53 protein-coding genes and 2 tRNA genes (1 of these 55 only partly in view) are annotated in these 56,265 nt (G+C 69.8%); 21 read left to right on the top strand and 34 right to left on the bottom strand.

Annotation, left to right across the window (positions count from 1 at the left end; all coding sequences use genetic code 11):
• The coding region (locus tag ACO0LV_RS12395; protein ID WP_424787592.1) for an IS1380 family transposase at positions 1-1,361 on the top strand (1,361 nt) is incomplete at its 5' end.
• A gap of 287 nt (positions 1,362-1,648) precedes the next feature.
• Here the strand turns inward: ACO0LV_RS12395 and ACO0LV_RS12400 are convergent.
• Positions 1,649-1,721, bottom strand: a tRNA-Lys gene (locus ACO0LV_RS12400).
• Between the two features lie 148 nt (positions 1,722-1,869).
• Between ACO0LV_RS12400 and bcp the strand changes: the two genes are divergently transcribed.
• Positions 1,870-2,346 (top strand): thioredoxin-dependent thiol peroxidase, encoded by a 477-nt coding sequence (gene bcp / locus ACO0LV_RS12405; RefSeq protein ID WP_424788220.1) that lies wholly within the window; start codon positions 1,870-1,872, stop codon positions 2,344-2,346.
• A 29-nt stretch (positions 2,347-2,375) separates the two neighbouring features.
• Positions 2,376-2,457: transfer RNA gene (locus ACO0LV_RS12410), tRNA-Leu, on the top strand.
• Here the strand turns inward: ACO0LV_RS12410 and ACO0LV_RS12415 are convergent.
• Entirely contained in the window at positions 2,409-3,740 is a 1,332-nt protein-coding gene (locus ACO0LV_RS12415; RefSeq protein ID WP_424788367.1) for an MFS transporter, read from the bottom strand. The genes ACO0LV_RS12410 and ACO0LV_RS12415 overlap by 49 nt on opposite strands.
• Positions 3,741-3,748: 8 nt before the next feature.
• Between ACO0LV_RS12415 and ACO0LV_RS12420 the strand changes: the two genes are divergently transcribed.
• Positions 3,749-4,147, top strand: coding sequence for a MerR family transcriptional regulator (locus tag ACO0LV_RS12420; RefSeq protein WP_424788221.1), 399 nt, complete (start codon positions 3,749-3,751; stop codon positions 4,145-4,147).
• 44 nt (positions 4,148-4,191) lie between these two features.
• Here ACO0LV_RS12420 and ACO0LV_RS12425 read toward each other — a convergent pair whose 3' ends face one another.
• Complete coding sequence (locus ACO0LV_RS12425; RefSeq protein ID WP_424788222.1) at positions 4,192-5,409, bottom strand: hypothetical protein; 1,218 nt, start codon at positions 5,407-5,409, stop codon at positions 4,192-4,194.
• A gap of 185 nt (positions 5,410-5,594) precedes the next feature.
• On the opposite strand from ACO0LV_RS12425, the gene ACO0LV_RS12430 reads away from it, so the two are divergent.
• Both ACO0LV_RS12430 and ACO0LV_RS12435 read left to right on the top strand, forming a co-directional pair.
• Positions 5,595-6,032, top strand: coding sequence for a fluoride efflux transporter FluC (locus tag ACO0LV_RS12430; protein ID WP_424788223.1), 438 nt, complete (start codon positions 5,595-5,597; stop codon positions 6,030-6,032).
• Positions 6,029-6,394 carry a fluoride efflux transporter FluC gene (locus ACO0LV_RS12435; protein WP_424788224.1) on the top strand — a complete coding sequence of 122 codons (366 nt, stop codon included), beginning with the start codon at positions 6,029-6,031 and terminating at the stop codon, positions 6,392-6,394. The genes ACO0LV_RS12430 and ACO0LV_RS12435 overlap by 4 nt, the downstream gene beginning before the upstream one ends.
• Positions 6,395-6,514: 120 nt before the next feature.
• Here ACO0LV_RS12435 and ACO0LV_RS12440 read toward each other — a convergent pair whose 3' ends face one another.
• Complete coding sequence (locus tag ACO0LV_RS12440; protein ID WP_424788225.1) at positions 6,515-7,660, bottom strand: cytochrome P450; 1,146 nt, start codon at positions 7,658-7,660, stop codon at positions 6,515-6,517.
• Between the two features lie 326 nt (positions 7,661-7,986).
• On the opposite strand from ACO0LV_RS12440, the gene ACO0LV_RS12445 reads away from it, so the two are divergent.
• Together ACO0LV_RS12445 and ACO0LV_RS12450 are read left to right on the top strand one after the other, a co-directional pair.
• Positions 7,987-9,426, top strand: a complete 1,440-nt coding sequence (locus ACO0LV_RS12445) for a DEAD/DEAH box helicase (RefSeq protein ID WP_424788226.1) — start codon at positions 7,987-7,989, stop codon at positions 9,424-9,426.
• Between the two features lie 153 nt (positions 9,427-9,579).
• Positions 9,580-11,100 (top strand): FAD-dependent oxidoreductase, encoded by a 1,521-nt coding sequence (locus ACO0LV_RS12450; protein ID WP_424788227.1) that lies wholly within the window; start codon positions 9,580-9,582, stop codon positions 11,098-11,100.
• A 41-nt stretch (positions 11,101-11,141) separates the two neighbouring features.
• Here ACO0LV_RS12450 and ACO0LV_RS12455 read toward each other — a convergent pair whose 3' ends face one another.
• Positions 11,142-12,038, bottom strand: a complete 897-nt coding sequence (locus ACO0LV_RS12455) for an SDR family oxidoreductase (protein ID WP_424788228.1) — start codon at positions 12,036-12,038, stop codon at positions 11,142-11,144.
• A gap of 66 nt (positions 12,039-12,104) precedes the next feature.
• The gene (locus ACO0LV_RS12460) at positions 12,105-13,298 is read right to left on the bottom strand and encodes a zinc-dependent alcohol dehydrogenase (RefSeq protein WP_424788229.1); all 1,194 of its coding nucleotides are present in this window, start codon (positions 13,296-13,298) and stop codon (positions 12,105-12,107) included.
• 188 nt (positions 13,299-13,486) lie between these two features.
• Here ACO0LV_RS12460 and ACO0LV_RS12465 point away from each other — a divergent pair, with 188 nt between their 5' ends.
• Positions 13,487-13,720, top strand: a complete 234-nt coding sequence (locus tag ACO0LV_RS12465) for a hypothetical protein (protein ID WP_424788230.1) — start codon at positions 13,487-13,489, stop codon at positions 13,718-13,720.
• 98 nt (positions 13,721-13,818) lie between these two features.
• Here ACO0LV_RS12465 and ACO0LV_RS12470 read toward each other — a convergent pair whose 3' ends face one another.
• The 4 genes from ACO0LV_RS12470 to ACO0LV_RS12485 form a co-directional block, all read right to left on the bottom strand.
• Positions 13,819-14,862, bottom strand: coding sequence for a zinc-dependent alcohol dehydrogenase (locus ACO0LV_RS12470; protein ID WP_424788231.1), 1,044 nt, complete (start codon positions 14,860-14,862; stop codon positions 13,819-13,821).
• A 74-nt stretch (positions 14,863-14,936) separates the two neighbouring features.
• On the bottom strand, positions 14,937-16,562 hold the full coding sequence (locus ACO0LV_RS12475) for an NAD-dependent epimerase/dehydratase family protein (protein ID WP_424788232.1): 1,626 nt from the start codon (positions 16,560-16,562) through the stop codon (positions 14,937-14,939).
• 43 nt (positions 16,563-16,605) lie between these two features.
• Positions 16,606-16,917: an AzlD domain-containing protein gene (locus tag ACO0LV_RS12480; protein ID WP_424788233.1), complete on the bottom strand. Its 312-nt coding sequence runs from the start codon at positions 16,915-16,917 to the stop codon at positions 16,606-16,608.
• Positions 16,914-17,729, bottom strand: coding sequence for an AzlC family ABC transporter permease (locus tag ACO0LV_RS12485; RefSeq protein ID WP_424788234.1), 816 nt, complete (start codon positions 17,727-17,729; stop codon positions 16,914-16,916). The genes ACO0LV_RS12480 and ACO0LV_RS12485 overlap by 4 nt, the downstream gene beginning before the upstream one ends.
• Positions 17,730-17,846: 117 nt before the next feature.
• On the opposite strand from ACO0LV_RS12485, the gene ACO0LV_RS12490 reads away from it, so the two are divergent.
• Positions 17,847-18,386, top strand: a complete 540-nt coding sequence (locus ACO0LV_RS12490) for an NUDIX hydrolase family protein (RefSeq protein WP_424788235.1) — start codon at positions 17,847-17,849, stop codon at positions 18,384-18,386.
• A gap of 63 nt (positions 18,387-18,449) precedes the next feature.
• Here ACO0LV_RS12490 and rdgB read toward each other — a convergent pair whose 3' ends face one another.
• Positions 18,450-19,034 (bottom strand): RdgB/HAM1 family non-canonical purine NTP pyrophosphatase, encoded by a 585-nt coding sequence (gene rdgB, locus ACO0LV_RS12495; protein WP_424788368.1) that lies wholly within the window; start codon positions 19,032-19,034, stop codon positions 18,450-18,452.
• Positions 19,035-19,051: 17 nt separating this feature from the next.
• A complete protein-coding gene (gene rph / locus ACO0LV_RS12500; protein ID WP_424788236.1) occupies positions 19,052-19,822 on the bottom strand; it encodes a ribonuclease PH in 771 nt (256 codons plus the stop codon).
• A 71-nt stretch (positions 19,823-19,893) separates the two neighbouring features.
• Here rph and ACO0LV_RS12505 point away from each other — a divergent pair, with 71 nt between their 5' ends.
• Positions 19,894-20,964: an alcohol dehydrogenase catalytic domain-containing protein gene (locus tag ACO0LV_RS12505; protein ID WP_424788237.1), complete on the top strand. Its 1,071-nt coding sequence runs from the start codon at positions 19,894-19,896 to the stop codon at positions 20,962-20,964.
• A 152-nt stretch (positions 20,965-21,116) separates the two neighbouring features.
• Here ACO0LV_RS12505 and ACO0LV_RS12510 read toward each other — a convergent pair whose 3' ends face one another.
• From ACO0LV_RS12510 to clpS, 5 genes are all read right to left on the bottom strand, one after another.
• A complete protein-coding gene (locus ACO0LV_RS12510; protein WP_424788369.1) occupies positions 21,117-23,744 on the bottom strand; it encodes a phosphoenolpyruvate carboxylase in 2,628 nt (875 codons plus the stop codon).
• A 276-nt stretch (positions 23,745-24,020) separates the two neighbouring features.
• Positions 24,021-24,794, bottom strand: coding sequence for an MBL fold metallo-hydrolase (locus ACO0LV_RS12515; protein ID WP_424788238.1), 774 nt, complete (start codon positions 24,792-24,794; stop codon positions 24,021-24,023).
• Positions 24,791-25,690 (bottom strand): glutamate racemase, encoded by a 900-nt coding sequence (gene murI / locus ACO0LV_RS12520; protein ID WP_424788239.1) that lies wholly within the window; start codon positions 25,688-25,690, stop codon positions 24,791-24,793. The genes ACO0LV_RS12515 and murI overlap by 4 nt, the downstream gene beginning before the upstream one ends.
• A gap of 39 nt (positions 25,691-25,729) precedes the next feature.
• Positions 25,730-26,503, bottom strand: a complete 774-nt coding sequence (locus tag ACO0LV_RS12525) for a DUF2017 domain-containing protein (RefSeq protein ID WP_424788240.1) — start codon at positions 26,501-26,503, stop codon at positions 25,730-25,732.
• Positions 26,503-26,802, bottom strand: a complete 300-nt coding sequence (gene clpS / locus ACO0LV_RS12530; protein ID WP_424788241.1) for an ATP-dependent Clp protease adapter ClpS — start codon at positions 26,800-26,802, stop codon at positions 26,503-26,505. The genes ACO0LV_RS12525 and clpS overlap by 1 nt, the downstream gene beginning before the upstream one ends.
• A 115-nt stretch (positions 26,803-26,917) precedes the next feature.
• On the opposite strand from clpS, the gene ACO0LV_RS12535 reads away from it, so the two are divergent.
• Together ACO0LV_RS12535 and ACO0LV_RS12540 are read left to right on the top strand one after the other, a co-directional pair.
• Complete coding sequence (locus ACO0LV_RS12535) at positions 26,918-28,246, top strand: nicotinate phosphoribosyltransferase (protein WP_424788242.1); 1,329 nt, start codon at positions 26,918-26,920, stop codon at positions 28,244-28,246.
• A 129-nt stretch (positions 28,247-28,375) separates the two neighbouring features.
• Positions 28,376-29,509, top strand: a complete 1,134-nt coding sequence (locus tag ACO0LV_RS12540) for an FUSC family protein (RefSeq protein WP_424788243.1) — start codon at positions 28,376-28,378, stop codon at positions 29,507-29,509.
• A gap of 42 nt (positions 29,510-29,551) precedes the next feature.
• Here ACO0LV_RS12540 and ACO0LV_RS12545 read toward each other — a convergent pair whose 3' ends face one another.
• The 15 genes from ACO0LV_RS12545 to ACO0LV_RS12615 form a co-directional block, all read right to left on the bottom strand.
• On the bottom strand, positions 29,552-31,315 hold the full coding sequence (locus tag ACO0LV_RS12545) for a DEAD/DEAH box helicase (RefSeq protein ID WP_424788244.1): 1,764 nt from the start codon (positions 31,313-31,315) through the stop codon (positions 29,552-29,554).
• A gap of 77 nt (positions 31,316-31,392) precedes the next feature.
• Positions 31,393-31,743 (bottom strand): DUF3039 domain-containing protein, encoded by a 351-nt coding sequence (locus ACO0LV_RS12550; RefSeq protein WP_424788245.1) that lies wholly within the window; start codon positions 31,741-31,743, stop codon positions 31,393-31,395.
• Between the two features lie 132 nt (positions 31,744-31,875).
• Positions 31,876-32,649 carry a winged helix-turn-helix domain-containing protein gene (locus ACO0LV_RS12555; RefSeq protein ID WP_424788246.1) on the bottom strand — a complete coding sequence of 258 codons (774 nt, stop codon included), beginning with the start codon at positions 32,647-32,649 and terminating at the stop codon, positions 31,876-31,878.
• The gene (pstA, locus tag ACO0LV_RS12560; protein WP_424788247.1) at positions 32,649-33,578 is read right to left on the bottom strand and encodes a phosphate ABC transporter permease PstA; all 930 of its coding nucleotides are present in this window, start codon (positions 33,576-33,578) and stop codon (positions 32,649-32,651) included. The genes ACO0LV_RS12555 and pstA overlap by 1 nt, the downstream gene beginning before the upstream one ends.
• Complete coding sequence (gene pstC / locus ACO0LV_RS12565) at positions 33,575-34,567, bottom strand: phosphate ABC transporter permease subunit PstC (RefSeq protein WP_424788248.1); 993 nt, start codon at positions 34,565-34,567, stop codon at positions 33,575-33,577. The genes pstA and pstC overlap by 4 nt, the downstream gene beginning before the upstream one ends.
• Before the next feature lie 90 nt (positions 34,568-34,657).
• Entirely contained in the window at positions 34,658-35,809 is a 1,152-nt protein-coding gene (gene pstS / locus ACO0LV_RS12570) for a phosphate ABC transporter substrate-binding protein PstS (RefSeq protein ID WP_424788249.1), read from the bottom strand.
• Between the two features lie 55 nt (positions 35,810-35,864).
• Entirely contained in the window at positions 35,865-36,773 is a 909-nt protein-coding gene (pstB, locus tag ACO0LV_RS12575; RefSeq protein ID WP_424788250.1) for a phosphate ABC transporter ATP-binding protein PstB, read from the bottom strand.
• Between the two features lie 126 nt (positions 36,774-36,899).
• Positions 36,900-37,820: a three-helix bundle dimerization domain-containing protein gene (locus ACO0LV_RS12580; protein ID WP_424788251.1), complete on the bottom strand. Its 921-nt coding sequence runs from the start codon at positions 37,818-37,820 to the stop codon at positions 36,900-36,902.
• 22 nt (positions 37,821-37,842) lie between these two features.
• Positions 37,843-38,184 (bottom strand): ArsR/SmtB family transcription factor, encoded by a 342-nt coding sequence (locus tag ACO0LV_RS12585; RefSeq protein WP_424788252.1) that lies wholly within the window; start codon positions 38,182-38,184, stop codon positions 37,843-37,845.
• 66 nt (positions 38,185-38,250) lie between these two features.
• The gene (locus ACO0LV_RS12590) at positions 38,251-38,973 is read right to left on the bottom strand and encodes a three-helix bundle dimerization domain-containing protein (protein WP_424788253.1); all 723 of its coding nucleotides are present in this window, start codon (positions 38,971-38,973) and stop codon (positions 38,251-38,253) included.
• Positions 38,970-39,386 (bottom strand): arsenate reductase ArsC, encoded by a 417-nt coding sequence (locus ACO0LV_RS12595; RefSeq protein ID WP_424788254.1) that lies wholly within the window; start codon positions 39,384-39,386, stop codon positions 38,970-38,972. Before ACO0LV_RS12595 ends, ACO0LV_RS12590 begins: the two co-directional genes overlap by 4 nt.
• A 14-nt stretch (positions 39,387-39,400) precedes the next feature.
• Entirely contained in the window at positions 39,401-40,075 is a 675-nt protein-coding gene (locus ACO0LV_RS12600; protein WP_424788255.1) for a helix-turn-helix domain-containing protein, read from the bottom strand.
• Between the two features lie 93 nt (positions 40,076-40,168).
• A complete protein-coding gene (locus ACO0LV_RS12605) occupies positions 40,169-41,668 on the bottom strand; it encodes an arsenic transporter (RefSeq protein WP_424788256.1) in 1,500 nt (499 codons plus the stop codon).
• Between the two features lie 259 nt (positions 41,669-41,927).
• Entirely contained in the window at positions 41,928-42,209 is a 282-nt protein-coding gene (locus ACO0LV_RS12610; RefSeq protein WP_424788257.1) for an HU family DNA-binding protein, read from the bottom strand.
• Positions 42,210-42,375: 166 nt separating this feature from the next.
• Positions 42,376-44,406, bottom strand: a complete 2,031-nt coding sequence (locus ACO0LV_RS12615; RefSeq protein WP_424788258.1) for a cytochrome c oxidase assembly protein — start codon at positions 44,404-44,406, stop codon at positions 42,376-42,378.
• Between the two features lie 425 nt (positions 44,407-44,831).
• Here ACO0LV_RS12615 and ACO0LV_RS12620 point away from each other — a divergent pair, with 425 nt between their 5' ends.
• Both ACO0LV_RS12620 and ACO0LV_RS12625 read left to right on the top strand, forming a co-directional pair.
• A complete protein-coding gene (locus ACO0LV_RS12620; protein WP_424788259.1) occupies positions 44,832-45,974 on the top strand; it encodes an acyl-CoA dehydrogenase family protein in 1,143 nt (380 codons plus the stop codon).
• A gap of 78 nt (positions 45,975-46,052) precedes the next feature.
• Complete coding sequence (locus tag ACO0LV_RS12625; RefSeq protein ID WP_424788260.1) at positions 46,053-46,823, top strand: ABC transporter ATP-binding protein; 771 nt, start codon at positions 46,053-46,055, stop codon at positions 46,821-46,823.
• A gap of 2 nt (positions 46,824-46,825) precedes the next feature.
• On the opposite strand, the gene ACO0LV_RS12630 is transcribed toward ACO0LV_RS12625, so the two are convergent.
• On the bottom strand, positions 46,826-47,413 hold the full coding sequence (locus tag ACO0LV_RS12630) for a TetR/AcrR family transcriptional regulator (protein ID WP_424788261.1): 588 nt from the start codon (positions 47,411-47,413) through the stop codon (positions 46,826-46,828).
• A 196-nt stretch (positions 47,414-47,609) separates the two neighbouring features.
• Here ACO0LV_RS12630 and ACO0LV_RS12635 point away from each other — a divergent pair, with 196 nt between their 5' ends.
• The 6 genes from ACO0LV_RS12635 to ACO0LV_RS12660 all read left to right on the top strand — a co-directional run bounded on the left by ACO0LV_RS12635 (position 47,610) and on the right by ACO0LV_RS12660 (position 55,646).
• Entirely contained in the window at positions 47,610-49,031 is a 1,422-nt protein-coding gene (locus ACO0LV_RS12635; RefSeq protein WP_424788262.1) for a serine hydrolase domain-containing protein, read from the top strand.
• A gap of 147 nt (positions 49,032-49,178) precedes the next feature.
• Entirely contained in the window at positions 49,179-50,840 is a 1,662-nt protein-coding gene (locus tag ACO0LV_RS12640) for an ABC transporter substrate-binding protein (protein ID WP_424788263.1), read from the top strand.
• 4 nt (positions 50,841-50,844) lie between these two features.
• Positions 50,845-51,843, top strand: a complete 999-nt coding sequence (locus ACO0LV_RS12645; protein WP_424788264.1) for an ABC transporter permease — start codon at positions 50,845-50,847, stop codon at positions 51,841-51,843.
• On the top strand, positions 51,840-52,697 hold the full coding sequence (locus ACO0LV_RS12650) for an ABC transporter permease (protein WP_424788265.1): 858 nt from the start codon (positions 51,840-51,842) through the stop codon (positions 52,695-52,697). The genes ACO0LV_RS12645 and ACO0LV_RS12650 overlap by 4 nt, the downstream gene beginning before the upstream one ends.
• A complete protein-coding gene (locus ACO0LV_RS12655) occupies positions 52,694-54,313 on the top strand; it encodes a dipeptide ABC transporter ATP-binding protein (RefSeq protein WP_424788266.1) in 1,620 nt (539 codons plus the stop codon). The genes ACO0LV_RS12650 and ACO0LV_RS12655 overlap by 4 nt, the downstream gene beginning before the upstream one ends.
• A gap of 160 nt (positions 54,314-54,473) precedes the next feature.
• Complete coding sequence (locus ACO0LV_RS12660) at positions 54,474-55,646, top strand: acyl-CoA dehydrogenase family protein (protein WP_424788267.1); 1,173 nt, start codon at positions 54,474-54,476, stop codon at positions 55,644-55,646.
• A 40-nt stretch (positions 55,647-55,686) separates the two neighbouring features.
• On the opposite strand, the gene ACO0LV_RS12665 is transcribed toward ACO0LV_RS12660, so the two are convergent.
• Positions 55,687-56,265: the 3' portion of a TetR/AcrR family transcriptional regulator gene (locus ACO0LV_RS12665; protein WP_424788268.1), read on the bottom strand. Its footprint extends 30 nt past the window's final position; 579 of the gene's 609 nt are visible here — the last part of the coding sequence; the start codon falls outside the window, past its right edge — the gene reads right to left on this strand; it ends in the stop codon at positions 55,687-55,689.

Consider the following 56,265-nt stretch of genomic DNA (forward strand, 5'->3'; position numbering starts at 1 on the left):
ATGACCCCAATCTCGTGTCGGCCGCTGGGCTGGTGCCGTTGATGGCCCTGGCCCGTAAAGCCGACCTGAGTGTTCTGGCGCAGGAGCGGTTAAGTATCGCTGGTGACAAGGGTGCCAATGCTGGTGCGAAGATCTCCTCGCTGGTGGCCGCGATGGCCGCCGGGGCGGACAGTATCGATGACATGGCCCTGTTACGTCATGGGGCGATGGGCAAGATCTTCACCCGCCCCTACGCGCCTTCGACCCTGGGGTCGTTCTTGCGGTCCTTCACCTTCGGGCACGTGCGCCAAGGCGATGCGATCGCCTCGCGGTTCCTGGGCAAGTTGGCCCAGCACGCCGACCTGCTCGGCGATGCCGCCGATACCGGGCCGGTGATGGTCGATATCGATGACACCATCATCGAAGTCCACGGCTATGCCAAGCAGGGCGCGGGGTTCGGCTACTCCGGGGTCCGCGGGCTGAACGCACTGCTGGCCACCGTCTCGGGCGCCTCCTTCTCCCCGGTGATCGCCGCCCAGCGGCTCCGCAAGGGCTCCACCGGCTCACCCCGCGGGGCCCAGCGACTGGCTACCGATACGTTGGCGCTGATCAAGCGCACCCATCTGGCCGGACGGGCAGTGCTGGTGCGCGGCGATGCGGCGTTCTACTCCCAAGAACTGGTGGCCGCCTGCCACAAGGCCGGAGCGCAGGTGTCGATCACAGTGCGGATGGACCCGGCGATCAAGCGCGCCATCGCCGCCATCGCCGAGTCGGCGTGGGAGACGATCAAGTACACCGAGGCGATCTTCGATGAGGCTACCGGCAAGTGGATCTCACGGGCTGAAGTTGCTGAGATCGACTACACCGCTTTCACTTCCAAGAAGAAGGCCCAGCACATCCCCGGGCGTCTGGTGGTGCGCCGCATCCCAGAATTGAACCCGAAGAAGGACACCGGGCAGGGCGCCCTGTTCGAAACGTGGCGCTTCCACGCCTTCTTCACCACCAGCAGCACCGACGAGCGCGACACTGTGGTTGCTGATCAGGTCCACCGGGCCCACGCGATCATCGAAAACGTCCACGCCGATCTGAAGGCCGGGCCGCTGGCGCACCTGCCCTCAGGGGTGTTCAACGCCAACGCCGCCTGGCTGGTCTGCGCGGTTATGGCCTTCAACCTCACCCGCGCCGCCGCCACGACCACCCGGGCCGCTGACCTGGCCCGGGCCCACACCGCCACGATCCGGCGCAAGTTGATCAACATCCCCGCCCGGGTGGCCTCCTCAGCCCGGCGCCTGCGACTACATCTGCCAACCAACTGGCCCTGGCACCAGGCCTGGACGAACCTTTACGACCACGTCCTGCCGGCCCGAGCACCATCCACCTGAGCGCCAACTCCTGCACCGACGACCAAGGAACCCCAAGTGGAAAAGCCGGACAGACCGGCGATTTACCCCTGCCCTTGCAGCGTTTCGAGCATCTCAGCCCAGATCAACTCGCCTTATCGCCCCATCGGTGGATCGAGGCTTAGCACGAGAGTCGCACAGCTCTCACCATCGCGCATGTGGAAGGCGAAGCGCGTGGGAACTGCGGCGCGAGAGGCACACACCGGCCTGACGCAGTCCCACGAAGAAGGGGCCTGCCAGAACTCATCCGGCTGGGTTCGGTAAGGAAGTACGCCCCCCGGGACTCGAACCCGGAACCCAGTGATTAAGAGTCACTTGCTCTGCCAATTGAGCTAGAGGCGCGCGTAGGTAGCGGGTAGTGATGCTAGCAGCAGCCGGACCGGTGCGGCGAACCCGAACGGCCGCTCGTGACCAGTCCCACACCCGTCCCCACGCCTGCCACCGCGCGTAGGCTGGCGACGTTCGAGATCCCTGACGCAAGGAGCCATTTGTGAATCGCCTCGCCCCCGGAGACAAAGCCCCCGACTTCACCCTGACCGGAGCCGATGGCTCGTCCTGGTCGCTGGCCGACCATCTCGCCGAGGCGACGAACGGCGTCATCGTCTACTTCTACCCTGCTGCCGGTACCCCCGGGTGCACCAAGCAGGCGTGCGACTTCCGGGACAACCTCGCGAGCCTGACCTCCCACGGTTACGCCGTCGTCGGGGTCTCCCCCGACTCGGAGGAGGCGCTCGCCGGATTCGTGGAGAAGGAGTCGCTGACGTTCCCCCTGCTCAGTGACCCCGAGCACGCCACCCTGGAGGCCTACGGTGCCTGGGGTGAGAAGAAGAACTACGGCCGCACCTACACCGGTGTGATCCGCTCCACCGTGGTGATCGCCCCGGAGGGCTCGGTGGCCCTGGCCCAGTACAACGTCAAAGCCAGCGGGCACGTCGCCAAGTTGCGCCGGGACCTCGGTATCGACTGAGGCCGTGGCGGACGTAGGCTTGTCCGCGAGCGCGAGTGGCGTAATTGGCAGCCGCGCAGGATTTAGGTTCCTGTGCCTTCGGGCGTGTGGGTTCGAGTCCCACCTCGCGCACCCGTCGCCCCGAGCCCGCCGTGGCGGGCGTGCCGGGCCAGCAGTAGGAAACCCGTGGCTGCGGCAAGGAGCGGGACCAGCGCCAGCACCGGCAGTGTCTGCGGCGACCACAGGTCGACCGCCGCACTGCCCGCTGCTGCGCCGAGGGCGATGCCCAGATTCATCGCGATCGGCATCAGGGATCCCGCCGTGGCCCGGTGCCGGCTGCTGGCCATGCTCATCACCCTGCCCTGCACCGCCGGGCCCACCCCGCCCAGCACCACGCCCCACATTGCGACCAGAACCACGTCCAGCACGGCGTGGCGGCCGAGGCCGACCAAGCCCCACACGCCGGCAGCCATCGCCAGTGAGACCACCACGGGCACGATCGTCGGGTAACGGTCACCGGTCAGACCCACCAGCACCAGGCCGCCGACCCCGACCGCGCCGAAGACCACGAGCAACAGCGGCGTCGGAACCGCACTGGGCGCCAGCACCTCAGCCACGAAGGTGAAGACCATGAAGTGCGCGGACAGCACGAGTCCGCCGAGCCCGGCGGTGGCCAGCACCGGCCACAACCGCACCGGCGCGGCCGTGCGCTGTATGCCGGTCACGACGACGGCGGTGTGCACACGATGCCGGGGCAGTACCACACCCACCGCCACGGCCGCTGCCAGCGCCGCAACCGCGAGGACGAGGAACGGCACCCGCCACCCGACGACCTGGGCGATGGCGTTACCGGCCGGGATCGCAACGACAGTACCCATGGTGCCGCCGAACAGCACGATCGCCGCTGCCCGGGCGATGTGGCGTTGCGGCACGATAGCGGCCGCGTGGGCGTTGATCAGCGACCAGAGCAGACCGGTGGCGCCCGCAGCGACCAGCCGTGAGGCCATTGCGGTGCCGTACGTATCGGCCGAGGCCGTCACCACCGTTGCGAGCGCCACCACCACCAGCGCCGCCGCGATCACCCTGGGACGCTCGAGCCGCGCGGTCAGGCGCGCCAGCGGCAGGCTCGCCACCACCACCGTGGCAGCCCAGGCCGAGACCAGCAGGCCCGCTTGCGCCAGGGAGACACCAAGCCCGTCGGCCATGTCCGGAAGCACCGCGGCCGGCATCATCTCGGCGCTGACGACGACGAAGGTCGTCAGTGTCATGGTGACCAAGGCCAGCCACGGAAGCCGATCGTCACTCCGGCCGGTCGTCCGCACGGGTACCACGCCTACGTCGCCGCGCTCGGAGGTCTCCTCGGTTCGGGCGTCCATGATCTCTCGGTTCATGCGCCAGATGCTAAAGTTTGACATTAATGTCAATGTCAAGGCGTGAGGGGTTGTCGATGCGAATCGGGGAACTGGCCCGGCGCACGGGAGTGGCCCCCCGGCTGCTGCGCTACTACGAACAGCAGGGCCTGATCAGTGCCGAGCGGGCCGATAACGGCTACCGCACCTACCGCGAGGCGGATGTGGCGAAGGTGGAACGGGTGGCCGGCCTCATCCGAGCCGGCCTACCCACCCGGCTCGTCCGGGCGATCCTGGACCTGGAGGCGCTGCCGTGCGAGGAGTTGGTGGCAACCTGCAGCCGGGACGTCGCGGAGAAACTGGCACGGGAACTAGCCGAGATCGAGGGCAGGATCGACTGCCTGTCCAGGAGTCGGGACACGATCCGGGGATTCCTCGGGCAGACCCGGTACGCCGTCCTCACCGAAGCCTGAGGGACTGTCCCGGCCCTCGGCGCTACCCGTTCGGTCCAGCGGTTTCAGTCCCGCTGGTTTGCGACCGGCTCCGTGCGTCGCTCCGTGGGATCGGTCGCCGCACTGAACGCCTGCCCCTTGCGGGTGATGATCAGGTAGCCACCACGCACCAGCAGCGGGATACCGAACACCGCGATCATGGCGTAGGCCATCGCGGTATAACCCACCGCGATCAGGTCGATGATGCCCACCTGGGCCAGGAGGAGCGCCAGCACCAGGGTGCCGACGGCGATGAAGCCGCCGGTACGGCGTTTCATCGGCCGGCGTTTGGCGTCCACCAGGTTCTGGTCCACTCGGGCGACCAGGGCGTAGATCATGCCCGTTGCGGTCTCGATCAGCGTCCAACCCACCACGATCCCGAACAGCACGACCACCCAGACCGCCTCCGGTCCCAGCATCACCAGCCAGGGCACGGTGGCATCGAAGACCTCCGCACTGGGGTAGAAGCCCATCAGGGCGATATAGGTGAGGAACCACGGCAGGGTCATGAACAATCCGGCCACGACTCCGGAGACCAGGGTGTGCCGCAGCCGGGTCTGCCGGCGGGCGGTGAACAGTGCGGCCGGGTAGACGGCGAGGTTGTATCCGACATAGAGGACTCCCGCCCACAGCACCGCCATCCACGAGATGTCCGGGTGCAGGGAGTGATCCACGGTGCGGAAGGTCTCGACAACCTGATCCCAGTTGCGGTTGATCACCAGGATCGCGAACATGATGTATCCCAGGTACAGCGCGGTGGTGCCCACGCTCTTGGTCTTCTCGATCAGGCCCTCGCCGTAGTAGATCAGCAGCCAGACCACCACGATCATGAAGATCACGCCGACCCAGTAATTGAACCCCATGGTCTGCTGCACGATCTCACCGGTGGCCGCAGCCATGATCGCGATAATCAGGATCGCGAGCATGATGTAGACGATGTCGAAGAGCCAGTACAGCGGCCCGATCAGGACGCGCAACAGCCGCCGGTAGTCGAACACCTGGAAGCGGCGCGCGATCTCGAACATCAGGAACGCCATTAGCCCGAAGCCGATGATGATCGCCACGCCGGCGATCCAACCCATGGCGCCGTAGGTCGCGCCGAACTCCACGATCTCCCGGCCGGTGGCATAACCACCGCCGATGAGCACCGACTGCAGGATCACCCCGGGCAGGATCAATCGCCCGTACCGACCCCCGAAGAACTTGCTGACCGTGGACTCTGCTGCGGGTGCGGACTCGGTCATAGTGCCACCTCCTCCTCGAGATCGAACCAGGTTATCGATGAACGCCGTCCGATGCCATGACCGGGCACCTGAGGCAGCAACACCCGGATTGGTAGTCTGCCGAGCGGTTCGCCGACGGGCGCAGGCACGTCCCGTTCACGTACGTCCCAAAACGGCGCCGGGCGCCGGAGGTCGAGAGGTTCACCATGAGCACCCCACGGTCGACAGCGCCCAGGGGTAGCGCCGCGCCGGTGCTGCGCGACGCGTTGATCGTGGCGTCGGGCGGGACCCTCGGAACTCTCGCGCGCTACGCCATCGACGCACTGCTCGGTAGCCCGGCCGGCTTCCCGGTGGCAACCCTGGCGGTCAACCTCACCGGTGCCTTCCTGCTGGGTGTGCTCGTGCAGCGGCTTGCCATGAGCTCTCACCTCGGCCGCACCCGCCGGCGACTGCACCTGCTGCTCGGCGCCGGGCTCCTCGGCGGCTACACCACCTACAGCCTGCTCGCCACTGACATCGCCCAGTTCCTGGTAGCGCAGCGCTATGCCGAGGCGATCGGATACGGCGGCGCCACCCTCCTGCTCGGTCTCGGGGCGAGCTGGGCCGGTCTACGGGTCGCAGACCCGCGGGCAGGGCGTCGATGAGTGGGCTCGGCACGGCCCTCGTCGTCGCGCTCGCCGGCGGGGTGGGTTCGGCGCTGCGATTCCTCGCCGATCGCGCCGTGCCCACCCGCGCGCGGGACCGGTATCCCTGGGGCACGATGATCGTCAACCTCACAGGTTCGCTGGCGCTCGGTGTGCTCACCGGGATGCTGCTCGACCACACGTGGGCCCCGGTACTCACCGTGGGCCTGTTGGGCGGCTACACCACGTTCAGCACGGCGAGTCTGGAGTGCCTGGAACTTCTCCGGCAGGAACGCCGCGCCGCGGCGCTGCTCCACGGCCCGGGCATGATCGTGGCCTGCACCGCCGTGGCGATCAGCGGAATCCTGCTGACCGCCACATGAGCGCGGCGGGCCCGAACGTGTTCTCGCCCGCGGACGGACCTGATCCCGACCTCGGGGCGACGCGGGCCGTCGGCCATCGGCTCGGGGCGGCCTCCCCGCCCCTCGAACGGCCGAGGAGCCTCAGTGCAGCACCACCGGCACCCGGGCCCAGCCGCCCACCGGAGGGATCTCGCGCACGGCCGGTTCATGGGCGTCCAGTTCGATCCAGGTGGTCTCCTGGAGCAGGACCTCGGTGAGCACCCGCAGTTCCATCAACGTCAGCCCGCGAGCGGGGCACACGTGCGGGCCGATCCCGAACACCAGGTTCGCCTCGGCGTGACCAGCCGGGTCGTACTCATCGGGGTCATCGAACACACGCGGATCCCGGTTCGCGGCGGTCCAGTTCAACAGCACCTGGGTGTCCGCGTCCAGGGTGGTTCCACCCACCTGCACCTGTCTGGTGAGGCGGCGGCGGTTGGAGACGAACGGGTCATCGATACGCAGGATCTCGTTGAGCGCGTCCTCAATCTCGGTCGGGGATGCGGTACTCAACTGCTTGCGCAGCCACCCCTGGATCTCGGAGTGGCAGGCCAGATAGTGCACGATCACGCCCGCCGAGGTGGCCAGCGAGCCCAAGTCTCCGGCGGTGAAGTTGCGCAGGATGGACACCACCTCGGCGTCGGTCAAGGTGCGCCCATCCACCTGTTCGCGCATCAACGCGCCGGTCACATCGGTAGCCGGGCCGGTCCGGCGCTCCGCGAGCAGGGAGTGGATCATGTCGTCGAACTCCCGGGCGACCATCGTGGTGCGGGTCCGCTCCCCCGATCTGGTCGCAGCGTGGTTCCTTGCCATCCAGGCCACCAGGTCCGCTTCCAGCTCGGTGGGCCAGCCCAACCACGCCGACATGGTGCGCACCGCGTAGGGCACGCCGATGTCGGTGATGGTCCTGACCATCTCGCCCCGGGGCAGGCCCCGCACGATCGCGGTGGCCGTCGCGCGGCACTGACCCTCCTGGTCGGCCACCTGCGCCGGCCCGAGATAGGAGTCCACGATCGCCCGGTAGACCGCATGTTCGGAACCGTCGAGCCCGTTGGGGATCACCCGTCGGGTGGAGACCGTGCTGGAGAACGTCGCGGGGTCGGTAGCCGCGGCGACGACGTCGGCATGGCGCAGGAGCATCACGTTCCCGTCCGTGTGAGCCACCGGGCACTGCTCTCGCACCTCATCGAGGACGACCCGCTGGTCCGTCCACGTGTGCTCCGCGTCGATCTCGACCGGGTCTCCCACTCCTGCCTCCTGACTCGATGGCGAATGTCTCCGTCGCGACTTTACGCGGGTGCCTGCGGCGGTGCCGCTGGACTCCCGAGCGGCCCGGGCCCCACCGTGGCACGCCGGCGAACCGGTGCTTCGACGTCGTCACCTCGTTTAGGTGCTAGTCTCGAAGACATCGAGCGGCGGATCACCGCCTCTCCTGCGTCGCAGAACGCTCCCTCATCACGCTGGGCGAAGCAACACCGGCCCGCGAGTGACTTTCTTCGGCGAACGGATGTGGCCACTGCCACCTTCGCCACCGGGCCCCCGGGCCCTCACCGGCACCATGCCGGCCCACAGCATTGAGAGACGAACACTTGTCCCAGAACGACTTCGGCGCGCTCGGCGTGCCCTCCCCCCTGGTCGAGCGGCTCGCCGCCACCGGGATCACTTCAGCGTTCCCCATCCAGGTCGCCACCCTGCCCGACACGCTCGCCGGCCGGGATGTGCTCGGCCGCGGCAAGACGGGGTCCGGAAAGACCCTGGCCTTCGCGCTGCCGCTGGTGGCGCGCCTGGCCCAGGCGAGCCGGCAACCGGCCGGGGGTCGGGGCCGCGGCTCCGGTCGCACCCGTCCGGGCCATCCCCGTGGTCTGGTGCTGGCTCCCACCCGCGAACTCGCCACCCAGATCGCCGCGGTGTTCGAACCCCTGGCCGGTGCCTATGACCTGACCGTCACGACCATCTTCGGTGGTATCAGCCAGAACCGTCAGGTCACCGCACTGCGCGCCGGTGTGGACATCGTGATCGCCTGCCCGGGCCGCCTCGAGGACCTGATGAACCAGGGCCACGCCAACCTCGGGGACGTCAGCATCACCGTCCTGGACGAGGCCGACCACATGGCCGACCTCGGCTTCCTGCCGGTCGTCACCCGGATCATGAACCGTACCCCGTCCGGGGGCCAACGGATGCTCTTCAGCGCCACCCTGGACAACGGTGTGGACGCACTCGTGCGCCGCTACCTGAAGGACGAGCTGCGTCACTCGGTGGACAGCGCCAACTCCCCGGTGTCGGCGATGACGCACCGGGTGTTCGAGGTGCCCGACGTGACCACCAAACGCGACGTGGTCCAGGCGCTGGCCTCGGGTACCGGGCGACGAATCCTGTTCATGCGCACCAAGCACCAGGCCAAGAAGCTCGCCCGGCAGCTGACCGCCGCGGGCATCCCCAGCGTGGACCTGCACGGCAACCTCTCCCAGAACCAGCGCGACCGGAACCTCAAGGCCTTCACCGACGGCACCTCATCGGTTCTGGTTGCCACCGATGTGGCCGCCCGCGGTGTGCACGTGGACGATGTGGAACTGGTGGTGCACGTGGACCCGCCGGCGGAACACAAGTCCTACCTGCACCGCAGCGGACGCACCGCCCGGGCCGGGTCCGAGGGCAGTGTGCTCACCCTCGTGCTGCCCGAACAGCGCCGGGACACCCATCAACTGATGCGCAAGGCCAAGATCTCGGTCAAGCCCGAATCGGTCACGGCCACCTCGGGCGCGGTGACCGCCCTCGTGGGTGAGGTCGCCGCCTATGTCGAGCCGCCGGCACCGGCGCAGCAGCAGCAGCGCGCCAACCCAGGGCGTGGTCGCTCCGGTGGCCGTGGTCGTGGTGGAGCCCCGCACGGCGGGTCCGGTTCGGACGCCGGTGGTTCCTCCGGGCCGGGCCGACGGCGTAGGTCCCGCGGGCACGGTCGCTCCGGGGCGTCCCGTGGCCGGGCGGGTGGCTCCCGGACGAGGTCGGCTTCGGCCTAGGTTCGACCGCCCGGCGCGGCTCAGTCGGCCGCGGAGGTCCCGTCGGATCGACGTCCCCGGGGTGCCCTCGGAGGGTTCGGGGTCACCGGTTGCGCCTGTTCGTCCCGCCCATACGCTGAGAGTTCTTGCCGCCGGGCCACGGAAGGACCCGCTATGACCCCGCTCTGGTTCGCCGAACGCACCCTCCCCACCTTCGACGATCCTGACCTGTCGGCCCATTACGACGTGGCCGTGGTGGGCGCCGGGATCACCGGTCTGACCACAGCGGTGCTGGTGGCGGAGCTGGGTCACCGGGTGATCGTCCTGGAGGCGCGCACCATCGGCGCCGGCACCACGGGGGCTTCGAATGCGAAGATCTCGCTGGTGCAGGGCACCCGGTTCTCCGCCATCGCGGGTAAGCATCCGGCCGAGACGCTGGGCCGGTACGTCAGCGGAAACCGGTTCGGGATGGACTGGTTGCTGCGGTTCTGTGCCGAGCACGACGTGGCGGTCCAACGTCCGGCGGGCATCACCTACGCCGCCGATGCCGATGGGCTGGGCCAGGTGGAACGCGAGCACGAGTTGCTCACCGAGCACGGCCTGGACCCGTTCTGGCGCGACGAGGACGATGTGCCGTTCCCGTTCGCCGGCGGCGCCGGATTGCCCGATCAGGCCCAGGTGAACCCGGTGGAGTTGCTGGCGGCACTGACCTCGGCTGCCGAGGCCGCCGGCATCACCCTGGCCACCGGGCACCGGGTGGTCTCGGTGGGCAGCGACCGCGACCCGGAGTTGGCCACCAGCGAGGGTGAGGTGAACGCCGATCGGGTGGTGTTGGCCACCGGCATCCCGATCGCGGACCGCGGCGGCTTCTTCGCGCGGGTGGTGCCGCAGCGCTCCTACCTGACGGCGGCGCACCTGCCGTCGGCAGGGCAGATGGACATGTACCTGGCGGCCGGCTCCCCGGGCTGGTCGGTGCGCACCGCACCGGCGGAGACAGGCCAGTGGGTGCTGGCCGGGGGGTACGCCCACGACGTGGGTCATGCCGAGTCCGAGGCCGCCCGGCTGGAGGACCTGACCGGCTGGGCCCGCTCTCACTTCGGTGCGGACCCGGCGCACCGGTGGTCCGCCCAGGACTACCACCCGGTGGATGAGTTGCCCTACGTGGGGCCCTTGACCCCGACCGGCCGGCGGGTGCTGGTGGCCAGCGGGTTCGCCAAGTGGGGGTTGACGAACGCCCCGGCCGCGGCCGCGGTTATCGCCGGCCACCTGGGCGGCGCGGTACCGGAGTGGGCGGATGCCTACCGGAGTTGGCACACCCACGAACTCTCCGGTGCCGGCTCCGGGGTGACTCACAACGTCAAGGTGGCGGGCACCCTGGCCGGCGACCGGCTCGCCTCTCTGCGCTCCCGGCAGGGGGACCCCTCCGAGGGCGCCGGGTGCGTGGCCCGCCGGGGGATGCAGGCGGTGGCCACCTCGACGGTGCAGGGCCGCACCCGCACGGTCTCGGCGACCTGCCCGCACATGAGCGGCCTGGTCCGCTGGAACGACGCCGAGCAGACCTGGGACTGCCCGTTGCACGGGTCCCGGTTCACCGCCGCGGGCGACCTGATCGAAGGTCCGGCCACGTCCGGCCTGGAGCCGGTCGACGACGAAACCGGGCCGGCCGGGAACGGGCCGGCCGAGAACCGCACCTGAGGTCCGCGGCCGACCCGGGCTGCGCGCGTGTGGCGGTCCGGCTAGGGGGTGGGTTGGCCACCGTTGACGTGGATGGTGGCCCCGAGCACGTAACTGGACTCGGAGGAGGCCAGGAACACATAAGCGGGCGCCAGTTCCGTGGGCTGCCCGGCCCGGCCCAGCCCGACGTCCTTGCCGAAGTCGGGCAGTTTCTCGATCGGCTGGCCATCACTCGGTTGGATGGCCGTCCAGATCGGACCGGGGGCCACGGCATTGACCCGGATGCCCTTCGGGGCGAGTTCCTCGGCCAGACCCTTGGAGAAGTTGTTGATCGCGGCCTTGGTGGCGGCGTAGTCCAGCAGCGTGGGCGAGGGTTGGTAGGCCTGGATCGAGGTGGTGTTGATGATGCTGGAACCCGGCTGCAGGTGCGGGAGTGCGGCCCTGGTCAGGCGGAACATGGACAGGATGTTGGCGGTGAAGGTCTCCTCGAGTTGGTCATCGGACAGGTCCGCCAGGCCCTCGATCGCCACCTGCTTGGCGGCATTGTTGACCAGGATGTCGAGTCCGCCCAACTCACGAACGGCCTCCTCCACCACCCGGCTGGGGTACTCGGGGTCCATCAAGTCGCCGGGGATCTGCACCACCCGCTGACCTGACTCGGCGATGATGCGTGCCACGTTGGCCGCGTCGGTCTCCTCCACTGGGAGGTAGGCGATCGCCACGTCCGCTCCCTCACGGGCGAACGCCACGGCGGTGGCGGCCCCGATCCCGGAGTCGCCGCCGGTGATCAAGGCCTTGCGCCCCCTGAGCCGACCGGTGCCGCGGTAGGTGTGCTCGCCGATGTCGGGCACCGGGTCCATTTTCGCTTCCAGTCCCGGTTCGGGTTGGCGCTGCTCGGGCGGACTGATCGAGGCGAATCGTTCGACCGGGTTGGTGAACTCGAGCTGGTCGGTGGCCATGTGTTCCTCCGTGTTCGTCGTCGGGGTTTCCTACTGCTTGTCCCGGTCGTTGGACCGCGAGTGCGCTCAGGCCATCGGATCCAGGACGACCTTGATGCAGCCGTGGAGCTTCTTCTGGAACATCTCGTAGGCGTGCGGTGCCTCTGCCAGAGGCAGCCGATGGGTGCGCAGGTCCAGCACACCCAGGGGGTCGGCCGGGTCGGTGACCAGCGGCATCAGGTCATCCACCCATCGGCGTACGTTCGCCTGGCCCATCCGCACGGTGAGTTGCTTGTCGAATGCGGTGAGCATCGGGATCGGGTCGGCCGTGCCGCCGTACACGCCCGAGAGGGAGATCGTTCCTCCACGACGCACGGTGTGGATCGCGCTGTACAGGGCGGCGAGCCGGTCCAGGCCGGCGGTCTTCAGCAAAGGCGCCGCCACGGCGTCGGGCAACAACCCGACCACTTTCTGCGCGGCCCCGGCGACCGGCGACCCGTGCGCCTCCATCCCGACGGCGTCGATCACCGAATCCGGTCCGCGCCCCTGGGTGAGGTCGCGCACCACGGCACCGAGGTCGTCGATGTCGCGCAGGTCCAGGACGTGCGCCCCGTGCCGCTGGGCCATCGCCAGCCGTTCCGGCACCAGGTCCGCGGCCAGGACTGTCTCGGCCCCGAGGTGGCGGGCGATCCGGGCCGACATCTGCCCGATCGGTCCCAGCCCCAGCACCAGCACGCTGCCGCCGGCGGGGATGTGCGCGTACTGCACCGCCTGCCATGCGGTGGGAAGGACATCGGACAGGTACAGGTATCGCTCGTCGGGTTCGTCGTCGTCGGGCACCTTGATCGGCCCGAAGTCGGCGTGCGGCACCCTCAGGTACTCGGCCTGCCCCCCTGGCACCTGGCCGTACAGCGCGCTGTAGCCGAACAGCGCGGCACCGGTGCCGTGCTCGCGTACCTGGGTGGTCTCGCACTGGGTGTGCAGCCCGTTGTCACACATCCAGCAGTGACCACAGGCGATCTGGAACGGGATCACCACCCGGTCCCCCGGTTTGATGTGCTCCACCTGGGCGCCCACCTCGGTGACCACGCCCATCGCCTCGTGGCCGATCACATCACCCTGCGTCATGAACGGGCCCAGCGCCGCGTACAGGTGCAGGTCCGAGCCGCACACGGCGGTGGAGGTCACCTGCACGATCGCGTCGGTGGGCTCCCGTAGCCGCGGCGTCGGCACCTCATCGACGCCGACCTTCTCCTTGCCTTGCCAGACGACTGCGCGCATCGAAGGATCACGACCTTCCCTGGGTCAGAGGTGCTGCGGGTGGGCCCCGCCCCGGATCCGCTGGCATCGGGGGTTGTCAACGTAAGTCAGGTCCACCACGGCTGCACGTCGGAGCGACTCGGGTCGCGCCGGGCCGGTTGCTGGGTGATCCTGAAACGGACCGACATCGGCAACGAAGGGAGCGCATCATGGCTACCTGCGACACCTGCGGCAACAGTTACGACAAGACGATGACGATCACCCGCGACGACTCTTCGGGGGTGTTCGACAGTTTCGAGTGCGCCATCCACGCCATGGCACCCACCTGCGCACACTGCGGTGTGCGGATCCTGGGCCACGGGGTGGAGGCCGACGACGTGATCTACTGCTGCGCGCACTGCGCCCGTGGGAGCGGGGAGGACCAGGTGCAGGACCGCGCCTGAGGAGGGCGCGTTCCCGGGCTCGGGCCCGACCGTCGCCGGTCAAGGATCGCCGCCGGCTTGCGTCATCGCCGCCTACGGCCTGCAGTCGCGCGCGATTCTCAGACGGCGTCGCGGCCCATCCGGAGCAGCACCTTGCCCGGGTCCATCTGCCCGGCTGCCATCTCGGCGAAGACCTCAGGTGCCTGGGCGAGGGGGACCTCCCTGCTGATCAGTTTGCCCGCGTCCATGCCCGCCTGGCCGAGGAGGTCCACCGCGTGGGCGAACACCTCCCGGCTGTAGCAGAAACTCCCCACCAGGTGGCGCTGGCCGGTGCTGATCGCGAACGCCGGGATGCTCACCCGCGGGGTACCCATGCCCACCAGCACCACGGTGCCCTGCGGCCCCACGGAGTGCAGGCAGTCGGCCAGGGTGGCATCCACGCCGACGGCGTCGACCGCCACCTGGGCGGGCCCGTCCAGGATCTCCAGCACCTGCTCGCTCGCCGGACCCTCGGCCGGGTCGATGGTGGTGGCGCCCAGTTGCTCGCACAACTGTCGCCGTCCCTTCACCGGCTCACTGACCACCACGTGCTCGGCACCGGCGCGCAGCGCTGCCAGCACTACGGCCTGCCCGATCGGCCCACCACCGGTCACCAGCACCGTGTTACCCCCGGAGATACCGCCCTGGCGCACCGCCTGGACGCCCACCGCCAGCGGCTCGGCGAGGGCTCCGTGGGCGAGTGGGACCCCTTGCGGCAGCGGCAGCACGTTGCCGGCCGGTACCACGATCTGCTCGGCATAGGCCGAAACGATCTCCGGCGCCACCCCGATCACCTTGCCCGAAACGCAGTGCTGTTCGGCGCCCCGGGCGCACGCGGGGCACTCCCCGCAACTCAGCGCCGGGTTGAAGGTGACCGCCTGGCCGATCGCCAGCCCTGCGGCGGTGGCGGCCGGACCGGCGTCCAGGACCTGCCCGACCGCCTCGTGACCCATCACCTGCCCGGGCACGCGCCGACCGTTCTCGCCGGTATACCCGTGCAGATCCGTGCCGCAGATCCCGGTATAGGCAAGAGCGATCACGACGTCGTCGCCGTCAACGACCCGCGGGGCGGAACGTTCGTCGATGGTCAGGTGGTGGAAGTCTGTCAGGACCAGGGTTCGCATCCACCACAGCGTATTCACTCCGGCGCCGGGTGCGCACCGAATGGGACAGTTGCGGACCCACCGGCCCAGGCCACTCAGGCCACGTGCTGCCCTTCGAGTGCGAAGGCCTGGATTCGGACCTGCTCGTGCAACCGCTCCAAATCATCGGCCTGCCGGGCGGCGAGCTCGGCCAGGTCCGTGAAGAGTTCCTCGGGCAGGCCCAGGTCGTCGGCGTAGGTGGCCAGCACCTGCCAGCCGGAGCGTTTGCCGATCACGGCACTGCGCATCAACTCCAGTTCCAGCAACGGCGTCATCGGGGATGTCTGCAGGACCCGCCGGTTCATCTTCAGTCGGCCCAGCCGTTCCCCCACGGCCGCCAAGACCTTACGCGGGCTTCGTTGGTGCAGGCCCAAAGTGTCCACCACGTCGCTGAGGAAGGCGTGCTCACCCTCGATCTCGGCACTGATACGGGCCAGTTCCGGCCCGAGCCGGGTGGTGGCGTACCGGCGGGCCATCTGGCTGATCCGGTCCCGTCCGGCGGTCGCACCGGTCAGGTGGTCGGACAGGTACAGGCCCAGCAGCGGTGCGTTGATGTGGTCCGGCACACCGTCACGTCCGGCCTCCTGCGACAATGTCGGGCGCGGCCGGGAGGGTGTCATCGTGGTCGCCGCCGCTTCCTCCATGTGCCCGAAGCTTCGCACGCCGGGCACCATGACCGGGGTGGGGGTGCCCTCCGATCCGGCCAAGCCGCGCAACATCTCGGTCAACGTCTCCTCGGCGCCATGGCGTGGCTGCCAACCCAGGCCGCGCAGCCGGGAGGAGTCCATCATCGGCAACTCCCGCGCCATATCCACCCACCCCTCATCGGCAGCGGCCAGTCGCGCCTTGTGGCCCAGCGCAAGCAGCGGCCGCACCAGACCCCACGGCACCTCCACGGTGCGTCCGCGGCCCACCAGGCGGCCCAAGGCGGCCACGTCCAGCACCGGCTCGGCGGCGGCGTTGAACGCTCCGCGCTCTCCGGCACGCAACACGGTCAGGTAGGCCTCGGCGGCGTCCTCGGCGTGGATCACCTGCACCTGCAGTCCCTGCGGGAGCGGCACCACCGGCAACGTGCGCGGGGACAACACCTGCGGGGGGATGAACGGGCCGATGAAGTACCGCGTGATCGCGGCCCCGGCCTCGCGCTGGAACACCAGAGCGGTGCGCATCCGCGCCACGGCAACCTGGGGATGGGCTGCTTCGAAGTCATCCAGAACGCGCTCCTGGGCGGCCTTGTCCACGCTGTAGTGGGAGGAGCGCACCCCGCCGGCGGACCAGGTCTCATCACGCCGTTGCTTGTCCGGGTCCGGGCTGTAGACGGCCCAGGACGAGGCCACCAGCAACTGGCCCACCCCGGCCCGCCCGGCCGCCTCGGCCACCCGCCGGGTGCCATCCACATTCACCTCACGCAACTGGTCCCGACGGGTGTTCGGTTGGATCTGCCAGGCGAGGTGGATCACCGCGTCGGCGCCGGTGAACAACTCGGTGAGTTCGTCCACGACGTGCTCGCCCTCGGCGATGTCGACGGCGGCCCACTCCACCTGCCCGTACGGTTCGGCGTCGGTGACCGGTGGACGGCGTGCGATGCCGAGGACGGAACCGATCTCATGGTCGCTGTTCAGGGCGCGCAGCACGGCGGTTCCCAGGTTGCCACTGGCTCCTACGACGACGACTCGGCTCATCCGTCCACGCTAAGCCCATCGGGTGGACGCGCAACTCGGCCCCTCAGGTGACCAGGCGCAACAGCGCGGTGACGATGATCGCCACCGCGAAGGCCACCAGGAACCCGAACCGCAGCAACAGTGCGATCATGGCGGCGCCCACACCGGCGAGCACCCGCCAGTCCACGTCGAAGGAGCGGTCCCCGGCGGCGAGTTCGGTGACGATCAGGGCCGAGAGCATCGCAACCGGCAGGTACCGTGAGATCGCCTGCACCAGCGGGTGCTCCAGCACCGTCTCCGGCATCGCGGTCCCGGCCAGTTTCAACAGGTAGCACCCCACCGCGGCCACGATCGTCGCGATCCACAATGCGCTCATCGCCGGCTTCCCCCGGTCTTCGCACCTGAGCCCCCTGCAGCGGCGCTCCCACCAGGGTGCGCCTTGTCCTTGCGCACCTCAGCCAAGCCGGCCAGCACTGCGATCGCGACCGCGGCGAGCACCGGCACCCCCGGTGGCACCCAGGGGATCAGGACCAGGGCCAGCGCCACCGATCCGGCCGCGACCCAACGCGCCCGCGCGGTTCGCAGCGCAGGCCACAGCAGCGCCAGGAAGGCCGCCGGGGCCGCCGCGTCCAGACCGAAGGTGGCGGTGTCCAGCACGCTGCCCAGCAGTGCCCCCGCGGCACTGCCGGCGTTCCACAGCAGGAACATCGCCACGCCACTGGCCCAGAAGGCGAACCGTTTGGCCCGTGGGCTGCGCTGGGCGATCGTCATCGCGGCGGTCTCGTCGATCGACAGGTGCCCGGACAGGAACCGGCGCCACCCCTGCGGACGCAGGACCTGGGCGATCGTGACGCCGTAGAAGGTGTTGCGCACCCCGAGCAACAGGGCCGCCGGGATTGCCGCGAACGGAGAACCGGAGGCCACCACACCGACGAAGGCGAACTGGGAAGCCCCGGAGAACAGCAACGCGGACAACAGCATCGTCTGCGCCACGCTCAGTCCCGAAGCCACCGATACCGCACCGAAGGACAACCCGAAAGCGGCAGCGTAGATGGCCAGGGCGATGGCGGCCCGGATGATCTCGGCCCGCTCGACCAGCGGTTCGTGGGGGTCGGGGTGCCCGGCTGCCCCACCGATCCCGATGGATTCGGCCTGCCACCCCGCCCCGGGGGACTGAGATTCGTGCACATCTGGATTCTCACACCTGTGCCGACCGATACGGAACCGGCGTCCACCAGTTGGCCGTCGGGGCGCTAGCGTGGTCGCAGCACGAGTACGCAGCAGACGCCCAAGGCGGAGGACGTGATGAGCGAGATCGCATCGGATGACATCAACACCTGGTTCGCTCCCGATGAACTGGCGCGGATCAGGCGTCGGTTGCCGATCGTGTACGTCGACGCCGTGCCGGTGCGGGTGGACGCCGACGGCACCATCCAGCAGGTCGCGCTGCTCCTGCGTACCCCGCGCGATGAAACCATCCAGCGATCACTGGTCTCGGGGCGGGTGATGTATCACGAGCGGCTGCGCGATGCGCTGTCGCGACACCTGGACAAGGATCTGGGGCCGATGGCTCTGCCCCGGCTCCCGGTGACCCTGGTGCCCTTCACCGTCGCCGAGTACTTCCCGACCCCGGGGATCACGCCGTACCACGACCCGCGCCAGCACGCCGTATCGCTGGCTTACATCGTGCCGGTCGACGGCGACTGCGCGCCCCAGCAGGACGTGCTCGACATCACCTGGCTCAGTCCGGAGGAGGCGCTCAATCCCGGTATCCAGGCGGAGATGGTCGACGGGCACGGGGCGCTGGTGCGTCAGGCACTGTCCCACGCGGGCCGGATCGTCTGAGGCGCGCCCCGGCCCGGCGGCCCGCGCGGTGCGGGCGGGCTCAGCCCCACGGTGCTGGAGGGCTCAGCCCAGCAGCGGGCCCAGGTGGGTGGCCAGGGCCCGGAAGGCCTGCCCCCGGTGGGAGATCGCGTTCTTCTCCGCCGGGCTCAGTTCGGCACAGGAGCGGTGCTGCCCGTCCGGGACCAGGATGGGGTCGTATCCGAACCCTCCGTTGCCCCGCGGTTCGGTGAGGAGGACCCCGGGCAGGTAGCCGTGCTCGACCACTTCGGCGCCGTCGGGGGTGGCCAGGGCAGCGGCGCAGACGAACCGGGCGCGGCGGTGCTCCGGGGAGATGTCGGCCAGTTGCTCCAGCAGCAGGGTCAGGTTCGCGGTGTCGTCACCGTGGCGACCGGCCCAGCGCGCGGAGAAGATCCCCGGAGCCCCGCCGAGGATGTCCACGGCCAGGCCGGAGTCGTCCGCCACCGCGATAAGGCCGGTGTGCGCGGCGACGGCCCGGGCCTTGAGAAGTGCGTTCTGGGCGAAGGTGACCCCGGTCTCGGCCACGTCCGGAGCCCCTGCCTCACCGGCCCCGATCACCTCACCGGCCTCGAGCAGCCCGGACAGGATCTGCCGGAGTTCGCCGATCTTGTGCTGGTTGTGCGTGGCCATCACCACGCGCGGCCGGCTCACCGGTCCAGGACGCCCGGGATCGATCGAGGGGCCACGTCAGCGGCCAGCGCCTGGTTCTGGCGGTCGGTCAGGTCGGCACAGCCGAGGGCGGCCAGGTCCAGTAGTTCCTCGAGCTGGGTGCGGCTGAACGGCTCCCGCTCCGCGGTGCCCTGCACCTCGACGAACCCGCCGGACCCGGTCACCACCACGTTCATGTCGGTGTCCGCCCGCGCGTCCTCGGGGTAGTCCAGGTCCAGCATCGCCACTCCGTCGACCAGACCCACGCTGACGGCACAGACCGAGTCGGTCAGCACGGTCGCCTTGGTGGAGATCGCCTTGTTCTGCTTGCCCCAGGAGACCGCGTCGGCCAATGCCACGTAGGCGCCGGTGATCGCTGCGGTCCGGGTGCCTCCGTCGGCCTGCAACACGTCACAGTCCAGCACGATGGTGTTCTCCCCGAGCGCGCCGGTGTCGATGATGGCGCGCAGGGAGCGTCCGATCAGGCGGGAGATCTCGTGGGTGCGGCCCCCGATCTTGCCCCGGACCGACTCCCGGTCCGAGCGGGTGTTCGTCGATCGCGGCAGCATCGCGTACTCCGCGGTCACCCAGCCCTTGCCCGACCCCCGGCGCCACCGGGGCACACCCTCGGTGAAGGAGGCGGTGCACAACACCCGGGTGCCGCCGAACTGGACCAGGACCGAACCCTCGGCCTGGTCCGACCAGCCCCGGGTGAACCGCACCGGCCGCAACTCGGTGGTGGATCGACCTTCGGCGCGCTGGACTGTCATGGTTACCGACCCTAAAGCACCTTCGGCGGTGCCCGGTCCACAACGGACCCCGGATGGCCCACACTGTGCAGATGCGCGCTGTCGTCTACCAGGCATTCGGGCAGATGCCCGCCGTCCGGGAGGTTCCGGACCTCGAGCCAGAGCCCGACGCCGTGGTGGTCTCGGTGGAGGCCACCGGATTGTGCCGCAGCGACTGGCACGGCTGGGCCGGTCACGACCACGACATCACGCTGCCGCACGTGCCCGGGCACGAGTTCGTCGGGCGTGTGGTCGCTACCGGCGCCGCGGTGGCGTCGGTGCAGGTGGGTCAGCGGATCATCACCCCGTTCGTGTGCGGGTGCGGAGTGTGCCGCCAGTGCACCGATGGCCAGGCGCAGGTGTGCCCGGACCAGACCCAGCCCGGGTTCACCCACTGGGGATCCTTCGCCGAGCAGGTGCAGGTCCGGCACGCCGACTTCAACGCCGTCGTCGTCCCTGAGCGCCTGGACCCGCTCGCCCTGGTGGGGTTGGGCTGCCGGTTCGCCACCGCCTTCGCCGGCCTGCACCACCGCGCCCAGGTGCGGCCCGGAGAGCGACTGGTGGTGATCGGCACCGGAGGTGTGGGGTTGTCGGCGGTGCTGATCGGGGCGGCCCTGGGTGCCGAGGTGATCGCGGTGGACCGAGCCCCGGCAGCACTGGAGCTGGCCAGGGCGGCCGGAGCGGCGCACACGGTACTGGCCGGAACCGCCGACCCGCAGAGCCTCGCCAGGCAGGTGCGCCGGTTCGGTCCGGTCCAGGTGAGCCTGGAAGCCCTGGGCCGGGCCGAGACCACCCGTGCTGCACTGCTCAGTCTGGCTCCCCGCGGACGGCACGTGCAGATCGGTCTGTTCGCCGAGGAACCCTCGCTTCCGGTGGGCGCGATCATCGCGCGGGAACTGGCGTTCCTGGGTTCCCACGGAATGGCCGCCGCCCAGTACGGGCCGATGCTGGACCTGGTCGTCACCGGGACGTTGCGCCCGGCGGACCTGGTCACCCGCCAGATCACGCTGGACGAGGTTCCCCGGGCGCTGGCACGGATGGACCGGGACCCGGCTCCGGGGATCACGGTGATCCGGCCCACCCTTACCGGCGACGGCGACGGCAGCAGCACGCTCACGGCATGACGAGCCGTGCTGCGGGTCTCGAGGGCGAGCCTGCGCGCTCAGGGCGATACCCCCAGGGCTCGCCGTCGGTAGGCACGCTCGCCGTCGGTAGGCACGCTCGCCGTCGGCGGGCACGCTCGCCGTCGGCGGGCACGCTCGGCGTCGGCGGGCACTCAGCCGGTGTTCTGCAGGCCGGCGGCCACTCCGTTCACCGACAGCAACATGACCCGGCGCAGTTGATCGTCCACGTCCTCGCTCTCATCGGCGCGCAGCGCCCGCAACGCGCGGAGCTGGATCAGCGAGAGCGCATCGACGTAGGGGCTGCGCAGTTGCACCGCCCGGCCCAGCACGCTGTGGCCGGCGAGCAACCGGTCCTGCTCGGTGATGTCCACCACCCACTGGCGGGTCAGAACCATCTCCTCCATCACCAACTCGCTCAGGTCCTCCCGGTCGCCCAGATCCAAGTAGCGGCGGGCGATCCGCTCGTCGGTCTTGGCCAGGGACATCTCCACGTTGTCGATCATGGTGGTGAACAGCGGCCAGCGCCGGTAGGCCTCCCGCAGCCGCCGCAGGTCCCCCACCGCGGCCAGCGCCGAGCCGAGCCCGAACCAGCCGGTCAGGTTGATCCGGGCCTGGGTCCAGGCGAACACCCACGGGATCGCGCGCAGGTCCTCCAGCGACTCCACGCTGAGGCCGCGCCGGGCCGGGCGCGAGCCCAGTGCCAGCCAGCCGACCTCCTCCTGCGGGGTCACCTCGGCGAACCAGCCCGGGAAACCCTCGGCGTGCACCAGCTGGAAGAACCGGTCCCGGGACACCCGGTCCATGGTGGCGGCGACGTCGGCGAAGTCCTCGGCCGCGGTGGCGTTGCGCTGCTCGATGTGCGGGGTGGAGGCCAGCAGCGTGGCCGCCGCCACCTGTTCGATGTGCCGGGCCGCGATCACCGGGTCCCCGTAGCGGGCGAAGATCACCTCGCCCTGTTCGGTGAGCTTGAACCGGCCGTCCACCGACCCGGGCGGCTGGGACATCAGAGCACGGTTGGCCGGTCCGCCACCGCGGCCCAGGGCGCCCCCACGACCGTGGAACAGGGTGAGGGTGATGTCGTTGTCCTTGGCCCACCGGGTGATCCGCGACTGCGCCTCATACAGCGCCAGGGTGGCCGCGACCGGGCCGACGTCCTTGGAGGAGTCCGAGTACCCGAGCATGACCTCCAAGCGTCTACCGGTGGCTTCCAGGCGGGCGCGCACCTGGGGCAGCTCGATCATCTCGTCCAGTACCTCGGTGCTGTTCTTCAGGTCCTGGTGCGTCTCGAACAGGGGGATCACGTCCAACACCGGTGCCTCCTGCTCCGAGCCCAGTGCGGCCACCGCCAGCCGGAACACGTTCGCCAGGTCGGAGGCCGAGGTGGTGAAGGAGACGATGTAGCGCCGGGCGGCCAACTCCCCGTAGCGGTCCTGGATCGCCCCGATGGAGCGGAAGGTCTCCAGCACCTCCTCGCTCATCTCGCTGAGTTCCTCATCGGCGTCGATCTGGGCCAAGGTCGCCGAGTGCACCTTGGCGTGCTGGCGGACCTCCAGTTCAGCCAGGTGGAACCCGAAGGTCTGCACCTGCCAGATCAGTTCCTGGATGTCGCCGTAGGCCTTGCGCTTCTCTCCCACCTGGGCCAGGGAGGTCTGCACCACCTCGAGGTCGGCGAGCAACTCATCGGCGTCGCCGTAGGCCAGATCGGCGTCGCGCTGCCGGGTGGCCGCGATGCGCTCGGCGATCATCAGCACCACCCGGCGGTAGGGCTCGTCCGGGGACCGGGTTGCGATGTCGGAGGTCAGTTCCGCGGCGAGGCGGCGCTGACGGTTCCACAGCGCTTCCAGCTCCGCGGTGGTCGGGGTGGTGTGGGAGTCCAGAGTCAGACCGCGTCCGATCCGCTGCGCCACCCGCTCCAACCCGAGCAGCACGTGCTCGTTGGCGATCGCGGCGGCGGCTCGGGTGATGCCGGAGGTGACGTTGGGGTTACCGTCCCGGTCCGCCCCGATCCAGGAACCCAGGCGCACGAACGCGCGCGATCGAGGTTCACGGCTCACCGCGTGGTCCCCGTCGAGCAGATCGTCCAGCCGCCGGTACATCTGCGGCAACACGCTGAACAGGGTCTGGTCGAACACACCCATCGCGGTGCGGACCTCATCCAGCGGGGTGGGCTTGTCCGCCCGCAGCGGGGAGGTGCGCCACAGGGTGTCCACCTCCGACAGCAGCGCGCGCTGCACGTCCCCGCGTTCGCGGGCACTCAGCCGCTGGTCATCCCACTGCCCGACGAGTTCGCTGATCCGCCGGATGCACGAGGACACGGCGCGCCGCCGGGCCTCGGTGGGGTGGGCGGTCAGCACCGGGCGGAACTCCAGCGCCTCGACTCGGGCGAAGGCCTCCTCCCGGCCCACCTGGTCGGTGAGGAACTCCAGCGCCTGGGCCATCGAGTCCTCCGGCGGACGGCCGCTGGCCGTGGGCGAGCCGCCCACCTGGTCGCGTTCGCGGAGCACCCGGACCCGGTGGAACTCCTCGGCCAGGTTCACCAGGTGGAAGTAGGCGCTGAACGCCCGGGCCACGTCCTCGGCCCGCTCCAGCGTGAAGGAGTCAACCAGTTCCTCAGCCTGGGTGAAGGCGTCCGAGCCGGGTTCGGAGTAGGCGGTGATGGTCAGTTCACGCAGCCGCTCGACGTCATCGAGCAGATCCTGCCCACCGGATTCGGCCAGCACGGTGCCGAGCATGCCGCCCAGCATCCGCACGTCGTTTCGCAGTGCCTCGGGCACCTCCATCGCCGCTCCGGTCCGGGAGCCGGACGCCAGGTGTTCGGCCGGCGTGGCTGCGCTCTCGGCGTCCTGGGCCGGCGTGCTGACGTCCGTGGCTGGTGTCTCGGGTCTGATCGACATGATCGAAAGCGTAACGAGTTCTTGGGCCTTCCTTGTACGCCATCTCATGAACGGTTACCCAATGGCATGGAATTCACCCAGAACGCGTGACGCCGATCACCCCGACCGGTCAGGAACGCACAGTTCATCACCGGCCACCCCGCCAGACAACCGATGCGCCGGTCAGATCAACCAGGTAGCACCGGGTTCGGCGACCTCGATCGGTCCGGCGTAGGTGCCGGTCGCCTCGGTGCGTACGGTGGCGGCGCACGTCCAGGGCGGGATGTGGGTGAGAATCAGGCGCCCGGCGCGCGCCTCGGTGGCCAGCTGCCCGGCGCGCAGGCCGGTCAGGTGGATCCCGCGCACCTGGTCGCGCTCCTCCTGGAAGGCGGCCTCGGACAGCAGCACGTGGGCGTCGCGGGCGGCCAGGGTCACGCCGGCGCAATGGTCGGTGTCCCCGGTGTACGTGAGCACCCGGGGCCCAGCGCCCTCGGCGGACGGTCCGGTGATCCGCATGGCGTAGGCGGGGACGGGATGCTCCACCTCGAATGGTTCGATCACGAACGGACCCAGGTGCACCGGTGTGCCGGGCTGCCAGGTGGTGACGGTGAAGGCGTGATCGGGATTGCCGGACTCCCCGCACAACTGGGCGATCCGAGCGCGGGTACCTACCGGGCCATAGACCGGCACCGGGGGGCGCGGGGCGTCCGGGCCGTAGCGGATCAGTACCTCCAGCCCGGCCAGGTCGGCGATGTGGTCGGCATGCAGGTGCGAGACCAGCACCGCGTCCACCTGCGCGGGGTCCACGTAGCGCATCGCCTGCCCCACCGCTCCGGGCCCCAGGTCCAGCAGCACCTGCCAGGTGCGGTCGCCGTCGTGGGCCTGCAGCAGGTAGCACGAGGCCGCCGACTCCGGCCCGGAGATCGACCCGGAACTGCCCACGACCGTCAGTTTCATCCCCGTGCCCCACTTCCCCCTCGTGTCCGTACCCCGGGCACCGGCCCCGCTCCCGGGCCCGCGGCGGCGGTGATCTTCGGGATCTCACCGGTGATCTCCACCGCGCTGTGCGAGCCGACCTCCGGTCCCAGGAATCGGTGGGCCAGGTCGTCGAAGGCATCGGTGTCCCCGGTGGCGAGGAACCTGTGCACCGGGGCGGCACCGTCATCACGCACCAGGTCATGGGCCAGGAGCACCCGATAGACGTCCTTGGCGGTCTCCTCCGCGGAGGAGACCAGGGTCACGTCATCGCCCATCACATACTGGAGCACCCCGGTCAGCAACGGATAGTGGGTACACCCCAGCACCAGGGTGTCCACCTGCGCCCGGCGCAACGGGGCCAGGTACTCCGCGGCAGCCTCCAGCACGTCTCCGCCGGCGGTGATCCCGCGTTCGACGAACTCCACGAAGCGAGGCGCCGCCGCCGTGGTCAGGTCCAGGTGCGTCGCTGCGGCGAAGGCGTCCTCGTAGGCCTGGGAGGTGACCGTCGCCTGCGTGGCCACCACACCCACCTTGTGGTTGCGGGTCATCGCCACCGCCCGGCGCACCGCCGGCTGGATCACCTCCACCACGGGGATGCCACGGCTGCCGGTGTAGCGCTCGCGGGCATCGCGCAGCACTGCTGCGGAGGCGGAGTTGCAGGCGATCACCAGCATCTTCACACCGGAGTCCACCAGATCGTCCATCACCCGCAGCGCGTGCGCACGAACCTGGGCGATCGGCAGCGGGCCGTAGGGGCCGTGGGCGGTGTCGCCGACGTAGCGCACCGACTCCCCCGGCACCTGGTCGAGTACGGCGCGGGCCACGGTCAGCCCGCCCACGCCGGAGTCGAAGATCCCGATCGGTGCCTGCTTCATCGCCCCCAGCTTAGCCCGGCGACCGGGGTCGCAGGAGCGTCAGTCCTGGAGTGTAGGCAACATCACCTGGACCAGGGACTCCTGCAACCAGGTGAAAGCCGAGTACACACTCGCCAGTGCCAGCCGCAGATCCTCCTCCTCGCTGCTGCCGGGCCGGCCCGATGTGGTGGACAGCGCGTAGATCTCCTCGGCGTCGGCATCGGAGCGTATCCCCAGCCGCTCGGACAGCACCAGGCGCACGTCGGTCATCGCGGCCGCCCAGTCCATCGCCTCCTCCGGCGGCACGGTGAGTTTGGTGCCCGGGGCACGCAGCGCCGCCCAGACCATCCGCAGCCGGGCGATCTTGTCGTTGCGCAACTCATCCTGGGTAAGGCGACGGAACTCTGCGGCCAGTTCGGGATCGTCACGGCTGGCCGCGGGCAGCAGCCGGGCCAGGGCCGGATCGGCGGGCTCGGGCACGTCCTGGCCGAGTCGGGCCAGCTGCTCCTCCATACCCTCGGCCGCGTCGTCCTCATCCCCCGTGGCTCCGGCATCCTCCGGCCCGTTCGCGGCCGCGCTCCCGCCACCGCCGGAGACCGCTGCGGAATCCGGGTGGGACCCCTCGTCCGTTCCCGGTCCGGCACCGGCATCGGGACCGGCAGGGCCGTGGTGAGCCCCGTCGTCGGCCTCCTGCCCGGGGCCGCCGGGTGCCAGGTCCCGGGGAGGGTCGCCCAGCAGTGTGGCGGTGTCGGCGATCACCCCAGCCAGGATGGAACGTTCGGTTGGGTCGAGTTCGGCCACATAACGGCCACGACGGCGTACGAACGCGCGCATCAGGCCCCCTCCTGGTCCAGCGTCGCCCACAGGCCGTAGGAGTGCATGGCCTGCACGTGCGCCTCCATCTTCTCCCGCGCCCCGGAGGCCACGACCGCCTTGCCCTCATGGTGGACCTGGAGCATCAACTCGGTGGCCTTCTGCTCGGAGTAGCCGAAGTAGGACCGGAACACGTAGGCCACGTAACTCATCAGGTTCACCGGGTCGTTCCACACGATGGTGCGCCAGACCTTGTCCAGTTCGGTGCGCGCGCCGGTGCCCACATCGGGGTTGATGTCGGTGTCCGGCATTGCGGTCATGCCACCAGGGTAGGCCCCGTTCGCCGAGCAGCCCATCCGGTGGCCTCCGGGGGTCAACCCGGGCGCGGACGCACCCGGTGTTCCTGCCGCGGTGATGTCAGTAGGGTCGGAGGCTATGACGCAACCGCACTCCCCTAGCACGGCGTTGCTGACCGACCGGTACGAACTCACCATGGTCCAGGCCGCCCTGGCGAACGGGACGGCGGAGCGTCGTTGCGTGTTCGAGGTGTTCACCCGTCGGCTACCGCCGGGGCGCCGCTACGGGGTCCTGGCCGGTACGGGTAGGTTCCTGGAGGCGCTGGCCGACTTCCGGTTCACCGACGCCGAACTGGAGCACCTGCGCGATGAGGACGTCGTGAACACCCAGATGCTGGACTACCTGGCGAACTACCGCTTTACCGGGAGCATCTACGGGTACGCGGAGGGCGAGGTCTTCTTCCCCGGCTCCCCGGTGCTGGTGGTGGAGTCCACCTTCGCCGAGGGGGTACTGCTGGAGACCCTGGCGCTGTCGGTGCTCAACTACGACTCCGCGGTGGCCTCCGCGGCCTCCCGGATGACCTCGGCCGCCGGCTCGCGCCCATGCCTGGAGATGGGGTCGCGGCGCGCCCACGAACAGGCCGCGGTCGCGGCCGCGCGGGCCTCGGTGGTGGGCGGGTTCACCAGCACCTCCAACCTGGAGGCCGGACGGCGGTACGGGCTGGAGACGATCGGGACCGCCGCCCACTCCTTCACCCTGCTGCACGACGACGAGCCGGCCGCCTTCGCGGCGCAGGTCGCCGCCTACGGCCCGCACACCACCCTGCTGGTGGACACCTACGACATCACCGAAGGTGTGCGCCGGGCGATCAGGGCCGCCGGCCTCGAACTGGACGCGGTGCGGTTGGACTCCGGCGACCTGGGCGTGGTGGCCCGGGAGGTGCGCGAGCAACTGGACTCCCTCGGTGCGGCCGGCACCAAGATCGTGGTGTCCTCGGATCTGGACGAGCACGCGATCGCCTCTCTGGCGGCGGCGCCGGTGGATTCCTACGGGGTCGGTACCTCGGTGGTGACCGGATCGGGTGCACCCACCTGCGGGATGGTGTACAAACTGGTGTCCCGCGAGGGCGCGAGCGGCCAGATGGAGCCGGTGGAGAAGGCCTCCTCGGCCAAGACCAGTGTGGGTGGGCGCAAGAACGCGGCCAGGCGCCTGGACCCTGCCGGGCGTGCCGCACAAGAGGTCGTGGTGGCCGGGGCTGGGGCGCAGTGGGTGCCGGCCGAGGAGGATCTGCGCGTCCTGCAGGTGCCCCTGGTGCTCGACGGCGAGGTGGAGGCCCGTTTCACCGGCGCCCAGGGTGTGCGCAACGCCGCCGAACGGCACCGAGCCGCACGGGCCGAGCTCTCCCCCTACGCGCGGCGGCTGTCCGCCGGCGACCCGGCCCTGGAGACGGTGCACCAGATGCTCTGAGCGCCCTCCGGTCCGATGGGGCGCCGTGTCTCAACGCGCGGGCCCGGCCGTGGGTGACATACCCTCGAGCGCGGACAAGCCTCCCAGGGCGCGCGACGGCAGGGCCCGAGCAGCAGACAGGAGGGGACCGTGAAGGGTCGAGGGTGGCGCCGCATCGTCAACAGGGTGCGCTCCCCGGAGTTCGTGACTACCGGGATCCAGGTGCTCAAGAGCACCATCGCGGCCACAGCGGCCTGGTGGTTGGCCGTGGCGGTCTTCGAGACCGAACTCCCGTTCCTGGCTCCGTGGATCGCGTTGCTCACCGTGCACGCGACCATCTACCGGTCCCTGAGCCGGGGCCTGCAGACGATGGTCGCCTCCGCGGTCGGCATCGGGTTGTCGTTCGTGATCGGCGCCTACCTCGGAGTCACGCTCTGGACGTTCGGGCTGGCGCTGTTGGTGGGGCTTGTGGCTGCCCGTCTGCGCTGGCTCAGGGATGAGGGCGTGGCCATCGCCACCACCGCCATCTTCGTGCTCGGTAGTGGCTTCGGCGAGCAGGCTCCCCTGCTCGACGATCGTCTGCTCGAGGTGGCCCTCGGGGTGGCTGTCGGCCTGGTGGTGAACCTGGTGCTCGTGCCACCGCTCTGGGAGGGGCGGGCCGCCCGGTACGTGGACAGCGTGAACCGCCGTATGGGCCAGGTGCTCATCGAGATCGCCGAGGAGCTGGAGACGTCCTGGGACACCGCGCGCGCCGACGCCTGGGTCAGCGAGACGGTCTCGATCACCGCCGAGGTCGAGCACGCCTCGCAGTGGGTGTCCTTCGCCCGGGAGAGCCGCCGCGCCAACCCGCGGTTGCTGGCCCCGGCGCGGCCCCGTGTGCGGGAGCGGCGCAAGGACCGGGCTCGAGCCGGGCAGCCAACCTCCTACGAGGAGCTCCTGGAACGGACCGGTGAGGGAGTCTCCCATCTGCGGCATCTGGCCCGGACGCTACGTGAGGCCACGATCGCGGAGAGCCGCTGGGATGACATGTTCCGGCAGGCCTGGGTGGCGATCGTGCGTGATGCCGGCCGGTCAATCCAGGATCCCGACGCCCAGGTGGAACCGGTGCACGACCGGCTCCGGGCACTGGCCGGGCGGCTGACCGAGGGTGGGCAGCTGCCCGGGGCCGACTGGCCCGTGTACGGCTCGTTGATCACCAGCATGGAGCACATCGCGGTGATCGTCGACGACGTCGCCTCGGCCAGGGAGGCCAGGCAGGCCGACCGCCCGAATCCGCGGGTCTGATCGAGACGGTGCCGTGGGTGCGTCCGTTGCTGCGGCACCCGGTCAGCGCCGGCCGACGAACCAGGCGCGCACCTTGGCGATGCGTGCCTGCAGGTGCTCGGCGCTGGCGCGGGCCACCTCCCCGCCGCCGGTGTGCTCACGCAGCCGGGTGTGCACCACTCCGTGCGGAGTGCCGCTGCGCCGCGCCCAGGCGCTGACCAGCGCGTTGAGTTCCTTGCGCAACTCGGTCAGCCGGCGATGGTCGACCACGTCGGTAGCCGATGCGCCGGCGCGCGGGGCCTTGTGCCGGCCGAGCTGCTCGGCCTGGCGGCTGCGCAACAACGTGGCCACCTGATCGGCATCCAACAGCCCCGGCAGTCCGAGGAAGTCCTGCTCCTCATCCGATCCCAGGTCCCCGCCGGTGCCGAACTCACCGCCGTCGAAGAGCACCTTGTCGAAGGAGGCCTGGGCGTCCAGGGCGGCGAAGCCGGGCAGCATCTGCTCATCGGAGGCCTGCTCGGTGCGGTTCGCTCCGGCGAGCGCGTCGTCGTCGAGCCAGACCTCCTCACCCTGGGCCACCGGCCGGTCCAGGGCATGGTCGCGCTCGGTCTCAAGTTCACCCGCCAACGCCAGCAGCACCGGGACCGAGGGCAGGAAGATCGAAGCGGTCTCCCCGCGCCGCCGGGCCCGCACGAAGCGGCCCACCGCCTGGGCGAAGAACAGCGGGGTCGCGGTGGCAGTGGCGTAGACCCCCACGGCCAGGCGGGGCACGTCCACCCCTTCGGACACCATCCGCACCGCCACCATCCACCGCTGGTCGCCGGTGGCGTACTCCTCGATCCGCCCCGATGCCCCGGCGTCGTCGGAGAGCACCACCACCGGCTTCTCGCCGGCGATCTGACGCAACTGCTCCGCATAGGCGCGGGCCTTGGTCTGGTCGGTGGCGATGACCAGCCCGCCGGCGTCCGGGACGTGCCGGCGCACTTCGGTCAGGCGCCGGTCCGCAGCGGCCAGCACCGCAGGGATCCATTCCCCGTGCTCATCCAGGGCGGTCCGCCAGGCCTGGGCGGTGATGTCCTTGGTGGCGGCCTCCCCGAGCCGGGCGCTGACTTCCTCTCCGGTGCGGGTGCGCCAGCGCATCTGCCCGGAGTAGGACAGGAACAGCACCGGGCGCACCACACCGTCGCGCAGCGCGTCGCCGTAGCCGTAGGTGTGATCGGCCCGGGAGCGTCGAATGCCGTCGGGTCCGGGTTCGTAGTCCACGAACGGGATGGCTGCGGTGTCGGAGCGGAACGGGGTGCCGGTCAGCGACAAGCGCCGGGTGGCAGGCTCGAACGCCTCCCGCATCGCATCGCCCCAGGACAACGCGTCCCCGCCGTGGTGGACCTCATCCAGTATCACCAGCGTGCTCGCCGCCTCGGTGCGGGCCCGGTGCAGAGCGGCGTTCGCGGCCACCTGGGCGTAGGTCAGGGCCACCCCGTCGAACTGGGCGCCGTGACGGCCCTGCGAGTTACGGAAGGTGGGGTCCAGGGCGATGCCGACCCGCCTGGCAGCATCGGCCCACTGGGTCTTCAGGTGTTCGGTGGGAGCGACCACCGCGATCCGGCGCACCACGCGCTGCTGCAGCAACTCAGTGGCCACACGCAGCGCGAAGGTGGTCTTACCGGCCCCGGGCGTGGCCACGGCGAGGAAGTCGCGAGGCTGATCACGCAGGTAGGTGTCCAACGCCGCGGCCTGCCACGCACGCAGCCGCTCCGCTGTTCCCCACGCAGCGCGGTCGGGGTAGGCCGGAGGCAGGTGGGAGGCGGCCGCAGTCGACCCCGGCACGTCGGCCGACCCGGTGCGAACGGGACCCGCGTCGTGCTGTGGATGGTGAGGAGGGGCGGCCTGGTGATGCCCGCCGGTCACTTCTTGGAGCCGAAGCCGAAGAAGCCCCGGCCCTTGCCCGAACCCGGATCGTCCCCGTCGCCCCCGGCGCCCATCGTCTCGTAGATCTCCTTGCACGCTGGGCAGATCGGGTACTTCTTCGGATCCCTGCTGGGGGTCCAGACCTTCCCGCACAGCGCCACGACCGGCCCACCGGAGACAGCCGAGGCGGTCACCTTGTCCTTACGTACGTAATGGGAGTACCGCTCGGAATCACCGGCGTCGGTCTTGTCCCGGACCTCCTCGCGCTCCAGCACGTCTGTCGAGGTAGCGCCACCGGAGAGGCGTTCGGTCTCCTGTGGCTGCGTCGGCGGATTCTGCTCGGTCATGCCCCCAGTGTACGAGCCCGCTCAACCGGGCTCCACCACCCCGCCCTCCCGTCGTGGCCGATGCCTGCCTCTTCGTCCTCTCCGCATCGCACCCGAAGCGTCCGCCCCGCGCCTGACCCGGTGTCCAGCGGTTCAGGGCGCAGACGACAGCCGTGCTACGGCCAGCCGGTAACCGAGCCCGCGGACGTTCTCCACCGGGTCGACACCCGCGCGCACCAGCTTCTCACGCACCCGCTTCACCATCGGGGTGAGCGCCACCGGGACGCCGCCACGTCCCGGCCCCACGATGCTGATCAGGTCCGCGGTGCCGATCACCTCATCGGCACGGCCCGCGAGGGCGTACAGCAGCCTGAACTCCCTCAGGCTGAGGCGGACCACGCGGCCGTGTACCTGGGCCTCGATCGCGGCCGGGTCGAGCCACAGGGGGCCGAGTTCGAGGGGCCGCGTGGTCCGTGTGCTCCCCTCGATCCCGGCGAGTGCGGTCAGAACCGAGGCGAGCCGGTAGGGGTGCTCCAGGATGGGTCTGGCGCCGGCGAAGATGATCGGCGAGGCGGCCTCGGTCTCATCCGTCCCGAGTGCGAGCAGTACCGGTGTGCCCAGTTCGTCCCGGATCGCGCTCACCGCACCGATCGCCTCTGCCGTGGGCACGGCCGTGGAGAGCACCAGGACGTCGGGTTGGTCACGGCCGCAGGCGAGCAGCGCTCGGTGCGGTTCGGCGTGCACCGCGACCGCGAGGCCGATTCCGCGCAGATCCTTGATGATCGGTGCCTCGCAGTCGAGCCCGGGGTCGAGGAACGACACCGAGTTGACCTGCCCCTGCCGCTGCCAGGTGCGCAGAGTGTCCAGGTAGCGAACCTCGGTAGCCCGGTCGGTCGCCGGGTCCGGGGCAACGTGGGCAGCGACCATCACACGCGATGGGCTTTCGAGGCGCGTGCTCCGACGTACCGGGCGACGACGGTGAGCACCAGGACCACCACCAGCAGGGCCAGCGCCCCACCCCAGGCCCGTTCGATCCCCGGATCGAACGGTTGGCGGGCGCCGTTGTAGATCTGCAACGGCACGGCGCTGATCGCCACGTTGTAGGCGGCGTAGACGATGTTGACGTTGCCGAATGCGGTCAGGATGAGCGGGGCGGTCTCCCCCGCGCCGCGGGCGATGGCGAGCATCACGCTGGTGGTCAGGCCCGGGGCGGCAGCCGGCAGGACCACACGGGTGGTGGTCTGCCACTTGCGCGCACCCAGCGCAAAGGATCCGCGGCGGATGTCCGCTGAGACGGTCTTGAGCACCTCCTCGCAGGAGCGCACCACGATGGGCAGCATCACGATCGCGATCGCGACCGCGCCGGTGAACGCCCCGAAGCCGACCACCTGTCCGGTACCCAGCACCAGGATCGCGTAGACGGCCAACCCGATGAACACCGACGGGATACCTGTCATGACGTCGGTGACGAAACGGATCAGGGTGGCGAACGACCCTGTGCCGTAGTCGACCAGATAGACCGCGGCGGCCAGGCCGAGCGGTACCGAGATGCCGATCGCCATCAGCATGATGATCCCGGTGCCGATGAAGCCGGCGGCGTACCCGCCGCCCTCCCGTGCCGGCGGGTGCTCCCGTTCGGTGAAGAACTCCCAGGAGATCACCCCGGCCCCCATCCGAACCACCTCGATGATGATGAGTAGCAGGGGGATCGCGGCCAACACCATCAGGAACGTCAACACGACCCGGGTAGCCGCATCGAAACGCTTGCGGCGTCTGCCGTTGCCGGTCCGGGACGTGAGAGGTGCGGGGGCAGAGGGCCCGGACTTCTCGTTCGGACGGGTCAGGGTGTGCGTCACAGGGCATCTCCAGCAGAAGCGGTCCGGGCGAATCGCCACACGATCAGACGTGCAAGGACGTTCACGACCATGGTCAACAGGAACAGCACGACGCCGATCCCCATCAACGCCGTCAGCGTCTCGGGTGAGGCGTCCTGGAACGTCGCAGCGATGTGGGCGGCAAGAGAGTCCCCGGGAAAGAACAGCCTGGACCCGGCTTGTTGTGAACCTCCGATGAGCATCAGCACCGCGATCGTCTCCCCCAGTGCGCGGCCCAGACCCAGCATCGTCGCTCCGACGATGCCTCCGAAGGATCGGGGCAGCACGATCCTTCCGAGCACCTCGCTCTTGGTCGCCCCGAGCCCGTAGGCGGCGTGGACCTCCTCCGGTGGGGTGGCGGCCATCACCTCGCGGGTGATCGCGGTGATGATCGGCAGGATCATGATCGCCAGCACGACCCCGGCGTGGAAGTAGTTGGTGTTCGGTACCGAACCGCCGACGAAGGGGAACACCGAGCCGAGAGTGGTGTTGATCGCCCGGGAGATCGGGTGCAACACGTTCGGCACGAACCAGAGCAGGCCCCACAGGCCGAAGATGATCGAGGGCACCGCGGCGAGGATCTCCACGCTGTAGGACAGCAGGGAGCGGAACCTCCTGCTGGCGTAGAAGGTGATGAACAGTGACACGCAGATCGCCAGCGGAAGTGCGATCGCGACCGCGATCGCCGAGGTGTACAACGTGCCGAGGATGAACGGCATCGCACCGTAGGTCCCGGTGAACTCGTGACGCGCGAACCCGGCGTGCCACTCCGGCCCGAGGACGAACTCGAAGAAGCCCTGGTAGACGAAGACCGGGTAGGCGTCGAAGACAGTGCGCAGCAGCATCGCCCCGAGCACGAGCAGCACACTGGCGCCGGCAAGCGCCAGGAACGCGGTGAAGATCCGGTCGGAGTACCGCCCGGCCCCGTGGCTGTGCAGTGCACTACGCCCGGGTGGCTTGGTCGCAGTCATTGGTGGCCGATCTGCTCATCAGGAACTGAGGGTCGGTGGTGAAGATCGGGGGCAGGGCGGGCGTGGCTGCGGCCCGCCCTGCGACCCGGTCTACTCCTGGCTGTTGATGAGGTCGATGACCTCCTGCACCCGGGGGCGCAGTCCGTCGCCGAGCGGCGCGTAGGCGAGGTCCCGGGCCAGGTCGATGGCCACCTGGTCCTGGGTGGCCCAGGTCCAGTAGTGCTTGAGCATCTCGGCGGTGTCGTCGTCATACCCGCATTCCCAGGCAAAGATCCAGTTGGCGCCGACGATGGGGAAGCCTTCTCCCCCGACTCCAAGGATGTCGAACTGGAAACTGTCCGGGATCTCCAGCACCTCGAGGGCCTCAGTGGTGGCCTCCAGGGTGGCCTGAACCGCATGTCCGTCTTCGTTCACCACCGCCGCTGTAGCGAGGTCGTTGACGATGGCGTAAGCCTGGTTCACGTAGCCGATACCACCGGGGTTCTGCTCGATTCCTGCGGTGACGCCCTCGTTACCCTGGCCGCCGAGGGTCTCAGCCGGCCACTGCACCTCGGTGCCCGAACCGAGCGTCCAGTTCGGTGCGGCGTCCTCGAGGTAGGTGGTGAACACCGAGGTGGTCCCGGAACCGTCGGAACGGTGTACCGGGATGATCTCGGTGTTCGGCAGATCGCGGTCGGGGTTGAGCTCGGCGATCTCCGGGGCGTCGTAGTGGGTGATCTCCCGCTGGAAGATGCCCGCGATCGTCTCTGCGTCCAGGACCAGGCCCTCCATCTCGTCGTCGCCGAATGCGAGCGTCACCGCACCGAAGAGCACCGGAAACTGAATGGCCGCGCAGCCACGTGCCGCGGCCCCGGCCTCGAGGTCCTCGTCGCGCAGGTAGCGCTCGGAGGAACCGAAGTCGATGGTCTGCTGCAGGAACTGTTCGATCCCACCGCCCGAGCCGATCGACTGGTAGTTGATCTGCACCCCGGTCTCGACCTCGCTGGAGTACTCGAAGGCCCAGTCCTGGAAGACCGGGTTGGGGAAACTCGCACCGGCTCCTTCCAGTTCGCCGCTCAGGCCGGCGCTCGCCGAGTCGTCGTCGGGGTCGTCGGCGCTGATCTCCTCGGCCGGCTCTGCGTCGTCACCCGGGGCGGCGTCGGCCGGGCCCTGGCTACCTGCGCAGGATGCGAGCACGAGCGCGAGTGCGGTAATGGCTGCCGCGGAGGCCGCCCGTGGCTTGGTGAGGGTGGTGCTGGTCATGGTGTCTTCCGTCTCCTTGGGGGTGGGTGTGGGTCGGTCCGGGAAGTGGACTCGGTCAGCCGAAGCGGCCGGTGATGTAGTCCTCGGTCCGTTGGTCGGACGCGTTGGCGAAGATCGTGCTGGTCAGGTCGTACTCGACGAGCGCGCCGCTCCGCTCGCCGGCCTCGTCGTCGATGTCGACCGTGAGGAATGCGGTGCGGTCCGAGACCCGGGCCGCCTGCTGCATGTTGTGCGTGACGATGACGATCGTGTACTCGTCGCGCATCTTGCGCATGAGGTCTTCGATGCGCAGAGTGGCGATCGGGTCGAGCGCCGAACAGGGCTCGTCCATGAGGATGACGTCGGGGCTCACCGCGATCGCGCGGGCGATGCACAGCCGTTGTTGCTGCCCCCCGGACAGGGAGAACCCGGAGTCCTTGAGCTTGTCCTTCACCTCATTCCACAGGAACGCCTTGCGCAACGCTTCCTCCACGAGGTCGTCCATCCTGCCCCGGTGACCGTTCAGGCGTGGCCCGAAGGCGACGTTGTCGTAGATCGACTTCGGGAACGGATTCGGCTTCTGGAAGACCATCCCGATCCGCCGGCGCACCTCGACCGGGTCGACGCCGGGGGCGTAGATGTCCTCGCCGTTGTAGCGGAAGGATCCACCGATGCCGGCGCCGGGGATGAGGTCGTTCATCCGGTTCAATGAGCGCAGCAGGGTGGATTTCCCGCAGCCGCTGGGCCCGATCAGCGCGGTGATCTCGCGCCGCGGGATGGTCATACTGACGTCTTTGATGGCCGTGAAAGACCCGTAACTGACCGAGGCATCATCCAGTTCGAAGACAGGAGCCTCGAACTCTTCTGGCGGTGTGTTCCCACGACTCGCCGGGGTGTGATCACGGCCGAACTCGATCTGGATCTCAGGCCGCTGGTCGATCTCAGGGCGCTGGTCGGTCGGGGTCGGCGCTGGCCGGTGCGCCATAGGGTCTCCGTTCGTCTCGAGGTGAGTGGCCGCGGGCTGCAACCACGGCGTCGAGACACATAGAAGCCCCTCTATGTGAATCCCGGGTGAACGAGGGCCGACTTCCGGCACAACATCGACGTACCTCTATGCTTTGCCGCGCGTGCCCGCCGTTGCCGCGGGTCCGGACAGGGTCCGCAGCAGGCCTTCGACACGGTGCGTGACCTCGTCGATGATCGCCTCGATGACGGACTCCTGCTGGCCGGATGGATCGAGCACCTGCCAGTCCAGGTAGGTCGGCCCTGGGTGCAGCGGACAGGCGTCTCCGCACCCCATCGTGATGACGTAGTCGGAGGCGCGGACCACCTCCTCGGTCAGCGGCTTGGGGAACTCATTGACGGTGGCGTGACCACGACGTTCCAGCAGCGTGGCGACGGGCGGGTTGATCCGGGCCCCGGGCAATGAGCCGGCGGTCCGCACCCGCACGTGCGGTCCGGCGCGGCTGCGCAGGATGGCTGCGGCGATCTGGGACCGTCCGGCATTGCGCACGCAGACGAACAGGACGTCGGTGCTCGTGCGCCGAATGCGCCCTTCTGCCCGGGCCAGTGCGGCCAGACGATCGGCCGCGAACCGGGCAGTCAGGACCGGAAGGTGGGCCCGGACGCTGGCCCGGGCGGCCAGGAGTGCGTGACTATCCACCACGAACTGCTCGATCGTTTCCCTGGCGAAGACGCCCTGGAAGTCCCGCGCGAGTGCCTCGACCAGCCCGGTCAGGCGTGGCACCGGGCGTGCCCTCCGGTCCTCCCGCCGGTCCAGTACCTGCCCGCCGAACATGGCCAGGGCATCGGCAGTCGGCGCGTAGGAACGCTCCCATCCCTGGAGCCGACGAGGCTCCAGCAGCCCGACGTCGGCCATCGCGTCCAGATGAGCCTGCACCGCGGCGACGTCCATCTGGGGGCCGGCCAACGTCAGCGCCGTGACGTCCCACCGGTGCAGGATGAGGTCGAGCAATTGCACACGTGCCGGGTCGGCCATGACCGCGAGCCGACGTGCGCGCAGCCGGGTCACCCATTGCTCCTGACGGAGCCGACTACCTCAGCAGGTCCCCGATGGCGGCCAACCGCTCCGGGACGATCGAGCACCAGACGCGCCGGCCGCGGGGAGTGCGTGTGATGATCCCGGCCTCGGCGAGGACCTTGAGGTGGTAGGTGATCGTCGGCTGCCGGAGTTTCAGAGCCGCGGCGAGGTCGGTGACGCACGCTTCGCCGGTTGGGCTGTGGTGGATCAGGCTCAGCAGTTGCAACCGGGTCGGAGTGGAGACGACCTTCAGCAGGCCGGCCGTGCTCTCCGCCTCCTCGCGGCTCATCGCCGGCTGCAACGCCGCAGGTGCCGGCTCGGCATCCGCGGGGCGCCGAGCCGGGGCGGGGGTCATGGCACGACATCCTAGCCCCGGCGCCGCGCCGGATCGGCGGGGGTACATCGGTGGGGCCGCAGGCCATCAGGGCTCCAGGAGCAGTTCGGTCATGAGTCGGCGCACGTGGGCGTCGACCACGTCCCGGATCCGCCGGGCCTCCTCGACCGTGGCCTCCGCCGGGTCTTCCAGGAGCCAGTGCTCGTATCGCTTGCCCGGATAGACCGGGCAGGCATCTCCGCAGCCCATCGCGATCACGACGTCGGCGGCTCGCACCACCTCGTCGGTCAGCGGCTTGGGGAACTCCGTGGTGAGGTCGACGCCCACCTCGGCCATCGCGGCCACCACGCTCGGGTGGATCGCTTCCTCCGGCGCGGAACCCGCTGAACGCACGCGCACCCGGCCGGCCGCACGCCGGTTGAGCAGACCGGCCGCCATCTGGGAACGCCCGGCGTTCTGGACGCAGACGAACAGCACCTCGAGCACATCGCGCGGCACCACTGCCTCGGCCCGGGCCAGGGCGTGCAACCGGTCCGCGGCGAACCGTGCCGTCAGGGCCGGCAGGTGGGTGGTGACCCTCGACGTCCGCGCTAGTGCGGCATGAGACTCCACCACGTAACGGTCGACCGTCTCGGGACTGAACACACTGCCGAACCGTTCCGCAAGATCTTGCGCGATCCGGTCCAGGACCCGGTCGGGGCGGAGCAGTCCCGACAACCCCCCGCCCTCGCTCCGCACCGCCGGGACGGCTGTGTCGTCCCGGGGGTGAGCCTCATGCGGGGCGCGGCCGTCGACGCCCGCGGAGGTCATCGCGCTGCCGCCGCGGGCAGCAACTCCGTCAGTAGTTTCTGGACCCGGATCTGGATGTCGTCACGTACCCGGCGGACGGTCTCGATGTCCTTGCCCGCAGGGTCCTCCAGCTCCCAGTCCTCGTACCGAACCCCCGGGAAGTAGGGGCAGGCATCCCCGCAGCCCATCGTGACCACCACGTCGGAGGACTGCACCGCATCGGGGGTGAGAATCTTGGGCTCATTGGCGGAGATATCGATGCCGAGCTCCTTCATCGCCTCCACGGCAACGGGGTTGATCTGGCCCTTCGGCGCCGAACCGGCCGACCGCACCTCCACCCGCCCTGCGGATAGGGCGGTGAGTAGACCCGCGGCCATCTGGGAACGACCGGCATTGTGGACGCAGACGAACAGGACGCTGGGAGGGTGAGCCATCTGGTGATCTCCTTCTAGGGCATCGGGGACAGTCGGGGCGCGAGAGTTTGGACCCTGCGCGTGAGTTCATCGAGCGCTTCGTCGAACGCGCCGTCGTCCCCGCGGGTGACGGGGTCGGGAACCGACCAGTGGATGTCGATGGGCAAGGCCAGTTCCTCGTGGGCCCGGTCGCAGACGCTGATGAGCAGGTCACCCTCCGCCAGCACGTCGCTGAGGTGCCGGGGCCGCACCAGGGGCAGGTCCAGGCCGTGACGGCGGGCGACGTCGATGGCCCCGCGGGAGATCCGGTCAGCCGGGTGGGTACCGGCCGAGATCACCGGAACCTGGCTCGCGACGCGCCACAGTGCGGCGGCGAGGTGGGAGCGAGCGGAGTTTCGGGTGCACACGAACACCACCCGCACGACCCGGCGATGGTCCCAGGGCGTGAGTTCGTCCAACGACCCGGGCACGATCTGGACGTAACTGCGTCGTCGATCGGCCTCGGACTTCTTCCGGCTCAGCACCCCTTCACGCTCCAGCACACCGAGATGGTGGGCCACGAGGTTCGACGGCGCACCCAGGGTCTCAGCGAGTTCGGAGGGCGAGGCATCGCCCAGGGCCAACACGTCGAGGATCCGCAGCCGTGCTGGGTCGGCGAGGGCGGCGTGCAACCGGGCTCGCCGCTCGATCGAACTTCCCTCATCACTCATTGAGTCAATAGTGATTGAGTAATGCGACGGTGTCAACCCGCGCCGCCCCGGGAGGCCTGGCTGCCGGATGGCCAGGCCCTACCGTCAGGGGTCTCAGGCGCCGAGGATCGTCAACCACCCGGCAAGTGCGAGCAGCGTGACGGCCAGTACCGGGATCGTGAGCACGATCCCGATCTTGAAGTAGGTTCCCCATCCGATGTGCATGCCCTTGCGATCAAGGACCGACAACCACAGCAGCGTCGCCAGGGATCCGATCGGGGTGATCTTCGGCCCCAGATCCGCCCCGATCACGGCCGCGTAGACCATCATCTGTTCGGTCAGCCCGGTAGCCCCGGCTGATTCGATGCCCAGGGCGGCGATCAGGGTGGTGGGCATGTTGTTCATCACCGACGACATCCCGGCCACCAGGAAACCGGTACCGGTGGCCGTGGCCAGGTCGCCATGCTGGGCTATCGCCGCCAACAACTCCCCCAGGTGGTCGGTGAGGCCTTGATTGCGCAGCCCATAGACCACCAGGTACATACCCAGGCTGAACAGCACGATCTGCCACGGGGCGCCCCGCACCACCGACCACACCGCGATCGCAGGTTCGGCCGAGGTGAGCGGCGCCGTCCGGCTCAGTCCGGCCCCGCCCTGACCGAACCGGGCAAGGTCCGTCACGGCCGGCGCCGTCCCCTCCTGCCGCTCGTCCCCGGCGTCCTGCACGTGGGCATCGGTCGCCGGGACTGCGGCGAGGTCCTCGTCCTGGCCCGACGGGCGTGCCCGGGCACCGACCCGGCGGAACAACGCCCGTGGCCGGCGGGCTGCGATCAGCGCAAGCACCAACGCGCCGGGCCCGGCCACGGCGGCAACCGGCATGCCGACGGCATCGGCAGCGAAGTAGCCGATCAGCACGATCACCAGCACGACGACGCCGGCTCGGAACGTCGTCGGATCGCCCACCGCCTCGGCCGGATGCCGCAACGCGCTGGGGTCATACCGACCCGGAATGTCCTTGCGGAAGAACAACCGCAGCATCCCCAGGCTCGCGGCGACCGAGACGAGCGCCACCGGCACCATGACCAGGGCGTACCGAGCGAAGCCGATTCCGAAGTAGTCGGCAATGACGATGTTGACCAGGTTGGACACGACGAAGGGCAGACTGGCGGTGTCGGCGATGAAGCCGGTGGCGATCACGAGCCCGAAGGCGACCTTCGGCGAGAACTTCAACGCCATGATCATCCCGAACACGATCGGGGTCAGGGTCAGGGCGGCGCCGTCGTTGGCGAATACCGCCGCGACCGCCGCGCCGAGTACGACGATGAGGTTGAACAACGCACTACCGCTGCCCCGTGCCCAGCGGGCCACGTGCAGGGCAGACCACTCGAAGAAGCCCGCCTCGTCCAGGATCGAGCAGATGATGATGATGGCGACGAAGGTCAACGTGGCGTTCCACACGATGCCCCACACCACGGAGACGTCACTGAGATGGACCACCCCGGCCAGAAGTGCCACCACGGCGCCGCCCAGGGCGCTCCACCCGATGCCCAACCCTCTCGGCTGCCAGATCACCAGGACAAGGGTGACGGCGAAGATGACCAGCGCAAGCAGCACGCCTCACACCTGCCCGTGCAGGTTCGTCGTCGTGGACATGGCGCGTCGAGCCCTTCTTGTCAGCGCACGGTCGCCTTCACATTGACAACCATCGATCAAACACCGCGCAGCATGGCACGACCCATCGATAGGCGTCAATCTGTAGCGTGCACCCTCGCCCCCGGGTACCGATTCCGGCCGACAAAGAAGGGGCGCGAAGACCGCATCCGGTCTTCGCGCCCCTTCGTGGCCCGCTCGGGTCAGACCCGAGCGGAGTGGGTCACTTGGCGACGGCCTTCTTCAGGACCGAGCCGGCAGAGACCTTCACGCCGTATCCGGCGGGGATCTCGATCTCTTCACCGGTGCGGGGGTTACGGCCGGTGCGGGCAGCGCGCTCGACGCGCTCCACGCTCAGCAGGCCGGTGACCTTGACGGGCTCACCCTTGCCCAGGGACTCCACCAGAACCTCCTGGAAGGCACCCAGGGCGGCGTCAGCCTGGGACTTGTTCAGTCCAGACTTCTCGGCAATTGCAGCTACGAGGTCAGTGCGGTTGACGGACACGTAAGTTCCCTCTCATCGATCTTGATCGCAACCCGTCTGGGTAGCGCCGTGACGACACTACGACTCCGATGGGGCAATCGGCACCAACACGCTCGTTTTCAGCGAGATTTCGCCGATTCTTTCGAGTTCAATCTCCACATCAATCACAATATTCACATGTGTCACATCAGTAACGACCCTTGGCGCCGTCCGCGGCTCCGGGCGGCGAATCGCCCCCCAGGGCGGTGGCAGTGCCAGAACCAGCCGCGGAACCTGCTTCGTCCTGGGCGTGCAATCGGCGCAGGTAGTCGTTGTAGTCGTGCAATTCCCGGTCGCCGTCGCGCACGGCTCGCTCATCCAGTCGGCGGGCCTGACGCTCATCCGAGCGCAGCCACTGTGCGGCCAGGACCAGGGCGGCGATGATCACCGGGAACTCACCGGCGCCCCAGGCGATCGCCCCACCGATGGATTGGTCGGCCAGCAGCGCCTCCGTGTCGGTGAAGCCCAGCTGGTTCCACCAGTCCTCGGCGAGGACGTAACTGAGGGCCATCACCGAGATGCCGAAGAAGGCGTGGAAGACCATCGTCACCAACAGCACCAGCAGCCGGACCAGATGCGGCGGTTTCCGTGGACCGGGGTCCACGCCGATCAGCACCCAGAAGAACACGTACCCGGTCAGCAGGAAGTGCGCCTGCATCACCACGTGACCGCCGTGATCGCGCAGCGCCCACTCGAACCAGCCGGTGAAGTAGAAGGCGATCAGGCTCCCGGCGAAGATCACTCCCGCGACCACCGGCCGGGTGATGAAGTGGCCGTACCGGGACTGCAGTATCACCAACAGCCACTCGCGCACGCCCCGGGAGCCGTCGCGCCGCACCGGCAACGCCCGCAGCGCCAGCAGCACCGGCGCCCCGAGTACCAACAGCAACGGGATCACCATCATCAGGCTCATGTGCTGGAGCATGTGGGTGCTGAACTGCAGCCGCCCGTACACGCCCAGCCCGCCGCTGGTGGAGAAGACCAGCAGCACCATCGCCAGGAGCCAGCAGATCGTGCGGTGGATCGGCCAGGTCACCGAGCGTCGCGTCAGGATGCGCACCCCCCGCAGGTACAGGATCGAGGCGAGCAGCACCGCGGCGATCAGCATCCAGTCAGGTTGCACCTGGGTGAGAAGGTTCACCGGCGAGACCGGCGGGGGCGGGGCGAAGCCCAGCAGCGCATGCTGGACGTCGTAGGTGACCCGCTCCTGGGGCACCGGCGGGGCACTTGCCGACAGTGCCACGGAGACCCCCACCGTCAGGGCCATCACCACGATCTCACCGGCCGCCAGACGCACGAACCGGCGCGTGCCCGTGGGCCCGTCCAGGGAGGGGAGGATCCGTTGCCGCTGCACCCAGCCGGCCGTGCCGAGCACAGCCAGCGCCGCGATCTTGACCAGCAGCAGCCGGCCGTAGGGATGGGCGAACAGATCCTCCGGGCCCTGCAGCCGCAGCAGTCCGTTGACCACACCGGAGAGCGCAACCGCGGCGAACGCCACCAGGGCCAGCCGGGAGTAACGCAGCGTCACCGGGCGCAGGTGCCTGCCCAGGCGCGGCGCCAGCACGCACAGCGCAAGCAACCCTCCGACCCATATGGTCACCCCGATGAGGTGTACGCCGAGACTGTTGACGGCGTTGGCATGTTCATCGGCGCCGGCGGCGTGCCCGGAGAGCGCCAGCGGGAGCAATGCCGCGATGCTCAGCCCGCCGGCCCACCCCAACCGGCCGATGCGGCTGGGGAAGGCCAGCAACACCACCGTCACCAGCACCAGGGCCACCGATAGCACCCGGGTTCGACCGGCCTGCAGCTCGGTGGCGAAGAAGACCACCTGGCCGAACAGCCCCGGGTCGGTCAGGGGCATACCGATGGTGTGGGCGGTGGTGAGAACGAGGAGACCCAATCCGGCCAGTGCCCAGCACCCGGCGGCCAGGGCGCCCCAGCGGGCCAGGCGCCACTGGTGGAAGCCGGAGACGCCGCGGTGGTCCGGATTCCCGGGCAGGGCGAAGGCGGCCAGCACCGCGGTACCGACCGTCGCCGCGGCGGCGATGTCATGGACGGCCCGGGAGACCGGGAGCCCGTACCGCACGCCGGCCCCGGGGTCCAGCAGCGCCTGGGCAACCAACTCACCGGTCGTGGTCAGGGCGAGCAGACTCACGGCCACCGCTACCACCAATGCCACGCCGATCAAGGCGAGGTAGCCACGCCGGCCGCCTAGCCGTCGCCGACCCTGCGTGGCCGGTGACCCGGTTCGCGTGGCGTCAGAAACCGCTGGCACCTGTGTTCACCTCGGACTGCTCTGGTAGGAAGGCTGTGGGGCCGGGCCGAACGACCCGGTCTCCTGGCACGGACGGAACGCCCGTCCAGCCGGGGCTGGATCGCCCGAGTTCGACGGCGCATCCCCCGGGCGGCGCGCAGCGCCGTCGTCGGATCGAGGGACCTCGCCGGGTTCGCCGGGTTGGTCCCTAGTGTACGACCGGCCGGCCGGGTCCCGAGTTGGTGGGTCCCGTGGGCCACAGCGGAGGGCCGGTCCGTCGGCCCGCAGGGGGCGGCACGACAGGTCGGTGATTAGGCTCGACGCGAGGCGAACCCAACCGGAGGTGGACGATGAGCGTGTTGACCGAGGAGTTGTTGGAGCGGATCCGCGAGCGCGCCGCCGGGTACGACGAACGCAACGAGTTCCCCATCGAGGACTTCGACGAGCTCGCCGGTGCCGGCTACTTACGCTCCCTGGTGCCGGTGGACCTGGGCGGCTCGGGCCTCTCCCTGGCCCAGATGGTCGGCGAACAGATGCGCCTGGCCGGGGCCTCGGGCGCCACCGCGTTGGCCGTGAACATGCACCACGTCTGGCTCGCGGTGGCCCGGGTGATGGCCGACCGCGGCGACGACGCGCTGGAGTTCGTGGTGCGGGAGGCCGCCGAGGGGGAGGTGCTCGCCTTCGGTATCTCCGAGCCTGGCAATGACCTGGTGCTGTTCGGTTCGCGCACCGAGGCACGGCCCGACGGCGAGGGCGGCTACACCTTTCATGGCACCAAGATCTTCACCTCCCTGGCGCCGGTGTGGACCCGGCTGGGCACCTTCGGCAGCGATCACACCTCCCCCGATGCGCCCAAGAGCGTCTACGCCTTCATCACCCGTTCGGGCGTAGCGACCAAGGACGACTGGGACACCATGGGCATGCGCGCCACCCAGTCCCACACCACCGTGCTCGACGGGGCCCGCGCCGCAGCAGATCGGGTGGTGCGCCGCCTGGACCCCGGGCCCAACCCCGACCCGTTGATCTTCGGGATCTTCTCCTCGTTCGAGATCCTCACCTCTTCGGTGTACGTCGGGATCGCCCAGCGCGCCCTGGACCTGGCGATCGAAGCCGTGCGCGCCCGTACCTCGATGCAGCACGACGGCACGACGCTCGCGCACCTGCCCGACCCGCGGCGCCGGATCGCGGCGGCCGGAATCGCCCTGGAGGGTGCCAGGACGCAACTACTGGCGCTGGCCAGGGATGTGGACGAGCAGGTCGAGCACGGTCCGGCGTGGTTCGCCAAACTCTCCTCGTTGAAGGTGCGGACCACGCAGGTCGCCAAGGACGTGGTGGAACACGCCGTGCGGGCCGCCGGCGGCGCCTCCTACTTCCGCCGCCACGAGTTGTCCCGGCTGTACCGCGACGTGCTGGCCGGCATCTTCCATCCCTCCTCGGAAGACTCGGCCCACCAGACGATGGCCACCCACCTGCTCGGTCCCGTCCCGGACTGAGCGCACCACCTCGGGCGCGCCGGCCGCGCCGGATACGATGCGGAAGGAAACGTTCACCACCCAAGGAGTCCACCCGAAGTGTCCGCAACCCTGCACGCCACCGGCCTGAACGTCAGTTACCCCGGAGTGCCGGTCCTGAACGGGGTCGATCTGACACTCGAGCCGGGACTTCCCCCGCTGGGAGTGGTCGGCCCGTCCGGAGCGGGAAAGACCACCCTGGTGCAGACCTTGCTGGGCGCGCTGAGACCCGACACCGGGCAGGTCACCTGGGACGGTCGCAACGTGCACCGCCTGTCCCGCAAGGACAAGAAGCGGTTCAACGGTGCGGTGCGGGCGGTGTCGCAGTACTCGATGACCATCTCCGACCCCAAGATCACCGCCGGCCGGGTACTCAAAGGGGCCCTGGCAGAGGCACGCAAGGCCGGGCGCACGCACGCCACCTCGGTGGAGGAGTTGCTCGCCACGGTCGGCCTGCCGAACAGGTTCGAGAGCCGCTCGATGATCACCCTCTCCGGCGGGGAACGTCAGCGGGTGGCCCTGGCCAAGGCGCTGGCCACCCGTCCGGAGATCCTGTTCCTGGACGAACCCCTCACCGCTGTGCACCCGGCGGCCCGCCTGGAGATGGCCGCGCAGATCGGCGAGTTGGTCACCGAACTGCGCACCGGGGTGTTGCTGCTCTCACACGACTTGGAACTGGTGGAGCGGATGTGCCCGAACGTGCTCATCCTGGCCGAGGGCTCGTTCGTGGCGTTCGGCCCGTTACGCGAGGTGCTGGCCACCTCCGACCACCCGGCAGTACGGGACCTGGCCGAGGCTGCGCCGCTGGCGAACCAGGCGTTCCGGCCCTGAGATCAGGCCGACCTGAGCAGTCCTACCAGTGGCTCCCAGGCCTCGGTGAGGATCTCCGGCAGTGAGTGCCGGGAGGCACCCGCCCTGGACCACGCCCCGATCGCCGCGATGAGTGCTCCGGCGTAGGCGGTCCCGGCAACCTCTGCGCGGACTCCTTCCACCCCGGCCTCCACGGCATGCCTGCGAATCACCGAACCGACCGTTCCCACCCGCAAGGACGCCGCGTGGCGCAGTTCCTCATCCAGTCCCATCGGCTCGGCCTGACCGTACGCCAGCGCCACGTTCTCCGGAGGAAGCTCCGCAGCGAGTTCGAGCAGGGCGTGCCGGACCACCTCATCCAGGTCCGCGCCGCGGGTGCGCACCAGCGCATCCGCCAGTTCCCCGAAGGTTGAGTCGAAGGCGGTCCAGAGCAGGTCGGACTTGGTGGTGAAGTAGTTGAAGAAGGTGTTCCGGGAGACCCCGGCCCGGCGCGTGATGTCCACCACGGAGGTGCGCGCGTAGCCTCGCTCCAGGAACAGTTCCCCGGCGGCCTCCTCGAGCACGGCCCAGGAGGAAGCCCTGGGCCGACCGGAGCGGCGCGGCGGGGTCATAGAACCATCGTACGAAGAAGTCCCGGGACGGCAACCCGCGTCCGCGCACGCTCACTGCGCGAGACGGAGGCGCGGGCGGTGCGAGCCTGCCCGTTCGACCTCGCTGCCGGTGCGCCGAGGCCCGCGCGGCTCCGGGTCAGGGACGACTGGGGACGATAGCGTCGGCACCGAAATCCATTACCGGCGAAGGAGTCCGATGCACGCCCGAACCGAGACCATCCGAGCCCTGGCCCACTATCTCGAGCAGTGGCTGGCCTTCCAGGGCGCCCACGCCCGGGTACCCGGGATCCAGGCGGCGGTGCGCGTCGGGGAGGAGCTCGTGCTCAACACCGCATGGGGAGTGGCCGACACCAGCACCGGGGAGGAACTGACCACTGGTCACCTGTTCCGGATCGCCTCCCATTCCAAGACCTTCACCGCCACGGCGATCATGCAGTTGGTCGAGGCCGGGCGGTTGCGGTTGGACGACCCGCTGGGCGAGCACATCCCCGAACTCGCCGACGCCCCGATCGCAGTGGTCACGGTCCGGGAGGCGCTCGGCCACCAGGGTGGGATCATCCGCGACGGCAGGGACAAGGGATTCTGGCAGCGACTCACCCCCTTCCCCGACCGCGCCGGACTGTTGCGGTTGGCCACCGATGAGGCCCTGACCTACCAGCGCAACGAACACTTCAAGTACTCCAACGTCTCCTACTCCCTGCTCGGATTGGTGATCGAGGCCGCCTCCGGGTCCGGCTACGCCGACTACGTCCGCGAACACGTGATCGATCGGCTCGGGTTGGCCGGCACCGGCCCGGAGTTCGATCCGGCTCGGGCGGCGGACTTCGTCCACGGCCACACCGCGCTGCTGCACGGGTCGGATCAGCGCGAGCCGATCACCCACGTGGACTCCCGTGCCTTCGGTCCGGCAACCGGCTTCTACTCCACGGCCGCGGATGTGACCACCTACGGCGCAGCCCACTTCCTGGGCTCGGACGCGCTCCTGACCGATGCCTCCAAACGCGTGATGCAGCGCCTGGAGTCGGTGATCGAGGGCCCGGGCACTCCTACCGCCCGGTACGGGGTGGGTATGAGCCTGCGCCGGCTGGGCGATCGGGACCTGGCCGGCCACGCCGGTGGCTACCCGGGTCAGATCACCCGCACCTACATCGACGCGACCGATCAGATCGTGGTCAGCGTGCTCACCAACGCCATCGACGGACCGGCCGACGCGCTGGCCACCGGCATCGTGCGGCTGATCGAGTTGGCCCTGAACCCCCCGCCCGCACCCGCGTCCGCCCCCGGCCCGGAGGTGGACCTGGACCGCTACGTCGGACGGTTCGCCAGTCTGTGGGGCGTGACCGACGTGGCTCGCGCCGGCGACCGGTTGTACCTGCTCACTCCGAGCAACCCCGACCCCACCGAGGCCTACCTGCAGGTCACTCCCACCGGTGCGAACTCCCTGCAGATCGAGAGCGCCTCCGGGTTCGGTCCCGTGGGCGAACAAGTGCGCTACGAGCGGGACGACGACGACCAGATCACCTCGGTGTGGATCGGCGGCGCCCAAGCATGGCCGACGCAGGCGTTCCTGGCCCGCCGCTCCGACCTGGCTCGCGGTCCGCTGCCGGGTGGCGCGTGAGCGCACCTGCTCCGGCACGAGGGGCGCGGTGGCGGTGAGGTTCATCACGGCCGGGCAGTAGCAGTACCCGAGAGCCATAGACTTGTTGGACTCCATCCAGCAAGTCGGGTCGCCTCCTGCGGCCGCGCCCACCCGGTGAAGGAACTCATGCCTACCCTCCCCCGCCCCGTTCGCGGCCGGCCGGCCCTGACCGCGGTGAGCCTCGCCGTCGTCCTCACCATCGCTGCCTGCACCACCGAGCCCGAGGACGGGGCCGGCCCGGACCCGGCCACACCCGAGGATGCCGCCGGCGGCGGCACCCTGATCTATGCCACCGGGGACGCCGAGCCCACCTGCCTGGACCCCCACGTGGGCGGCAACTACCCCCAGGCCCTGATCAGTACCCAGTACCTGGAGCCGCTGCTGGGCCGGGACGCCGACGGCACCATCCTGCCCTGGCTGGCCACCGACTGGGAGGTCAGCGACGACGGCCTCACCTGGGACTTCACCCTCGCCGAGGGTGTGACCTTCACTGACGACACCCCCTTCGATGCCGAGGCGGTCCGGATCAACGTCGAGCACGTACAGGACCCCGACACGGCCTCTTCCACCGGCTACCTGGCGATGGAGAAGGTCGAGCGGGTGGAGGCGGTGGATGTCCATCACGCCCGCTTCCACCTGGCCGAGCCCGACTCGGCGTTGCTGGAGTCCCTGACCCAGCCGTGGAACGCGATGCAATCCCCGGCCGGGATCGATCGCGGGATGGACGCCAACTGCGCCGCGCCGGTCGGTACCGGCCCATTCGTCGTGCAGGAGTGGGTGCCCCAGCAGCACGTCACCCTGGTACGCAACCCCGACTACACCTCCGGGGTGCCCCGGGCCGACAACGACGGCGTGGCACACCTGGACCAGATCACGTGGCGGTTCATCCCGGACCCGGCCACACGTTACGCAGCGTTGCAGTCCGGGGAAGTGCACGTGATCGACAACCCCGAACCGGAAGCGATCGCCGGGGCGGGCGAGGACATCGAGCACATCGACGCGCCCCGTCCGGGCTCGGTGAACCGGCTCGAACTCAACGGCGGACAGGCCCCCTTCGACGACGAGCGGGTACGGGAGGCATTCATCCGCGCCGCCGACGTCGGCCCGGGCATCGACACGCTGTACGCCGGTGTGGCCGAGCAGGCGTTCTCCCCGCTGTCCTCGATCGAGCCCTACGCCTACGCCGACGAGTCCTTGTTCAGCACCGACCCCCAGGCCGCCGAACGGCTGCTGGACGAGGCCGGGTGGAGCGAGTTCGACGACGACGGCTACCGGGTCCGCGACGGCCGGCGCCTGAGCGTGCGCATCCCGGTCTCCACCAACCAGTCCGTGGCCGCCGAACAGTCGTTGCTGGAACAGGTGCAGGCCAACACCCGCGCAGTGGGCTTCGAGGTGATCCTGAACCCGGTGGACCTGTCCACCTGGTACGGCGACCTGGCCGCCCACGACTACGAGGCGGTCACCGCGCCCTACACCAAGGTCGGCCCGGACGTGCTGCGGATCCTGTACCACTCCGACTCCCTGGTCCCGGCACCCTCGGGTTACTTCGCGAACCTGGCCCAGGTCGATGATCCGGAACTGGACGCACTCCTGGAGCGGGCCGTGGCCACCGACGACGAGACCGAGCGTGAGGAGTTGTACGCCCAGGCCCAGGCCCGGGTCCTTGAGGGATTCCACATCCTGCCGTTGTATGACCAGCAGAACCACTTCCTGGTGAACGGAGCCTCGGGGGTGTGGACGCTGGACACCGTGGCCACACCCACCTTCATCGACGCCCGCCTGGACTGAGGTGATGCTCGCGCTGCGCTGGATCGCCGGGCGTCTGGGTGCGGCCGCGCTGGTGGCCTGGGTGGTGGCGACCGTGGTCTTCTTCGCCCTTCGCGGGGCCGGCGGAGACCCCACCGAGGCCATCCTGGGTGGGCCCGGTTCACAGGCCGGCCCGGAGGCCGTGGCCGCGGTGCGGACCGAGTACGGCCTGGATGAGCCCGTGCTCGTGCAGTACCTGTTCCAGTTGTGGCGGGTGGCCACCTTCCAACTCGGAGACTCCTACGCCCGGCGCCAGCCGGTGTCGGATCTGATCGGCGGGCAGCTACCGGCCACGTTGATCCTGGCAGGTGCCGCGCTGGTGCTGGCGTGGGTACTGGTGCTGCTCATCGCTACCGCGGCGGTCAGCGCCCGAGGGCGGGTGGGCCGGCTGGCGGTCAGCGTGCTGCGCGGGGTGGAGATCGCGGCCTCGGTGCTGCCGCACTTCTGGTTCGGTGCGGTCCTGATCGCCCTCTTCGCGGTCTCGTTGGGCTGGCTGCCGGCCACCAGCACCTCCTCGGCACCCAGTGCGCTGGTACTGCCCACCATCACCTTGGCCGTTCCCGTCGCGGGTTTCCTGGGGCAGGTGATGCGAGACGGGCTGGCCGAGGCCCATACCGCCCCGTTCGCCACCACGTCCCGCGCCCGGGGCGCCTCGGAGCAGTGGGTGCTGGTCCGCCACTCCCTGCGCCACGCCGCCCTCCCGGCGATCGCACTGTCCGGGTGGGCCTTCGGGTCGCTGCTGTCCGGGGCGGTGGTCGTGGAGACGTTGTTCGGGCGGCCCGGGTTGGGCCGGTTGCTGATGGAGGCGACCACCGGCCAGGACGTACCGCTGGTGATCGGCTCGGTGCTGGTGGTGGCGCTGGGATACGTGGTGGTGATGACCCTGGCCGACCTGGCCGAGTGGGTTCTGGACCCGCGGCTGCGAGCAGGCTCGGTCTCCCGGCGTGCGCGCACGCCGCAGACGGATACGGCGGTGGGCGGATGAGCGTGTCCGGTGTGTCCCGGCCGAGGTCGCGCGTGCTCCCGGGGCGTGGTGCCCTGTCCCGGCTCGGCCTGCCCGGGCTGATCGCGGCGGCGGTGGTGGCCGTCGTCGGCCTGGCCACCTTCTGGCCGCAGGTGCTCACCGGTGTCGACCCGAACGCGATCGCCCCGGCGGATGCGCTGTCCCCGCCCGGCGCGGAGTACTGGTTCGGCACCGACACCTCCGGGCGGGACGTGTTCGCCCGGGTGGTGCACGGCGCCTCGCAGTCGGTGGGCATCGGGCTCGCCGCCACCGGGATCGGCGTCGGTCTGGGGGTGGTGATCGGGTTCGCCTCCGGCCTGGGACCGGTCTGGCTGGATGCGGGCCTGCGCCGGGTGATCGAGGTACTGTTCGCGCTGCCCACCCTGGTGCTGGCACTGCTGCTGGTGGCGGTGATGGGCCCGGGGGTGCGGGCTTCGGTGATCGCGGTGGGCCTGGCTACCGCACCGGGATACGCCCGGATTCTGCGCGCCCGGGTCCGCACGGTGGCCCGGGCCGGGTACGTCGAGGCGGCACGCCTGGAGGGGGCCGGCCCGTTCGAGGTGCTGCTTCGCCATGTCGTGCCCAACTCCCTGTGGCCGCTGCTGGCGATGATCACCCTGGGTATCGGGCAGGCGATCGTCTGGGTGGCCGCACTGAGTTTCCTGGGGCTGGGCGCACTGCCACCATCCCCGGAGTGGGGGGCGATGGTCAACGGCGGACGGTTGCACATCACCAGCGCCTGGTGGCTCGCTGTCTGCCCGGGCCTGGCCATCACCGTCACCGCCGGCGCGCTGACCGTGCTGGGCCGGGCGGTGGGTCGGCTGGGCCGGCGATGAGCCCGCTACTGAGGATCCAGGACCTGTCGGTGACCTTCGACGGCGTGGGCCAGGTGCTGCGAGAGGTCTCGGTCAGTGTGGCCGCCGGGGAGTGCGTGGCGGTGGTGGGCGAGTCCGGTGCGGGCAAGTCGGTGCTGGCCCGCACTGCGCTGGGTCTGGCCGGTGAGGGTGGTGTACCGGCACAGATCCGCGCCGGTGTCCTGGATGTCCTCGGCCAGGATGCCCGGTCCTTCACCCCCCGGCACTGGCGCCGGATCCGGGGCGCCCAGGTGGCGATGGTGCTCCAGGATGCGCTGGGGTCCTTGGATCCGCTGCGCACCGTGGGTGCCGAGGTCGCCGAGACCCTTGCGGTACGCGGCGTACCCAGCGCGCAGCGCCGCGAGCGAGTGCTGCAGGCGCTCACCGACGCCGGATTGGACCAGCCGCACCTGCGCGCCCAGCAGCGCCCCGCGGAACTCTCCGGCGGGATGCGCCAGCGGGCGCTGATCGCCTCCGCCCTGGCCGGTGGCCCGCAGTTGCTGGTGGCCGATGAGCCCACCACCGCCCTGGATGCCACGGTCGCGGCCACGATCCTGGACCTGCTGGCCCGGCTGCGCGATGAGGGGATGGGCATCCTAATGGTCAGTCACGACCTGGGCGCGGTCTCCCGCGTGGCCGACCGGATCGTGGTGCTGGCCCAGGGGCGACTGGTCGAGGCCGGTACGGCCATGCAGGTGCTCACCGCTCCCGAGCAGCCCTACACCAGGGAGTTGATGGCGGCGGTGCCCCGCGGCCCCAAGGCCGGGACGTCGTCCACAGGTGCACAGCCCGACGGGGCCGGCGGTGCGCGGCCGAAGCACCCCGGTTCCGGCGAGGCCGGGGCGTCGTCACCGGTGCTCGCCGCACGCGGCCTGGTGCGCCGGTTCCGTCTACCGTCCGGTGGCTCGCTGGCCGCCGTGGACGGAGTGGACCTGCAGGTCCGGCCAGGCGAGGCGATCGGAGTGGTGGGTGAGTCCGGATCGGGCAAGACCACCCTGGCCCGGCTCCTGCTGGCTGCCGAGGAACCGGACGAGGGCGAGGTGGACCTCGCCGGTGAGGCATGGAGCGGGGTTCCCGAACGAGACCGTCGATCGCGCCGCCGGCAGATCCAGTACATCCCGCAGGATCCGCTGGGCAGCATGGACCCGCGCCACCGCGCCGGGCAGATCCTGCGCCGGACGCTGGACCGGGCCCGCTCGAGCCGGACGCCGGCGGAACTGCTGGCCCGGGTGGGTCTGCCCGAGGAGGCGCTGAACCGCTACCCGCGCGCACTGTCCGGTGGACAGCGCCAACGCCTGGCGATCGCCCGGGCCCTGGCCGGCCGTCCGAAGGTCCTGGTATGTGATGAGCCCGTCTCGGCCCTGGACGTGACCGTTCAGGCACAGATCCTGGACCTGCTCACCACCGTGCAGGCCACCGAGGGGGTGGCGCTGGTCTTCATCTCCCATGACCTGGCCGTCGTGCGCCGGGTGTGCGAGACCGTCCTGGTGATGCGCGCCGGCAAGGTGATCGAAAGTGGCCCATTGGAGCAGGTCTACGCCCGGCCCGAGCAGGACTTCACACGCCAACTCCTGGCTGCGGCACCGAACTGGGACTAGCAGCAGATCCTCGGCGTCGACCCCTATGGACAGCGCAGGTTAGCGAGCGCTAACATCGGCTCTGTTATCGATCGCTAACGCGTGTCGTTGTCCCGGGACGGAAGCGACCAGTTCCCGGGGACTCGCTGGGGCGTAGGCACACTCAATGCCGAGAGGGACCATGTTCGAACTTTCCGAGGACCACGAGATGTTCCGCGGGGTGGTGCGCGACTTCGCCGAGTCCGAGATCGCTCCGCACAGCGCGCAATGGGACCGCGAGCGCCACTTCCCCGTCGATCTGATCCCGAAGATGGGCGAACTCGGCCTGTTCGGGCTGACCGCCCCGGAGGAACTCGGCGGTGCCGAGGGTGACTTCCTGTCCATGTGCGTAGCGATCGAGGAGATCGGACGGGTGGACCAGTCGATCGGCATCACCCTCTCGGCAGGGGTGGGGCTGGGAATCAGCCCGGTGCTGACATTCGGCAGCGAAGAGCAGAAGCAGCAGTGGGTGCCGGACCTGGTGGCCGGACGCGCACTGGCTGCCTTCGGGCTCACCGAACCCGGGGCCGGCTCCGACGCCGGTGCCACTCGCACCCGAGCCCGGCTGGAGGGCGATGAGTGGGTGATCAACGGTTCGAAGAGTTTCATCACCAACTCCGGTACCCCGATCACCTCCCTGATCACGATCACCGCGCGTACCGGTGAGATGCCGGACGGGAGCCCGGAGATCAGCACGCTGCTGGTACCCGCCGGCACACCCGGGCTGACCGTGGACCCGCCCTACGACAAGCTGGGTTGGCACGCCTCGGACACCCACGGGCTCACATTCCACAACTGCCTGATCCCGGCCGGAAACATCGTCGGTGAGCGCGGCGCCGGCCTGCGACAGTTCCTGCACCTGCTCGACCACGGCCGGGTGGCGATCTCCGCGCTCGCGCTGGGACTGGCCCGGGCGTGCTTGGACCTGGGCACCGACTACGCCCGCACCCGGGAGGCCTTCGGGCGCCCGATCGGGGCGAACCAGGGGGTGGCGTTCCAGTTGGCCGACCTGGCCGTCTCGGTGGAGGCGGCCCGCGCGCTGACCTATCGCGCGGCCTGGCTCAAGGACGAGTGCGACGCCGGGCGCCGGCCCGCCAAGGATCTCACCCGCGCAGCCGCGATCGCCAAGGTCTACTCCACCGAGGCAGCCGTGGATGCGGCCCGCACCGCCACGCAGATACTGGGTGGTAACGGCTTCATGGAGGAGTTTCCCGCGGCCCGGTACTACCGGGACGCCAAGATCCTGGAGATCGGGGAAGGCACCTCGGAGGTCCAGCGGATGGTGATCGCCCGCGAACTCGGACTGCCCCGCTGAGCACCACCCGCCGCCACCCGCGGGATCAGGGCGCTCGGGGCTATCCGGGCCCGACCAACGACTGCGGGCTCAACGCCTCCAACGCCATCCGCTGCAGCAGGGCGCCGGTGGCCTCGCGTCCGAGGCGGGCACTGTGCGGGGTGGAGTTGATCAGGCCGAGAACGGCGTGTGCGGCTGACCGGGCAGTCGGCTCCCCGACCCCGGGGGCGGCGTCCAGGATCGTGCCGGCCCAGATCTCGACATAGGCCCGCTGCAGCCGGCGCACGTTGCGCTGCTCCTCCTCGGCCAGGCTGTCCAGGTCGCGATCCTGGATGGTGATCAGGGCCGGGTGGTCCAGGGCGATCTGCACGTGCCAGTCCACCAGTACCGCGAGCGCCTGCCGCCCCGGCTCGACGTCCGAAAGTCGCTCCCGGGCGACGCTCAGGATGCGCTCGCTGATCCCGATCAGCAGTTCGGCGAGGACTGCTTCCTTGCTCGCGAAGTGCCGGTAGAGGGCCGGGCCGGAGGTACCGACCTGGCGGCCGATGTCGTTGATGGACACCCCGTGGAATCCGTGCCGGGCGAACAGGTCGGCCGCGGCGTCCAGGATCTGCTGACGACGCGGGGAGGCCACCGGCCG

The organism is Pseudactinotalea sp. Z1739, assembly GCF_049725055.1.
Lineage (GTDB): Bacteria > Actinomycetota > Actinomycetes > Actinomycetales > Beutenbergiaceae > CALKWS01.

Excerpts from the sequence above, each read along its gene's own strand:
- ACO0LV_RS12415 (WP_424788367.1), bottom strand. The coding sequence starts at position 3,740 with ATGTCAAACTTTAGCATCTGGCGCATGAACCGAGAGATCATGGACGCC.
- ACO0LV_RS12420 (WP_424788221.1), top strand. The coding sequence starts at position 3,749 with ATGTCAAGGCGTGAGGGGTTGTCGATGCGAATCGGGGAACTGGCCCGG.
- ACO0LV_RS12425 (WP_424788222.1), bottom strand. The coding sequence starts at position 5,409 with ATGACCGAGTCCGCACCCGCAGCAGAGTCCACGGTCAGCAAGTTCTTC.
- ACO0LV_RS12430 (WP_424788223.1), top strand. The coding sequence starts at position 5,595 with ATGAGCACCCCACGGTCGACAGCGCCCAGGGGTAGCGCCGCGCCGGTG.
- ACO0LV_RS12435 (WP_424788224.1), top strand. The coding sequence starts at position 6,029 with ATGAGTGGGCTCGGCACGGCCCTCGTCGTCGCGCTCGCCGGCGGGGTG.
- ACO0LV_RS12450 (WP_424788227.1), top strand. The coding sequence starts at position 9,580 with ATGACCCCGCTCTGGTTCGCCGAACGCACCCTCCCCACCTTCGACGAT.
- ACO0LV_RS12455 (WP_424788228.1), bottom strand. The coding sequence starts at position 12,038 with ATGGCCACCGACCAGCTCGAGTTCACCAACCCGGTCGAACGATTCGCC.
- ACO0LV_RS12460 (WP_424788229.1), bottom strand. The coding sequence starts at position 13,298 with ATGCGCGCAGTCGTCTGGCAAGGCAAGGAGAAGGTCGGCGTCGATGAG.
- ACO0LV_RS12465 (WP_424788230.1), top strand. The coding sequence starts at position 13,487 with ATGGCTACCTGCGACACCTGCGGCAACAGTTACGACAAGACGATGACG.
- ACO0LV_RS12470 (WP_424788231.1), bottom strand. The coding sequence starts at position 14,862 with ATGCGAACCCTGGTCCTGACAGACTTCCACCACCTGACCATCGACGAA.
- ACO0LV_RS12475 (WP_424788232.1), bottom strand. The coding sequence starts at position 16,562 with ATGAGCCGAGTCGTCGTCGTAGGAGCCAGTGGCAACCTGGGAACCGCC.
- ACO0LV_RS12480 (WP_424788233.1), bottom strand. The coding sequence starts at position 16,917 with ATGAGCGCATTGTGGATCGCGACGATCGTGGCCGCGGTGGGGTGCTAC.
- ACO0LV_RS12490 (WP_424788235.1), top strand. The coding sequence starts at position 17,847 with ATGAGCGAGATCGCATCGGATGACATCAACACCTGGTTCGCTCCCGAT.
- rdgB (WP_424788368.1), bottom strand. The coding sequence starts at position 19,034 with ATGGCCACGCACAACCAGCACAAGATCGGCGAACTCCGGCAGATCCTG.
- rph (WP_424788236.1), bottom strand. The coding sequence starts at position 19,822 with ATGACAGTCCAGCGCGCCGAAGGTCGATCCACCACCGAGTTGCGGCCG.
- ACO0LV_RS12505 (WP_424788237.1), top strand. The coding sequence starts at position 19,894 with ATGCGCGCTGTCGTCTACCAGGCATTCGGGCAGATGCCCGCCGTCCGG.
- ACO0LV_RS12510 (WP_424788369.1), bottom strand. The coding sequence starts at position 23,744 with ATGGAGGTGCCCGAGGCACTGCGAAACGACGTGCGGATGCTGGGCGGC.
- ACO0LV_RS12515 (WP_424788238.1), bottom strand. The coding sequence starts at position 24,794 with ATGAAACTGACGGTCGTGGGCAGTTCCGGGTCGATCTCCGGGCCGGAG.
- murI (WP_424788239.1), bottom strand. The coding sequence starts at position 25,690 with ATGAAGCAGGCACCGATCGGGATCTTCGACTCCGGCGTGGGCGGGCTG.
- ACO0LV_RS12525 (WP_424788240.1), bottom strand. The coding sequence starts at position 26,503 with ATGCGCGCGTTCGTACGCCGTCGTGGCCGTTATGTGGCCGAACTCGAC.
- clpS (WP_424788241.1), bottom strand. The coding sequence starts at position 26,802 with ATGACCGCAATGCCGGACACCGACATCAACCCCGATGTGGGCACCGGC.
- ACO0LV_RS12535 (WP_424788242.1), top strand. The coding sequence starts at position 26,918 with ATGACGCAACCGCACTCCCCTAGCACGGCGTTGCTGACCGACCGGTAC.
- ACO0LV_RS12550 (WP_424788245.1), bottom strand. The coding sequence starts at position 31,743 with ATGACCGAGCAGAATCCGCCGACGCAGCCACAGGAGACCGAACGCCTC.
- ACO0LV_RS12555 (WP_424788246.1), bottom strand. The coding sequence starts at position 32,649 with ATGGTCGCTGCCCACGTTGCCCCGGACCCGGCGACCGACCGGGCTACC.
- pstC (WP_424788248.1), bottom strand. The coding sequence starts at position 34,567 with ATGACTGCGACCAAGCCACCCGGGCGTAGTGCACTGCACAGCCACGGG.
- pstS (WP_424788249.1), bottom strand. The coding sequence starts at position 35,809 with ATGACCAGCACCACCCTCACCAAGCCACGGGCGGCCTCCGCGGCAGCC.
- pstB (WP_424788250.1), bottom strand. The coding sequence starts at position 36,773 with ATGGCGCACCGGCCAGCGCCGACCCCGACCGACCAGCGCCCTGAGATC.
- ACO0LV_RS12585 (WP_424788252.1), bottom strand. The coding sequence starts at position 38,184 with ATGACCCCCGCCCCGGCTCGGCGCCCCGCGGATGCCGAGCCGGCACCT.
- ACO0LV_RS12590 (WP_424788253.1), bottom strand. The coding sequence starts at position 38,973 with ATGACCTCCGCGGGCGTCGACGGCCGCGCCCCGCATGAGGCTCACCCC.
- ACO0LV_RS12595 (WP_424788254.1), bottom strand. The coding sequence starts at position 39,386 with ATGGCTCACCCTCCCAGCGTCCTGTTCGTCTGCGTCCACAATGCCGGT.
- ACO0LV_RS12600 (WP_424788255.1), bottom strand. The coding sequence starts at position 40,075 with ATGAGTGATGAGGGAAGTTCGATCGAGCGGCGAGCCCGGTTGCACGCC.
- ACO0LV_RS12620 (WP_424788259.1), top strand. The coding sequence starts at position 44,832 with ATGAGCGTGTTGACCGAGGAGTTGTTGGAGCGGATCCGCGAGCGCGCC.
- ACO0LV_RS12630 (WP_424788261.1), bottom strand. The coding sequence starts at position 47,413 with ATGACCCCGCCGCGCCGCTCCGGTCGGCCCAGGGCTTCCTCCTGGGCC.
- ACO0LV_RS12635 (WP_424788262.1), top strand. The coding sequence starts at position 47,610 with ATGCACGCCCGAACCGAGACCATCCGAGCCCTGGCCCACTATCTCGAG.
- ACO0LV_RS12640 (WP_424788263.1), top strand. The coding sequence starts at position 49,179 with ATGCCTACCCTCCCCCGCCCCGTTCGCGGCCGGCCGGCCCTGACCGCG.
- ACO0LV_RS12645 (WP_424788264.1), top strand. The coding sequence starts at position 50,845 with ATGCTCGCGCTGCGCTGGATCGCCGGGCGTCTGGGTGCGGCCGCGCTG.
- ACO0LV_RS12650 (WP_424788265.1), top strand. The coding sequence starts at position 51,840 with ATGAGCGTGTCCGGTGTGTCCCGGCCGAGGTCGCGCGTGCTCCCGGGG.
- ACO0LV_RS12655 (WP_424788266.1), top strand. The coding sequence starts at position 52,694 with ATGAGCCCGCTACTGAGGATCCAGGACCTGTCGGTGACCTTCGACGGC.
- ACO0LV_RS12660 (WP_424788267.1), top strand. The coding sequence starts at position 54,474 with ATGTTCGAACTTTCCGAGGACCACGAGATGTTCCGCGGGGTGGTGCGC.